We start from the raw sequence: 55,546 nt of genomic DNA on the forward strand, positions 1-55,546 counted from the left end.
TGCAAGCGCCGACGGGGCAGCGGTTCTGCGTGGTGCGGGTTCAGCGACCCGGATTCCCCAAGAACGCGACCGGCTGGGATTGAGCGGGCGAAAGACGGCGCCCGAAGAGGGCGGGCGGGGCCAAGATATTGACCGATAGAACCGCGTTGAATCGTCCGCCGCGCGACGGCGCCGCGCGCCGAGGATCCGAACCGGCGGCACGCTCGGTATTGCGATCCGTTCGCATTTGCTAAGATGCGCGGATCAGCCGCTGCACAGGCAGTCAGCCAGACCTCTTCCGTCGAGGCCGACTCCGTGTCCGCAGCCCGTTGTTTCCGCGCGCCCGCGCGTTCTTTGTTGTCTGTTTCCCTCAGCATGGCCGCCCTGGCACTGCCGTTCGCGGCTTCGGCGCAGACCGCGCCGGACGGCGCCGACGCGCAGACGCTCGATACCGTCCGCGTCAACGCCTATCGCGTCACCTCGCACGCGCAGGGCGCGACCAAGACCGATACCCCGATCGCCGAGACCGCACAGTCGATCGCGGTGATCGCGCGCGAGGAACTCGACGCGCGCGGCGTGCAGAACCTCAACGAGGCCATGCGCTACGTCGCCGGCGTGTCGCTGGAAAGCAGCGGCATCGATAACCGCGTCGACGATTTCCGCATCCGCGGCTACGACGCCGGCAGTTGGAGCAACAACGTCACCCTCGACGGCATGCGCGCGCCGCAGGGCAGCCAGTGGAACCGCACCATGTTCGACAGCTGGAACCTGGAGCGGGTGGAAGTGCTCAAGGGGCCGTCGGCGGTGATGTACGGCCAGATCGCTCCCGGCGGCATGGTCAATCAGGTCAGCAAGACGCCGCAGCCGGGCCAGCAGCAGATCCTGCAACTCGGCCTGGACGGACACGGCCAGTACAGCGCGGCCTTCGACGTCGGCACCGGCACCGACGACGACAGCCATCTGGTGCGCCTGGTCGGCCTGTACCGCGACGGCGACACCCAGATCGACCGTACCGAGCAGAAGCACTGGTTCCTCGCGCCCAGCTACACCTGGCAGATGGGCGAGCGCACCCGCCTGACCTTGCTCGGCCTGTATCAGAAAGACGACGGCGGTTCGACCTACCAGTTCCTGCCGATGGACGGCACTCTGCATCCGACTCGCTACGGCCGGATGAAGAACACCACCTTCATCGGCGAGCCGACCTGGAATACCTACGACCGCGACCTGTGGACCGCGGGCTGGTTGTTCGAACACGCCTTCAACGAGCACTGGACGTTGAGCCAGAGTGCGCGCCGGACTCACGTGGAATCGCTGTTCCGCAGCGTGATCACCAACGGCGGCCTCAATCCCGACGGCCGTACCCAGAACCGCCGCGCCACCTGGGGCGAAGGCGACTCCGACGGCGACACCGTCGATACCCGCATCCAGGGCAAGTTCGCCACCGGCGCGATCGCGCACACGCTGATCTTCGGCGTGGACTGGCAGAAGGCCGATTGGACCGGCGGCCGCGGCGCGATGACCAACCCCGCGCCGATCGACATCTTCCGTCCGGTCTATACCGGTTACGTGCCGGTGACCCGCAGCGTCGGCCTGTCGCGCGGCACCAACGAGCAGGCCGGCGCTTACCTGCAGGATCAGATGGCCTTCGGCAACTGGCGCCTGCTGCTCGGCGGACGCTACGACCGCACCGACGACGACACGTCCACCGCGACGCTGACGGTCGCCACCGGCCGGACTTCGCCGTGGGTGCGCACGCGCCTGAAGAACGAGGCCTTCACCGGCCGCGCCGGTTTGCTGTACGCCGCGCCGAACGGCTTCTCGCCGTACTTGAGCTACGCCGAGTCGTTCCAGCCGCCGACCACCGACATCAACCAGAGCTATACGCGCACGCCGTTCGACCCGATCACCGGAAAGCAGTGGGAAGGCGGGGTGAAGTACCAGCCCTCCGGCTTCGACGGTTTGATCACGCTGTCGGGCTACGACCTGCGCCAGCAGAACATCCTCATCGACGATCCGGACCCGAGCCACGTGACCTGCGGCGCCAGCGGCGCCATCCGCTGCCAGGTGCAGAGCGGGGAAGGGCGCGTGCGCGGCGTCGAACTGGAAGCGCGGGTGACGCCGCTGGAAGGCTTCAGCCTGATCGGCGCGGCCTCGCGCATGGATTCCGAACTGACCCGTGGCGCGCCGGAAGTGCGCGGCAAGCAGTTGGCGCAGGTGCCGGAGTGGACGGCGACGGCGTGGGTCGACTACACCTTCCACGACGGCCCGCTGCAGGGCCTGGGACTGGCCGCCGGCGTGCGCTACAACGGCGAGAGCTACGGAGACAGCGCCAATGTGTACCGCATCCCGTCGTACACGGCGTTCGACGCGGCGATCCGTTACCGCGTCGATGGCGGCGATGGCAACGGTCCGAGCACGCAGTTCGTGCTCAACATCGGCAACTTGACCGACAAGACCTACGTGTCGACCTGTGGCGGCGTGTCCTCGTGCTTCTACGGCAGCGGCCGCACGGTGGTGGCGAGCGTGCGGTTCGGTTGGTGAGCCGGTATGGCGTCGGCGGGTTGTGAGCATGCATCGCGGCGCGCCGCGTCTGCCGTGTTGACCGCGATGCACGGCTTTCGCAGCGGCTGCACGAACGCCGCATCGGGGTTCGCATGAACCCGTGGTGGCTCGTGCCCGCGGTGCTGTTCGGTATCGCCGGCGGCGTGCTGTTCTACCTCGCTTCGCCGCAACAGCAATGGCGCGCCGCCGGCCCGTGGCCGTCGCGGCGCGGCGCGTGGCCGGGATCGGTATGCGCGCTGGCATCGTTGGCGCTGCTGTGGCCGGCCCTGGGTCCGGTCGAAGCGGCGGCGCTGTGGCTCACGGTGCTGATGTTGGTCGCGACGCTGGCGCCGTTCCTCGGCGCGTGGCGTGCGCGCAGCCGTCGAGCCAAGCCATGAGCAAGCAAAAGCCGCGCCTGGAAAGCCGACACTGGTTCGGCAAGAGTTCGGCGGGTCTGGTGCTGGGCTTCGGCCTGGCGCTGGCCTTGTCGGGCTTGTTCGCGTGGTTGGGCCCCGACGGCATCGACGGTGGCAGCGGCAAAGCCCAGTTCACCATGTGGTTGATCTCGCCGATCTGGTGCGCGGTGCTGGCGTTCGTGTTCCTGTTCCGCACCAGCGCGCGCGCCTAGTTGTGGCTGGGCGCGGCGAACGCGCTGGCATTCGCCGCGTTGTGGCTCGTGCGCTCGACGATGGCGTGAAGGAAAACCGGTGAAGCTGCGCAACGACATCATCAAGGTCTACAAGGACGTGCATATCTGGGTCGGCATCGTCGCCGGCCTGATGTTGTTCGTCGCCTTCTACGGCGGCGCCATCACCATGTTCGAAAAGCCGCTGGAGCGCTGGGCCACGCCGCCGTCGAAACTGGCCGAGCCGGTGGCGCTGGAGCGCGCGCCGGAGCTGGTGAAGGCCGTGCTCGCCGCGCATCCGCAGGCGGCCAAGAACTACATCGTGCTGGTCGAAACCGCGCCGGACCTGCCCGCGCGCGTGGTCTGGCGCGTGCGCGGCGCCAGCCGGCGCGACGTCACCGAGTTCGGCGCCAGCTTCGGTCCCGACGGCCGTCTGCAAGTGGAGAAGATCCGCAAGACGCCGGTGGCGCAGTGGGTCGACGATCTGCACCAGAACGTCGGCCTGCCGTTTCCGCACGAGATCTCGCGTTTCTTCATGGGCGCGGTGGCGCTGTTGTACGCGGTGGCCCTGGTCTCGGGCCTGATCATCCTGCTGCCGACCCTGGTCAAGGACGTGTTCGCGCTGCGCATCGGCAAGAACATCAAGCGCATGTGGCTCGACACGCACAACGCGCTCGGCCTGGTCAGCCTGCCGTTCCATCTGATCATGGCGCTGACCAGCGTGATCTTCGCCTTCCACGATGAGATCTACGACGTCCAGGACAAAGTGGTGTACCCGCGCGGCATCCAGTGGGGCGAGGAAGAACGCGCGCCGCCGCTACCGCCGGGCGCGCAACCCTTGCCGGCGACCGAACTGTTGCGCCGGGTCAACCAACAACTGCCAGGCTTCCGCGTCTACGGTTTCAGCTTCGAACAGGGCGAAGACCGCCTGGAAGGCCATGTGACCGGCCTGGACACCCGCCACGGCACGCGTGCGCGCACTTACTCGTCCACCCATCTGGACGTCTACACCGGCGAAGTGGACACGCACGATCTGCCCGGCCACATGGACGGATGGAACGGTTCGGTCAACGCCTTCTTCATGCTTCACTTCGGCAGCTTCGGCGGCAACACGGTGCGCTGGATGTACCTGTTGCTGGGGCTGGCCGGGGCGATGTTGTTCTACACCGGCAATCTGCTGTGGATCGAATCGCGGCGCAAGAAAGACCGCGACAACGGCCCGGTGGTGCAGACCCGTTCGGCGCGCGCGCTGGGGCATCTCACCGTCGGCGTTTCGTTGGGCTGCGTGGCCGGCATCTCGGCCACCATCGCCGCGACCAAGTGGCTGCCCGCGCGCGTGGACGATCTGGCCGCGTGGCACCAAGGCATTTACTACGGGGTGTTCGTGGCCGCGGTGGCATGGGCGTTCGCGCGCGGCGCCGCGCGTGGCGCGGTCGAACTGCTGTGGTGGTGCGCGGCGTTGACCTTGTTGATTCCGCTGTCGAGTCTGGCCGGCGCCTGGGGCCTGGGCGGCGCCTGGAATCACCCCGGTTACGGCGTGGTAGTGGACTTGTCCGCGCTGGTGGCGGCACCCGTGTTCTTGCTGATTGCTGGTTACACCCGCCGACGCATGACGACCGGCCACACCGACAGTGTCTGGTCGGCTGCGGCGCCCGCCCGCGGCGCCGTGTAAGGACGTCGCGGGCGCGCGTCGAAGCGCGTTGCCGCAACGAATCGGCAGGCCTTGCTGCAACGCGTCGCCGGCTATGCGCGGCGAGGCCTGACGGTCAGGCACTGCGACACCGCGCCGATGGGGCCGCCGCGGCCGTGGATGATGCTGTGGGTGAGGCCGATGCCGTGCGCGCCGAAGGCGACCGTCGTATCCAGGCCAAGCCAGTCGTCGCCGGGCGGCTCGAACAAATGCGCGGTGAGGTCGAGATTCGGAAAGGCGACGTCTTCGGCCGCTGCGCGCGGCGTCATCCCGTTGGCGATGTCGAGCAACCCCAGGGCGCGCGCGGTCGCGCTGACCGGTTCGCCTTCGATCAGGTTCACACCGGTGCGGACCCAATACGAGGCCCGCCCGGGCTCGATCTGATGCCGGCGCACCTCGGCGCTGCGGATAAAGCCGCCCGGCCACACACTCACAGGCGACCAGGACGGCATGTCTTCCGGTGGAGCGATCCGGGGCAGCGAGTTACCCGCGAACGCCGTGGTGTCGTACTGCTGCATCAACCACGCGCGCAAAACGACAGCGACGCGGCCGCCGTGACTCAAGCGCGCTTCGACCAGTTCGATGGTGCGGCCGGGCCGCAGCACGGCGACGTCGATGTCGACGATATCGATGGGAAGCGTGCCGAGAATGTCGTAAGACAGCCGCGCGACCCGCAGCCCGTCGCTGCGGCGTGCATCGCGATCCGTCTCGACCGCATGCGCGAGCAAGCCCAGGGCGGGAGCGACATGCTGCTCGGCCGGATTCCAGCCGCCTCCGACGTGTTCGGTCGCCTGGAACCGGGTCGCACCGACGCGCTTGAAATACGCCGACGGCGGTGGGCTGTGTTGGGCATGCATCTGCGTTCGGCTCCTGGTTGTCTTCGTTCGCGGCGGACGCGGACGAGGCAGCGTAAAACTGCAACTCGCAATAACAAGACCGCAGCGGATCAAGGCGGCCGAACGGCCGGTTCCGCCGATCCGCGCACCGTCATTTCCCCGCGTCGTCCTTTTTGCGTGCGGCGTACACCTTGTTGGCGATCTTCCATTCGCCGTCCACGTTCAACAGAACGAAGTAATCGGTGAACACGGTCTGGCCATGATCGAGCGTCGCCTTGGCCATGGCCGCGTTGCCCGACACGTCGATGGAGTCGATCGTGCGCACGCGCGTACTTTCGTCCGCCGCCGCATTGCCCTTGAACCGGGCGCAATACTCTTCCACCGTCCACGAGGTGAACTTGCCCTCGCGGATTCCCTCGATGTGCGCGCTCGGGAGAAACGCCTTGCGCATGGCATCCGCGTTGCCGGTGGCGTGGCCTTGGAAATACTGGCCGATCGTCGCGCCGATGGCGGCGACCGCGGCCGAGTCTTGCGTCGAGGCCGTCGCCGCGACCGGACTGGCCGCATACGCGCCGCTCGCGGCGATCAGGCCGCAAACAAGCAAGATGGAGCGAAGATATGGTTTCACCGGTGTTCTCCTGCGGATGCGTAGAAAATCCAAGGCCTAACATAGCTCACCACCACCCCCTTGCAGGAGCGGCGCGAGCCGCGACATCGCCCTGGCACCTCCGGCGTATCCCTGCACTTACCCGCGGCGGCCCACACCCGCATACTGCCGACACCCAGGTCTTCCGAAGCCGGACCCATGGAACACTCCGAGAAAATCAGCTTCCCGTCGTCGTTCTCCTATTGGGATCGCGTGCGCGCCAACACGGCCCTGATGTTCGAGCGCGCGTCCGGTTACGTCTTCGTCCTGATGTGGCCGTTGATGGGACTCGGACTGGTGGCCATCGCGATGACCGAGGGCGGGCGTTTCACCACGCACGCCTTGCTCGTAAGTCTGGTGTGTTTTCTGTTCGTGCCGGGCATCGTGCTGACGGGGGCGGCGGCGACGCACTACCTGTACAAGCAGTCCAGAGAACCTTTCACCTATGTCTTCGACAACGACGGCATCCGCGCCGTGGGCGTCACCTACGAGTACGCGCACAAATGGCCGGCCATCTTCCAGGTGAAGCGGCGCGCGGGGTTTCTGATGTTTTTCTTCGCGCCCGCCTGCGCGCATTGCATTCCGTTGCGGACGATTCCGGATCTGGAGCTGCAGACTTCGCTGATCGCCATGGCCGCGGCGCACGGGGCCGATACGCGGGGCACGTAGCGGGAAGTAGCGGTCAGCGGACCGTTTTGTCGTCCAGTGGACAGGTTGAACGATCCGCTACAACGGCCTGTGGGAGCCGAATGAGGCAGTCGCATTCCCGCCAGGAATGCGAGGAGCCGAAAATGTCGTTTGAGCCGGCCTGCGTGCGAGGTCAATCTCCGACCGAGTCATTCATGCGGAAGCGGGCATCCGGCCCGATTCCGGCGATGGTTCGACCGACAGGAGATCGAATGAACGCTCACTCCGAGCCCTCTGTCCGCTCCGCGGACGTCGCCATTCACCCGGCCGATGAGCCGGCCCCGGTCGTCGCTGGACTGAGTTATCTCAAACCCGGCTCGCCGCGCCCCTGCAGTTACGCCTACGAACCGCCACCCGGAACACCGTGGGAAAGCGGCGAGTTCGAGCACCGGCTGGTATCCATCGCCGACGCGCGCGGCATCCGCGATTCGCTTTCCGTCGACGTCGAGGGCTTCCGACTGATGGATGCGCCGACGGCTATCAGGGACTTCCTCAACGGCGACGTCGTCAAGGATGTCTATTATCGCGAGGCCGCCGAACTCGCTATCGCCGCGACGGGCGCGACGCGCGCGCATGTGTTCGATCATCTGGTGAGGCGACGCGAACGCGACCGTGCCGCGTTGTCGTTCGGTCGCCGCGAGGGCAACGGCTTGGCGGCGGCCAATGGCCGAATCCATAACGATTACAGCGAAGCGTCCGGGAGGCGGCGCCTAGGCCTGGTGCTCGGAAAAGCCCAGGCGGATGCGCTGACCGCGCGCTACGCCATCGTCAACATCTGGCGATCGATCAAGGGGCCGGTGTTGGATACGCCGCTGGCGGTGTGCGATGCCCGAACCTTGACGGCGTCCGATCTGATCGCCAGCGAAGTGCGTTATCCCCGGCGCACAGGGGAGATCTATCACGTCGCCTACTCGCACCGTCATCGGTGGTCATATTTTTCGCGGATGGACCGGCATGAGGCGATGGTGTTCAAGCAATACGATTCTCAAGTCAGCGGGGTTGCGCGACTGGTTCCGCATGCGGCTTTCGATCTTCCCGACATTCCATCCGATGCGCCTGTGCGCGAGAGCATCGAGCTTCGCTGCCTGGTGGTCTACGAATGAAGGAGCGTATGGCCATGAGCGATCTTCCCGCATCGAGCCGGACGACAGCGGTCGATTTCTGGTTCGACTTCGGCAGCAATTACAGCTATCTCAGCGTGATGCGCATCGAGCACAAAGCCCGGCGGCTCGGCGTGACGATCCGTTGGCGGCCCTTTCTGCTTGGGCCGATCTTCCGTTCGTTCGGCTGGGAGACCTCGCCCTTCGTGTTGCAGCAAGCCAAGGGCCAGTACGTATGGGCCGATATGTCGCGCGAATGCAGGAAATACGGCTTGGCATGGTCTCGCCCGAGCACTTTTCCGCGCGCGGCGGTTCTTCCTTTGCGGGTGGCTCTGGTGGGCGCGGAAGCCGCGTGGATCGGCGAGTACTGCCGTCGAATCATGCGGTTGAACTTCGTGGAGGATCGCGATATCGACTCGGCGGATGCGGTGAGCGAGGTGCTGACTCAGCTCGGATTTCAAGCTCGCGACATCATCGAAGCCGCGCTATCGGATGCCAATAAACTGAAGCTGCGCGATCAGACCGAAGCTGCGCGGGCCATGGGGATATTCGGCGCGCCGACCTTCTTCGTCGGCGAGGAAATGTTCTGGGGCAACGATCGTCTGAACGATGCGCTTACCCGATGCCGGGAACTGTCTGCCCTCGGGGTGATGACGGAGTCTTAGGGCAGGGCGCGCGGCTATCGATCGATCTGCCGAAGCGATCAATTGCGCGCAACGCCGGCCTCGGCTTCTATCCAGGCCGCCACGTGTCGCACGTCCTCGCGTGGCCGCGCTTCGGCGCGGATCAGCCAATAGGCGTGCTGCGTCTTCGGGGCAGTTTCAGGAATCTGGAGCCGAATGAGGCGGCCGTCGTCGATCAAAGGCTGAATCAGTTCCAGCCGCCCCAATGCCACCCCATGTCCGGCGAGCGCGGCCTGGATCACTTGATCGTACTGATTGAAGTGCAGCACGCCGTTGGGCTTGATCTCCTGCCATTCCATCGTATCCAGCCAGTGCGACCACTGCAGCCATGGATGCAGGGGATCGTCGAATTCCAGCAGGGAAAGCTTCGACAGCGCCTGTTTGCTGCGCAACGATTGCACGCCCAGCGACGGATGCGCGACCGGCGCTACCGATTCGCCAAACAGTCGGGTGACTTCGCCGATGTCCGGCGCGTGGCCGGAGTAACGAATCGCCAGGTCGATGCCGTCGTGGCGCAGGTCGCAGATCCGATTGCTTGCTGAGACACGAAGGTCTATCCCAGGATGCAGCTGCTGAAGCCGGCTCAGGCGAGGCAAGAGCCATAAACCGGTGAAGCCGATGCTCGCGCTGAGCATGACCGGACGCCGGATACCGTCGGTGCGCATCTCGCCCAGGGCATCTTGTATCTGTTGAATCGTGCTGTCCGCGCTGCGGAACAATCGTTCGCCGTCCAGTGTGAACGCGATGGAACGATGGCCGCGCACGAACAACTTGACGCCCAGTTGTTCTTCCAGCGCATTGATCTGGCGGCTGACCGCCGACTGGGTGAGGCACAGGTCCTCGGCGGCGAGTGTGATGCTCATGCGGCGCCCCACCGCGACGAAACCCCGGATCAGGTCTAGCGAGGGCAAGCGGACCAGGGGGAGCGACATCGCTGTGCGCTTGGCGTTCTAAGGTGCTGGGATTGAAGCACAAGCCCGGATGTCGCGCAAAAGAACTCGATTTGCGCGCCGTTCGTCGTATACGTCGGCGCGCAGGCAGGTTGCGAGGCTTCGACCGTCGATTTCGTGGGGCGATTGAAGCAGTTGTGTTCTGATGTCAGTAAACGTCGCGCAGCAGTTGCGACATCGCCCAGGACAAGGCCGACTTCGCCAGGATAGTGAGTGCATTCGGCCAGAAGTGGCGACTCAGCGCCGGGCCGATTCCACTGCGGCGAAATCGGGTGCCGAGCGAGCCGCCTCAAGTGCGAACCGGGGATGAGGGTCAAGCCGCCCGGTGAGGTGGGCCGGCCAATTGCCAGGGCCGGGTGGGCGACGTATAACCGGCCATATCAGGCATATCAGGCCGTAGATCAGGAGCCGGACCTCATGGACAGTGTCACCCTCGCGCTTGCCCTGCTTTTATCGATCGCGTTCGCCGCCCACGCCGAGCCTCCGCCGGACGGTGCGGTGTGGAACGCCGATCGCAGCGCCGCGGCGGTATCGACCGATACCGGCAAGGGCGCGGCGGTGTTCGCCTTCCTGCGCCAGCGCGACGGCTCATACCTCAAGGTCGATCTGAGCGAGGTCGAAAGCCGCAATCTGGCCAAGTTGGGGCGCGGCCGGGATCACGACCGCGTCGCAACCAGACCCATGGCCTGGTTGCGACGCGAGGACGGCTTGTTGCAGCTGAAGATACAGACCCGGGCCTGGCGGAAGGGCAAGCGCTACAGCGCTGAAGAGCCGTTGATACTCCAGCGCGACGGCCAAATTCTGTGGCGATGAGGCTTGACGAATCGGCCGCGCCGCTTGTTCCGTTCTGTCGTATGAATTGATTCGCCGCCGCTCCGGCGCCCGGGCACCGTCCTGCTTCCTCCAATCAGGCCACCGCCATGTTTCACAATCCCGACCGAATCGAAACCCAAGTCACCCAGGACACCTGGCTCAAACCCACGGGCATCACCTTGGAACTGCGGGTGATCGGCAGCGCCACGGTCGGCTCCATGGCCGCGGTGCGCAAGAGCAAGGAATTGCTGGCGATCCAGGAACTGATGCAAGGCCTGGGCGTGCCCGAAGACAAGATTCGGATCGAGTCGGTGAGTTTCGCCGCGGGCGAGCGCTGGCTGTCGGGTTCGTCGGTCGAAATCGACCTGGAGATCCGCGACATCCCGGCCGCGGTCGCGCCCGAAGCGATCGGGGCCTTGTCGGCGATCAAGGGCGCCACGCTCAAGGACATCCGGCGCGAGTACGGCGATCTGACCGCCGAGCGCGACGAACTGCTGCGTCGCGCGGTGATCGAGTCGATGCGGCAAGCGCGGCTGATCGCCGATGCGGCCGGATTGAGCATCCGCTCGATCTACAGCATGTCGCAGAAGTGGGTCGAGCCCAATACCGATGCGCTCTCGCAAGCTTACGAAATGCCGCGCGGCATGACGTCCGCGCTGGCTGCGAGCGCGGCCGACGACGTCAAGGGCTACCAGTTGCTGGACAATCACGAAGGCCGGCTTGGGGTGTTCGTGCGGATGGATGTCCGGGTTGGAGAATTCGGCGACAAGGTGTGACTTCTCGGGTTTGAGCGACGAGCGGTGGATATCGCGGGAGTATGACAATGAAGTCCGATCATGAGCAGGCCCACACGCACAGCGCCAATCATCGGCCCGAGCTGGAAGCCAGCGTGCTATGCGGTTGTTTCTACTGCCTGTCCACCTTCGTGCCGGCCGCGATAGACGAATGGATCGACACGCCGGACGACGCGCCGGAAGGAAGTGAGAACGAAACGGGCACCACTGCTCTGTGCCCGCGCTGCGGGATCGATTCAGTGATCGGATCGGCGTCGGGTTTTCCGATAAGCGCCGAGTTCCTGGCCACGATGCGCGATCGTTGGTTCGGCCCCGAGTGATCGGCGGTGCGGAGTCCGTCAGGCTCGGCGGTGGATGGCGTGGTTGGTATGGCCGAGAATGGGCGAAGGTGATGCGGCTATTTGCGACGAGCCGTTAGTCGGCGGATTCGTCGAAGTATGCAGATCCGTCTTCGGCCCATCGGAACGTCAACGCGTGGTTGCGCTCTACATTTCGCAGGAACCTGTCTATGTTCAACGCCAGAGACAGGGACTGGATGGAATCGATTCCGTGAATCTTCAGGCAGTCAAACCTGGAATACGGAAGTCCGTGGAACTCGACGGTGCAAACGGAATCGGTAGCGGGTGTCGTATCTTCCGGGCGCATCCTGGCCGGGCGGGGCGAGAACACTCTGACTTGCATGGGAAGCGCGCTGTCGGGATCGGCGTTCAGCGAGTAAGTCAGGTCGCGAGTGGCGATGACTTTGGGGGCATCCGGCGGCGGCTGAATCCTGTTCTTGGGAATGCGAAGGCCAAGCGGCGCCAGATCGGGGTGCAGGAAATACAAGGGATTGAGAACTTCGATAAGAGTTTCGGCGAGAATTTTGGAAATTCCATCGCGAAAGGACTCGAACTCGTCCTCAGGGCAGTGTTCCTTGACGAGCATCGCGGCCGAATTGATCAGCTCGCTGGATTCGCGCAGTAACTGATGGACCTTGGCAGCGATATGCGGATCTGTGATCACCGAATTTCCCTTTCCGTAGCGACCTGATTCCCATCATAGAGCGAAGACGGTGGCATTCCTCCAGAATAGGGTGCGTCCATCGGCGGCGCGACGTTCCAAGACCATCGCCACGATCAAGGACGAGCACCCGGCCATGCGCAAGACAATGTTCATCTGCTTCATCTTGGCGCTGTCGCCCACGTCGCCCACGTCGCCCACGTCGCCCACGTCGCCCGCGTCGCCCGCGTCGCCCGCTACCGCGCAGGACGCCGGCGCGGTTCCGCAATCGGCTCGCCCGGCGACGCCGGCCAGGCGGCCGCCTCCGGCCGCCTATCCTTCGGCTTTGTTCGGACAGTGGGAACCGATCGCCGGGCCCTGCCGGCTTCCGCTGAACTACGACAGCGACGGCGGATTCAAGATCGGTCGCCGCTTGCTGCGCGGCTACGAACACACCGACACGCCGATCAAGGTGCAGCGGATATCGACTTTGCCGGCGGCATGGCGTATCGAGGCGGTGGAGGTCTATGGCGGGGAGAAGATGCGCGTGCTCGATCTCTACGTGCTCAAAGGCGATTCGCTGACCGTGACCGATGGGGAACGGTCTACGACATACACCCGATGTCGCTGACGCGCAGCTCGCGTCCGATGTGAGTCCGGGCGATCGGCCGGCTGACCAATCCACGCAACAAAACCGTCATTAGCGTGCCCTGAGCGCAGACCACGCTTGCAGACCTCTCATTCGGTCTGGAGGCGTCATGGTGCGCAAAACCTGGACGACGATTTCGGTGTTGGCGTTGTGCGGTGCGTTCGGTCCGGCCTCCGCGGCCACCTGCGCGAGCGCGCATAACCAGCAATATCTCGGCGGCAAGAAGCCGGTGCTCGACAATGGCGAACTGACCCAAGGCGCCATTTCGGTCTGCTATCAGGACTACAATCTGTATGCCTCGAAGGTCACCGGCGGCAATCTGTGGTCGGCGCAGCATCTGACCCGGACCAAGGTGGAAGGCGCCGAGTCGATCAGCCGCATCGATTCCAACTTCTTCAGCGAACCGGGTCTGGCGACCACCCATGCCAGCTACACCAACAGCGGCTACGACCGCGGCCACATGATGCCGGCCGGCGACGCCTCGACCACGCCGGCGCAGAAGGAAACCTTCTCGGTCGCCAACATCGTGCCGCAGACCGGCAAGTTGAATCGCGGCATCTGGGCGCGGATCGAGAACACCGTGCGCCTCGTCGCCAAGAGCTACGAGGAGGCCTACGTGGTGACCGGTCCGGACTTCGCGAACATGAGCACCACCATCGCCAGCGGCAAGGTGGTGGTGCCCACCCAGACCTGGAAAGCGGTCTACGTGCCCGACGCCGGCGTGGCCGGCGCCTACTGGTGCGAGAATAATTTGGCGCCGGTGTGCAAGGTGATCTCGATCAACGAGCTTGAACGCGCCGCCTTCGTCGACCCCTTCCCGGGGTTGGCGACGTCGCTGCGCAATCAGACGTCGGCCGATTGGAGCGAGGTGCTGGTGCTGCCGTAAGCGCCCTCGCGCCCCCCGGAAGATCGGGGCACTGAGCGCCGCCTTGCGTGGGGCCGGTACGCGCGGCGCTCACACGTGGACGGCCAAATCTGGTCACCGGTGCCGAGCGGGCGCGCGAGTCGGGCGGTTGATACCTCCGCCGAGGAAGTGCACTCTGGCTCCCGGCGAGCATTTCGAACCCGGCGGCGCTTCGGCGCCGGACCACCCGCAAGGCCGCGTGGCCGCGGGTCGATCCACGCCCCGCGGCCGCGTGCAGGGCAGTTCATCCCCCGGGTCTTATGCTCCAGCCGGTTGGTGAGGTTCCTTCGACGATCGGCGCCCGGTCGTCGAACGAGGTCAGCCGATCGACCCAACTCAAGCCTCAGGCTCATGGAGCGAACCGTGGATATGGATCTGTCGACGCCCGAGAAAGCCTTGCATGCACTGGCGGCGGCCTATCGCGACAACGATATGGATTTGGCCGCGACTTACCGAAACTTCGAGCTCGAAGCCAGACTGGTGCTGCAATATCTTGAACGGCGCCCCGATTCGGGACCGCAAGCCGTGGCCGAACTGGCCGGGGTCCTGGAGGCGAAATGGAGGCAGGCCGGGCCGCCTGATCGGACGAGCGTGAGCAGCACGGTCGCCTCCATCGAACATTTCGCGGAATGCTTTTACGTCGTCACCGAGCAGATGCGCGCCGCGGACGGGCGGGTTTCCTCGCACCGATTGTTCATGGCGCAAAACGGCGGGCCGTGGTCGGTCCTGTGTCCGGCGTTGATGTACGAAACGCCACGTCAGGAAAAAAAGCCCTGGTGGGCGTTGTGGTGATCCGCCGTGGCGTTGGGTTCGCGGTCGAGCCGCTGCGCCGCTGAGCCGATCGATACCCTCACCGCCGACAGCGCTTCGAACCCGGTTCCATCGCGTCGTACAAGGAAGGCCCGCATGCCGCTTCGTCCGCAGTCAGTGCGTTGGGTGGAACGATGGGCGCATCCGCTGATGCTCGCCGGAGCGCTGGGATCGTGGTGGTTATTGGGTCGCGGCGAGATCGCGTTCTGGGCGACGATGGCGGCGGTGCTGCTGTCGTTGCAGCTGCTGGAGCGCTGGATGCCCGCGATGCCCGAATGGCGCATCGGCGCGGCGGCCACGTGGAAGCTGGTGGGTGTGTATCTGATCGGCTTGTGGGTGTCGGGCCTGATCATCGGCGGGTATCGCACGCTGCTGCCGCCGGCATTGACCGGTGTGCGCGATTCGTTCGGCGTGGCGTTGTGGCCGCAATCGTGGCCGTGGCTGGCGCAGGCGCTGTTGCTGTATTTCGCGGCGGACTTGATCTACTACTGGATTCATCGCGCCATCCATCGCTCGGCGTTGCTGTGGCGGATCACCGGGCACGGGTTCCATCACGGCTTCCACAATCTGCAGTCGCTCAATGTCGGTTCCAATCACCCCTTCGAACTGGTGTTCGTGGCATTGCCGCTGACTTTGTTAGCCGGATTGACCGACGCGCCCGTCGAAGCGGTGCGCATGGCCGGTGTGCTGCTGCTGACCAACACCACCCTGGCTCACGCCAACGTACGCATGGATACGCCGGGGCTGCGATGGTTCTTCACCGACAGTCACGCCCACCGCCGCCATCATTCGGCGGTGTTCGAGGACAGCAACACCAACTACGCCTGCAACGCGATCGTATGGGACCGCCTGTTCGGTACCTACAGCCGCGGCCCGGTCGCCCAGACCGGCATCGGCCCGACCCAGCCGCCGATCTGGCGCATGTACCTGCTGCCTTTCCGCGAGCCCGAGGATGTCGATACGGTCGCAACGCGTTCGAAGGCCGGCGAGTGAACATTGAACAGGCGTGTTTGAACCCGGCCTGGCGCTGCCGTATCGTCGGCGGGAAAGCAGGCGTATCGGCAAACCGGGGCGGCGCCATGGCGGGCCGCGGCGCGTTCGGCAAGGCAAAGGAGAATGGCTTGTGAGCACCCCGATTCGCCGTCTGGTCCTGTGCGCACTCATGGCCTTCGCGGCCGCCTGCAGTTCGATGCCCAAGGCGGAGCCGCCGCGCCAGGACGTCCGCGTCGTGGTCAGCCTGGACGAGGCGAAACGCTTGATGCTGAGCGGGCAGGTCGAGGAATTGTTCCAGCCGCATCAGGGACCGACGACGTTGATGCTCAAGGACGGCGGTTCGCGTTGTTTCGTACAACCGCACCTGGACTGGGTTTTCACTTTTCTCAAAGAAAACGGATTGCAGGACAAGATCGCCGCCGGCCTGGAATGACGCAGCGCGGACGAGGCAAGTCCGCGCAGACGGCCGCCCCCCAAGTCAGTAAGTCAGGACGCACGGGCATGCATGATTTGAACCTGGAAACAGACCGCTTCCGCGACTGGGCCGCGGCCGATGCCAAGCCGCAGGAAGGGCAATGGGAGTGCGACTACGATGCGTGGCCGGCGTGGCATCGGGCCGTGTTGACCTGCATCGACGAGCATGCGGGCAAGGCCTGGTCCAATGAGGACGTCGAGCAGGTGCTGTACGCGATCGCCCGCGACAACGACACGCAATACCTGGCGCGCGAGATCCGCATTCGGCAGCCCGACACCTTGCGCTTTCTGGCCCGCGCCGCCCTGGCGCGGGGCGAAGCGCAGGCGCGCTGGCAACTGGCGGTCGAGTTGGAAAACGTGCCGGGCGAGGAGTCCGAGCATCTGCTGCTGGCCTTGGCCACCGACGAAGACGAGTACGTGCGCCGCCGCGCGATCCGCGCGCTGACCGCGATCGGCGCGCGCGCGGCCGAAGAACTGGCCTGGGCGGCATGGCACCGCGCCGACGATCAGCAGGAATGGTCGCGGATGTCGGCGCTGGAGTGCCTGCGCCAACTGAGATCGCCGCGTCTGGCGGCCTTGTTGGCCGAGGCCTTGCGCGATGCCCGGCCGTTTCTGCGGCAACTCGCCGAGCGTATGCGCGATGAGGAGCTTAAGCTGGCGAAGGCTTAGTGCCCGATACCGGCCGGTGCCTCGCTAAGCTTCTGCGATGGCGTGGTTTACATCTCAATGCAATCGAAGCGCACTTCCGGATCGACGTCGGCGGTGTAGTCCACGTCGCCGCGCTCGAAGCCGAACAGCTTGAGGAACTCGTGCTTGTAGCCGGCGTAGTCGCTGATCTGGAACAGATTCTCGGTGGTGACCTGCGGCCACAGCGCCTTGCAGACGGCCTGCACGTCCTCGCGCAGTTCCCAGTCGTCCAGGCGCAGGCGTTGTTCTTCGTCGGTCGGCGTCGGCTGCCCGTCTTCGCGGTACATGCGTTCGCGGTACATGCGGTTGAGCTGTTCGATCGGGCCTTCGTGCAGGCCTTTTTCCTTCATCACCTTGAACACCAGCGCGATGTACAGCGGCAGCACCGGGATCGCCGAGCTGGCCTGGGTCACTACCGACTTGAGCACCGCAACGTTGGCGGCGCCGTCGATCTTGGCCAAGCGCGCGTTGAGGCGGTGCGCGGTCTGATCCAGGTCGACCTTGGCCTTGCCGAGCGCGCCGTGCCAGTAGATCGGCCAGGTGATTTCGGTGCCGATGTAGCTGAAGGCGACCGTGCGTGCGCCCGGCGCCAGCGCGTCGGCGCGTTCCAGCGCGTCGATCCACAGCGCCCAGTCCTGGCCGCCCATCACCGTGACGGTGTCTTCGATCTCCTGCTCGGTGGCCGGTTCGACCGTGGCCTGGATCACCGCGTCCTTGTTGGTGTCGATCGCGGTGGAGGTGTAGGGCGCGCCGATGGTCTTGAGCGCGGAGCGCTTGATCTCGCCCGTGCCCGGCAGCTTGCGTACCGGCGAGGCCAGCGAATAGACCACCAGATCGACCTGGCCGCCCATCTCGTTCTTGATCAGCTCGATCGCCTGCGCGCGCACTTCGTCGGAGAATGCATCGCCGTTGATCGAGCGGCTGTACAGGCCTTCGGCCTTGGCGAACTTGTCGAACGCGGCCGAGTTGTACCAACCCGCGGTGCCCGGCTTCTTGTCGGTGCCGGGTTTTTCGAAGAACACGCCGAGGGTGTCGGCGCCGTAGCCGAACGCGGCGCCGATGCGCGCAGCCAGCCCGTAACCGCTGGAGGCGCCGATCACCAGCACCTTCTTGGGGCCGTCGTCGCGCCGGCCGAGGGCGCGGGTGGCCTGAATCTGGTCGCGCACGTTGAGTTCGCAACCCAGCGGGTGCGTGGTGGTGCAGATGAAGCCGCGGACCTTGGGCTGGATGACCAACGTGAATTCCTCTCGAGTGGCTATGGGGCGTATGCGGCATCTTAGTGGCTGGGGCGGGTTTGAGAAACGCCGGTTTTGCGGCGCGGTCGGGGATTTCGCGTCTGAACGGCACGCGTGCGGTCCGGTACGGTCGGGCGGCGGGCGGTTCAACTGCTTGGCGCCGCGGCCGGATGCGGCCGGGAGCGGACTCGACCGGCAGCTGCCCTTATTGACCCCCAGGAGCCCTCATCAACCCTCACGGTCAGGGCTGCAGTACAGTCCGTGGACGCTTTCGACCCATTGGGTCATTCGCTTCGCCTCGCGCGTAGACTCTGCGGAAAAACGTATGCGCTCCTTGACTGCAGTTTCCTTGATTTTTGTTTCGTCGCTTGCTCCTGCTGCCGACGGTGAAATATCCGTCAATCGGTGTTGATCGACATGCTGACCACGCCAGAAACTGGAAGGGGAGTCACATCATCGCTCGATTGAAATAGGTCGCCCGCTCGAACTCGGCGATGTTCACGGCAATGCGGGGAAGTAGCGGAAACATCTCAGCCAGCTCGCTGACGATGGCCTTCGACAAGGCAGCGCGTTGCTCGACACTGCGCCCCTGCATGATCCAGGCGAATGTGTGGATGAAATCTTCCCGTCCGCCGCCGACAGCATAGGTCAGGAACGGGTGTATACGGATCTTGATGTCCGATTCTTCGAACAGCGCTGTTGAACTCAGCACTCGATGCAGCCGAGTGATGATCGATTCTTCGTTGTGAATCTGAAGTATTTCCTGAGAACAGTCGACTACGAAGTGCGGCATGATGACTCCATCGGTTGAAGGGTGAATGGAGGACGCGACCGCCTCCGAACGGAAATGAGAAACGGTTCAATCGAGCCTGCGCCACACGGACACCGGGATACTTCCATCTGCCCGGGGAGGCACCTCGTAACGCAGCTCGGCGCCGTCGAACTTGTACCGGCGCTTTTGGGTCGTGCCTTCCCAGTTTGGAAAGGACGAGCCTTCGATCGAGAACGCCAGTACCCCTGCCCGTTGGTCGATCGTCACCGAGCCGTAGTGGGTACTGCTGCCTATGACCGCGGACCTGAATTCGTCGACGCTGCCATCGGCCTTGCTGTCGCTGGCGAAATGCAGGCGTTCGGACTTGAAGATCTGTAGCGAATACCGCCCCTTGCCATCGACAACGAGTCTGCCCTTCGGGTTCTCGCCGTAGTCCCGCCTCGTCTGGCCATCCGGCAAGACCTTGTCCGCGGCGACCAGGGTCCAGGTGCCTTGCAGTGGAAACACGCGTGCCGGCACTTGCGCGGCATGCACGGCCAGTCCTGCCAGCACTGCGACGAATGCGCCGGTCAGTGGTTTCATCGCGGTGAGTCCTTATGGTGTGGGATCGATCGGCTCATCCTAAGCCGCTTGATAGATATGAAAAATGCATTTACAAAGATATCTGTCATTTAGAAATCGAATCTATCCAGATGAAGGCTATGGATGTGGATGCGGTCAGGGCCTTCCTGCTGGCAGCCGACTTGCAGAGCTTCACCCGGGCAGCCGACGTGCTGGGCACTACCCAGTCCGCAATCAGCATCAAGCTGCGGCGCCTGGAAGGGCAACTCGGCCGCCGCCTGCTGGAACGCACGCCGCGGCATGTTCGCCTGTCGGTCGAAGGACTGGCGTTTCTCGGCGTGGCGCGCGAACTGGTGTCGTCGCACGACCGCGCGGCCGCCGCCTTCGAGACCGAACAACGCCGGTTGGCGATCGGCATCAACCAGCAATTGGTCGGCAGCGAGCTCCCGTTTCTGTTGCGGCAGATGCGGGACCACGATCCGAACCTGCTGGTCGAAATGCGCATCGCCGGCACCAACGAACTCATGCAAGGCCAGGAACGGGGGGAGCTCGACGCCGTGCTGGTGCTGCGCCCCGAGGATCGCGGCAAGCGGGGCAAGATTGTGTTCGCGGAATCCTTTTCATGGTTCGCGGCGGCCGGCTGGCAGCCGCGCGCCGGCCAGCCGTTGCCGCTGGCGACGCAAGGCGAGTCGTGCCGTATCCGCATCGAGGCGGTACGCGCGCTTGACCGGGCCGGCATCGAATGGCGCGAAGTCTTCGTCGGCAAGGGCGCCGCGATCCTGGGTGCAGCCGCTGTCGCCGGCCTCGCGGTGGCGGTGCTGGCGCGGCGCGCGGCGCCGCCGGGCACGGTCGACGTCAGCGGGCTCCTGTCGCTGCCGCCGATTCGCTCGCAGGACGTGATGCTCTATAGCAATCTCAGCGATCGGCGAACGCGCGATGCATTGCGCGTCTTTACCCTGGCCTTCCAGTAAAGGAACGGCGTCACGGGGCAAGAGTGGGTTGTGCCAGCGATATTGCCCGGCGCGATTCGAAGATCGGTGGCTGACCGCCTCTGGCCAAATACGGCCGGTTGCGGCCGGCTTGTGAGCTGCGGCGGCGCTGACTAAGCTGCGGGCCCGACGCTGCCGTCGCTCAAGAGATCCGGGCGAACCATGCACCCAGGTTTCATCACCGCTACCGGCACCCTGCGCTACAGCCCGCAACTGGGCAAGGGCGGACACACCCGTCGCGACGGCGGCAGCACCCAGTGGTGGCTGATCGTCGATTGCGATCCTGAACTGGGCCGCTATCTGCGCCATCTGTACTTGCTCGGCCATCGGCGCACGCGCGCGCTGCAAAGTCCGTTGTGGGGGCCGCACATCTCGGCGATCCGCGGCGAGCGGCCGGTGGCGATGGATGCATGGAAACGCGGCGACGGCGCGACGATCGAGTTCGCTTATCAGCCGCAGGCGCACGAGACCGACGATTACGTCTGGCATCGGGTGCGCTGCGAGGCGCTGCTGAACTTGCGCGAGACCCTGGGACTGCCGCGCGAGCCCGAGCCCGCGCTGCATCTGACCATCGGCAACGCAAAGCGCGCGGTTTGATCGCGATCGGCTGCCGGCGCGTTCCGTCACTGCTTTGCGCGGGCGCACGCTTCGCCCGACAGCGCACACTGAACGGATACGCGCATCGCGGCCCGACCTAGGGCCAGTCCTATATTTCCATGCGCGTCCTGCGGCGGCATCCTGCGCCGCGCAGGGAGCCCCCAGGAACGCACCCATTCAGGACGAGACATGACCATCGACGCCACCCGTGCCATCCAGATCGTCCGCGACAATTTCGCCGACTTCGACACCGCCAAGCCGAGTTGGCTGCCGATTGCCGATAACCGCGTCAGCCAGGACGACTTGCGCGCGGTCGCGGCCAATGCCGACGGCAAGTTCTCGTCCGAGGAAGCCCAAGCCGCGCAGTTCCTGCTCGACAGCAAGGCCGCGCGCAGCCTGCTCGATGTGGGCGCCGGTCGCGGCACGGTCGACGGCACCATTTCCCGCGACGACGTCGACGGCGCCTGGAACAGCGTGCAGTCGGGCGAACTCGACGCGCGCCTGCTCGACACCGCCCATGGCGCCGGGCGCGCCGACGGTTACGTCAGCGCCAACGACATCGCCGACGCGCGCAACGACGCCGCCATTCCGCAGAGCCTGAAGGATGCGCTGGGCCGCTTGCCCGACGACCTGCCGCTGCCGACCCAGGTGCAAACCGCGCTGGCGATGCATCGCAACGCCGGCGATGCGCAGGCGCTGGACTCGATCGGCAAGCTGGTCGATTCGCCCGCGTTCCGCGGCCTGGACGAAGACCAGCAGAAGCAGGCGCTGGTGTTGTTCGGCAGCGATACGCCGGTTTCGCAGCAGGTGCGCGGACAACTGGGCGGCATCGATCTGAACGATCCGGCCGCGTTGCGCAAATTCATGCTGACCGAAGCGCGCCCGACCGATCTGTGGCGCAACGCCGCGCCCGATTCGGGCGTGGCCGACAGCCGGCGCAAGCCCTATGAGATAAGCGGGCCGGAAACGATCGACTACGACTTCCCCTCGGGCACCCAGCCCAATGCGAGCGAGTCCAAGCCGGCGTTGAAGTACACCGTCGAGGTTGACGGACGCTCGATCGAGGTCATCCTGCCGGCCGCCGACGCGCGCGACGACGGCAAGTCGTACCCCACGCTCGAGCAGATCGCAAAGGGACTGGCCGCGCAACCGTCGGCGTCGCTGGCGGCGACCGACAAGGTGGTGGTCAATCCGTACACGCCCAAGGAAGAAGACAACGGCAAAGTAGTCGATTCCGGCGCGGACATGTACGCCACCGGCGGCGCGTTCTATATCAATCCGCACGACCTCGACAATCCGCGCGTGCAGAAGGATTTCGATTTCACCTTCATGCACGAAACCGCGCATCTGGTCGAACAGCCCGGCGGATTCTTCGGCGTGCCGATGGAGTGGAATCACGCGGTACAGAAGGATCAATTGTTCGCGACGCACTACGCCGACAACAACTACGTGCCCGAGGGATCTTCGACGATCAATCCCAGCCTGGGCACCGACCCGGCCGAAGATTTCGCCGAGGCCTATATGACCTACCACCTGGTCAAGGGCACGCCGGACGAGGCGCAGATGCGCGCGCTGATGCCGGAACGGTTCGCGATCCTGGATCGCATGTTCGGCTGATCGCGGCGCTAAACGCGGGCCAGGCGACGGCGCGGGTGCGAACCCGCGCCGTTTCGTTTCGCCGACCAGCCCGGACCGCGCGCGATGCGGTCAGTGGCGCGATTGCGCGACCTGCGCGGGCGTCATCCCCAGCACGCGGCGCATGCAGCGGGCCATGTGGCTGGCGTGGGGAAACCCCGCTTCCAGCGCGATTTCGCCCATGTTTCCACGGCCCCGCAACAGCAGCGCGCGCGCGCATTCGACCCGCCGTTCCAGGACGTACCGGTGCGCCGGCATGCCCACGGCCTGTTTGAACAAGGGCTTGAAGTGCGACAGGCTGAAACCGGCGACGGCGGCCGTTCGGCCAGCGACAGATCTTCGTCCAGGTGCGCTTCGATGTAATCGAGCACGTGGCGCAATCGCCACAGCGGCAGTGCCTGTCCGGGCTTGGCGGTCGCGCCGGAGGTAGGCGATTGCAGCGCGAGCAGGCGCGCGGCGAGCGCGCTGGCCAGCCCGTCGGCGAACAAGCGGCCGCCGGGATACGCGTCGCGGTCTTCGGTCTGCATCATCCAGCCGATGCGTTCGATCTGCGGATCGCGGATGTGGATCGACGGCGCCAGATCGCCGGCGTCGCGGCTCAATCCCATGGTCTGCGAGGTTTCGCGCAACAGCGACGGGCTCAGCCGCAGCAACAGCGAGAAGGTGGGTTTGGACACCGTCCAGCGCGTGCTCGATCCGGCCGGCACCACGCAGAACTGTCCGTGCAGGCGCACGCCCTGGCGTTCGTGCCGGCCGACGCGATACGACACCGGTACCGGCGCGCCTTCGTGCAGGCACAGCACATGGCGGCCGTCGACCGGCGAATCGAACAAGCCCAGCGGCACCGGCGAGGTGAGTACGTCGAGGAGCGGCGTGCGATCGGGGCCGACGCTGGTCAACAGCGCGGGCGAAGGTTCGGGATAACACGAGGGACGGTCGCTCATGGCGCGATCCTCGGATCGGGGTATCGCGGCCGACAGTGCCGTTTATCACTACTTTGTTTCGCTTCGTGATGGCGGCTCACGCAGCTCCTACACTCGCTCCAGGTAGGAGCGGCGAGAGCCGCGACCGTGCGGTGGCAACTACGCCGAAGCCCGTCGTGGCCGGGAATTCGCGGTCGCAGCTCGCGCAGCTCCTACACTCGCCCCAGGTAGGAGCGGCGCGAGCCGCGACTGCGCGGTGGCAACTACGCCGAAGCCCGCCGCAGCCGAGAATTCGCAGTCGCAGCTCGCGCAGCTCCTACACTCGCCCCAGGTAGGAGCGGCGCGAGCCGCGACTGCGCGGTGGCAACTACGCCGAAGCCCGTCGTGGCCGGGAATTCGCAGTCGCAGCTCGCGCAGCTCCTACACTCGCCCCAGGTAGGAGCGGCGCGAGCCGCGACTGCGCGGTGGCAACTACGTCGAAGCCCGTCGTGGCCGGGAATTCGCGGTCGCAGCTCGTGCAGCTCCTACACTCGCCCCAGGTAGGAGCGGCGCGAGCCGCGACCGCGCGGTGGCAACTACGCCGAAGCCCGTCGTGGCCGGGAACTCGCAGTCGCAGCTCGCGCAGCTCCTACACTCGCCCCAGGTAGGAGCGGCGCGAGCCGCGACCCCGCGATGGCAGATACGTCGAAAGTCCGTCGCAGCCGGGAATTCGCAGTCGCAGTTCCTACAGTCGCCCGGTGGGCAATCAGCTGCGCGTTGGGCGCGCGAACCGGACGCCGGGTCGCTCGGTCACGAATCGGTGACCTCTATTCAGTTTTCGAAGCCGCCGGGAGAGCCCGCCGGGCACCGCCGATGCGGCTCAGACTTCGACAACCCTACATGAATAAAATCGGTTAAGTCCCGCAAACCCAAGGTTTTTTGTCCCGCGGTCGCGTGCTACCCTCGCGACGATGACCCGACGCCACACCGCCCGTTGCGCCCTGTTCGGCGCGCTCTCGATCGTGCTGGCCGCCTGCGCTACGCAGGCGCCTACCGCGCCTATCACTCCCGCTCCGCCCGTCAAGCCGGTACCGGTGGCGGCGCCCGCCGCGGTCAAGCCGGCCACGCCGGTGGTCGGCACGCCAGCCTTGCCCGATCCGGTGGTGCAGATGCCGATCGAACAGGCCCGCGCGCAGTTCGTGCGCGACACCGCGGCCAAGTACGCGATCGACCCGGCCTATATCGAATCGGTGCTGGCCAAGGCGCAGATCCGCGACAGCATCGTCGCGGCGATGTCGCGGCCGGCCGAGGCCAAGCCGTGGCGCGATTACCGCCCGATCTTCATCACCCAGGCCCGCATCGACGGCGGCCGCGCGTTCTTGGCCGAACACCGCGCCCAGCTCGATCGCGTGCAGGCGCAGACCGGCGTGCCGGCCGAGATCATCGTGGCGATCGTCGGAGTGGAAACCAGCTTCGGCAAGAACACTGGGAAGTACAACGTGGTCGACGCGCTGTATACCTTGGCCTTCGCTTATCCGCGCAGCGGCGATCCGGCCAAGCTCGATCGCGAGAACCGCCGCGAGGCGTTCTTCCGCGGCGAGCTCGGCCAGCTGTTCGCGCTGGGCAAGGAAGAGGGCATCGACATCTCCACCCTCACCGGCAGCTACGCCGGCGCGATGGGCTGGGGCCAGTTCATGCCTTCGAGCTACCGCGAGTTCGCGATGGACGGCGACAACGACGGCAAGCGCAATCTGTTCACCGATCTGGACGACGTGTTCTTCTCGGTCGCCAATTACTTCGTCAAGAAGGGCGGCTGGGTGCGCGGCGGCCCGGTGGTCGTGCGCGCAAATCGCGATGCGAACGCGGCCGATTTCGTACCCGAGAGCATGGACCCTGTGTACTCGCTCAGCGACCTGGCCGCGCGTGGCTACCGTCCGCTGAGCCCGGTGGCGCCGACGGAAACCGCGACGCTGCTGAACCTCGATGGTGTGAACGGTCCCGAATACTGGCTCGGTTTCCGCAATTTCTACGCGATCACCCGCTACAACATCTCCAAGCATTACGGCATGGCGGTGTACCAGTTGGCGGAAGCGATCGCCGGACGGGAGAATCCCTTGGCCACTCCGACTGACTCGCCCACCTCCGTCCCGGCCGCGCCGCCGGCGGCCGTCAAACCCCAGGCGCCGCGGGCATGAGCGGCACCGGCCCGAAGCGGTCGCCGATCGCATCCGCGATCGGGCGGCTGGTCGTCGCCGCCCTGCCGCTCGCGCTCGCCGCCTGCGCCAGTTCCCCGAAGAGAACCGGCTCGCAGCCGCTCGCGCTGCCCGATCGCGACCGCGTCCACGCCAGTGGCCTGCCTGCGCATGGCGGACGCGGCAAGAAGTCGCCGTACGCGGCCGCGCAGGAAGACCTCAGCAAGCGCGGCAACTACAAGGCCGGCGGCCTGTACGCGCCGGGCGTCAAGGACACTACGCCGGATTACATTCCCGACGTCGACGCGATCCCCGAGCCCGAAGTCGTCGCCGAGGCGCGCTCGCAGTTCGGCAACCGCTCGCCGTATCAGGTGCTGGGCAAGACCTACAAAGTGCTCGATTCGCACGACGACTACATCGAGAGCGGCACCGCCTCGTACTACGGCCAGAAATTCCACGGCCGCCGCACCTCCAATCTGGAGGTGTACGACATGTACGCCTTCACCGCCGCGCACAAATCGCTGCCGCTGCCGAGCTTCGCCCGCGTCACCAACCTGGACAACGGCAAGGCCGTGACCGTGCGGGTCAACGACCGCGGCCCGTTCCACGACGGCCGGGTGATCGATCTGAGTTACGCCGCGGCGATCAAGCTGGGCATCACCCAGCGCGGGACCGGTCGGGTCGAGGTGCGCGCGCTGCATCCGGGCGAAGCGCCGCCGCCGGTGTACGCCCGCGCCGCCAACAATCCGCCTCAGCCGGCCGCCCAGGCCAAGCCGGCCGCGCCGAGCGCGATCGACCGCCTGGTCGCGGCCATGCCGATCGCCAGCGCCAACGCCGGCGAATTGCCGCCGGGCGTGCGCATCGCCACCGGCAAGCCCGCCCCTGTCGGCACCGCCGCCGAAGCCTCGGCGGTGAAGACCACCATCGCCACCGGCAAGCCCGCGACCGCACCGGTCAAGACCACTGTGGCCACCGGCAAGCCCACGTCCGTCGCGCCGGAAGCCAGCGTGGCGAGCGCCGCCAAGCCTGTCGGCGGCGCTCACGACTACCGTTTCGACATGATGCAGAACGGCAAGTCGATGACCGCCGACGAGTTCGACGCCTGGATGAAGTCGCGGCAAGTGCGCGTGGCCACCGGCAAGGGCATCGATGCGCCGCCGCCCAAGCCGCTGACCCGCACCGAGAAACGCGCCCTGGCCAAGCAGCAGAAGGAAAAGCAGCGTGCCCTGGCTGCGGCGGAAAAAGCCGCCAAGAAGGCCGGCAAGACGCCCGCGACGACCGCCGTGGCCGCCGCCAGCGCCGCCGCGTTACCGGCGCCGCCGCCGCCGAGTCCGTCCAAGGCCGCCGCCGTGGTCGCCGCCAATACGCCCAACGCCGGCGATGTGACCTTGCAGGTCGCCAGCTTCTCGGCCCGCAGCAATGCCGATCGCGCCCTGACCATGCTGCGCGGGGCCGGCATCGGCGCGGCCAAGCTGCTCGACGGCAACTCGTCCAGCGGCCAGAAGATCTGGCGTTTGCGGGTCGGCCCGCTGCAGGCCGACGCCGCGCCGGAACTCGCCGCCCGCATCGTCGGTCTGGGATTCGGCCAGCCCCAACGCGTGCGCGACTGAACCTACGCCGCCGCCCGCAAGGGCCGGCGGCTGCAAGCGCCGCGTATCTGAGGCAGGATGCACGGCTCGCGGACCGCAGCAGGAAGGCACGGTCCGGCCACATCGACGGCGGCCGCCAGGACGGCGGAACCGACACCCCAACCCCTCGGCCGGTCCGGTACCGGCCCCCGGAGTAGTTCAACGATGACTGTTCGCTTCACCCCGCGCGCGGCCGCCTTCGCCGCGCTGACCTCGGCCTTCCTGGCCACGGCCGTGGCCGGTTTCGCTTCGGCCCAGGCGCCCGCCGCCAAGCCCGCGGCCGCCGCTCTGCCGCCGGCCAGCGACGCGCTGCCGGTGCCGCCGCCGCCGCAGATCCAGGGCACCGCGTGGGTGCTGATCGATGCGGCCAGCGGCAACATCCTGGCCAGCTTCAATCCCGACTTGCGGGTCGAGCCGGCCAGCATCACCAAGGTCATGACCAGCTACGTGATCGCCGCCGAAATGGCCGGCGGCAAGGTCAAGGACACCGATCAGGTGATGATGACCGAGAACGCCTGGCGCAAGGGCGGCGCAGCCACCGACGGCAGCTACTCCGGTTTCGCAGTCAACCAGACCGCGCCGCTGGTGGAGATGGAAAAGGGCATGGTGGTGCAGTCCGGCAACGACGCCGCGATCGCCCTGGCCGAACACGTCGCCGGCAGCGAGGACGCCTTCGCCGCGCTGATGAACCAGTACGCCGCGCGCATCGGCCTGAAGAACTCGCACTTCATGAACCCGCACGGGTTGTCGCAGGAGAATCACTACTCCACCGCGCACGATCTGGCCCTGCTGGGCCGCGCGCTGATCCGCGATTTCCCGGTCGCGTATTCGTACAACAAGATCAAGGAACTCAAGGTCGGGCCGATCACCCAGCCCAATCGCAATCTGTTGCTGTGGCGCGATTCGTCGGTCGACGGCATCAAGACCGGTCACCACTCCAAGGCCGGTTACTGCCTGATGGCCTCGGCCCAGCGCGGCGAGCAGCGCCTGATCTCGGTGGTCATGGGTTCGACTTCCGAAGCCCAGCGCGCCACCGACAGCCAGGCGCTGTTGAACTGGGGCTTCCGCTTCTTCGAGACCCACAAGCTTTACGACGCCGGCAAGGCGGTGGCCAAGCAGAAGGTGTGGAAGGGCCAGACGCCGGAAGTGCAGCTCGGCGTCGCCGAACCGATGCTGGTGACCGTGCCGCGCGGCAAGTACGCGCAGCTCAAGCCCAGCATCGACGTGCCCAAGACCCTGGTCGCGCCGATCAAGAAAGGCCAGGCCATCGGCACGGTCAAGGTCATGCTCGAAGGCAAGGTCATCGCCCAGCGCCCGCTGGTGGCGATCGCCGCGGTCGAGGAGGGCGGTTTCTTCAAGCGCCTGTGGGACGAGTTCTGGATGTGGTGGGAGTCGGACTGAGGTCCGCGCTCGCTCACTACGAAAAAGGCCGGCGCTCGCCGGCCTTTTTTTGTCCGCGAGTTCGCCGCCGCGCTTTCGCGGAGCGGCTGCGGCCCGCGGCGACGGCCCTGGCCGCGCCGTTGCCCGACGCCGACGCCGATATATGTGTGGATGTTCCCGGTGGAGTAGGGGGGAGGTGGAGAACCTGCGTTGTAGATAGGGAGGTATGGCGCGACAAGTGTGAGATCGGACGTTTCCGCGAGTGGCTCATCGCGCTGTTCCCTGATCGGGACGGGCGATGGACTGCTCAGGATTGCGCCATGCCGGTGCCCCGCAATTCGACATTCAAGGAGTGAAATGAAGACCGCATCCATTGCCGTACTCGCTATCGCACTCGCTCTGCCCGCCGCCGCGCAAGCCGTCGACGGAACCATCCATATCGAAGGTTCGGTGATCGCGCCGACCTGCGTGCTCACCAACGGCCCGACCCCGGCCGACATCCGGGTCAAGTTGCCGGCGGTCGCGGTATCGGCGCTGAACCAGAGCGGTCAGACCGCCGGGCGCACGCCGTTCGTGATCCGCATCGCCGATTGCGATTCCACCACCGCTCAGATCCAGACCTATTTCGAGCCGGGTCCGACCGTCAACACCAGCACCAACAATCTGACCCTGGAAGGCGGCAACAATGCCGGCAACGTCGAGCTGCAACTGCTCAACGCCGACCACTCGCAGATCCTGCTCGGCAATCCCAGCGGCCTGCAGAACTCGCAAGCCGCGGCGGTGTCCGGCGGCGGCGCTGACCTGCGCTATTACGCGCAGTACGTGGCCACGGGTGCGGCGACTGCCGGCGCGGCCAACAGCAGCGTCACCTTCACGATGATCTATCAGTAAGTCCACCCCACCCAACGCGCATGCGGCCCGCGCCGGCCGGAGCGACGCTCCGCCGCGCCGGGTGCGGCCTGTCCGACGAAACCAAGGAGTTGGCGGTATGCGACAGCTTTTCGGCAAGAAAACGATTTTGAGCGTGGCGACCCTGGCCGCATTGTCGGCCGGCGCCGCGCAGGCGCAGAACGATCCGCTGTATCGCTATCAGTGGCACCTGATGAACTACGGGCAGGCCGTGCTCGGCGATACCCGGCCCACGTTCGGCGTCGACCTGGGCATCGACGATCTGCACGACTACAACATCCGAGGCAAGGGCGTGGTGGTCGGCGTGCTCGATCAGGGCGCCGAGATCGCGCATCCCGATCTGGCCGCGAACGTAGTCCCCAACGGTTCGTGGAACTTCAACAACAACAGCCACGATCCGACCCCGACCAACGGCGGCGCCGCGCACGGCACCGCGGTGTCGGGCATCATCGCCGCGGTCGGCTGGAACGGCATCGGCGTTCGCGGCGTGGCCCCGAGCGCGAGGCTGAAGAGCTTCAACTTTCTCGATGCCGGCGGCACCACCGCGCAGATTCAGTACGCCTGGTGGGACGGCGCCGAGTCCAAGGACGTCGCCGTCTCCAACAACAGCTGGGGCGATAGCACTCCGCTGTTCCTCACCACGATCTCCGAGAACGAACTGGCCGCCTGGGAGAACCCGATGTCGGCCACCCGCGGCGGGCTGGGTACGGTCTACGTCAAGGCCGCCGGCAACGGCTTCAACAGCGTAAGCACCTACTGCCCCGCGTCCAGCGGCCGCGTCGGCTGCAGCCAGTCGGTGTTCGTCCAGGAATCCAACTTCTTCAACGTCATCACCGTCGCCGCGGTCAACGCGGCCGGCAAGCGTTCGAGCTATTCCACGCCCGGCGCTTCGATCTGGGTGTCCGGCCTGGGCGGCGAGTACGGTTGGGAGCGCGCGACCTTGGCGACCCAGGCGACGCCGGCGCAATTGGCCACGCGCCCGGCCGTGTCCTTCGATCCGGCGATCATGACCACCGATCTGTCCGGCTGCGTCCGCGGCTACAACACCAACCGCGTGCAGCCGACGCAGTTCTGGTCGGATTTCAACGTCAATCGGATGGAATCGGACCAGTCCACCATCGACAACACCTGCAACTACGCCGGCACCATGAACGGCACCTCGGCGGCCTCGCCGACCGTGGCGGGCGTGGTCGCGCTGATACTGCAGGTCAATCCGAAACTGAGCTACCGCGACGTCAAGTACCTGCTGGCCACCACCGCGCGTCAGGTCGATCCGACCCAGGCGGCGGTGACCGACGCCAACGGCACGGTGCTGGCCGCGGGCTGGACCACCAACGCCGCCGGCCGCGCTTTCAGCAACTGGTACGGCTACGGTCTGGTCGACGCCACGCTGGCGGTGACCCGTGCGGGCGCGTTCAAATCGCTGGGTCCGTTGGTCGACAGCGGTTGGCAGAGCGTCCAGCTCGAAACTGCGCAACCGATCGGCAACGCTGCGGCGCCGGCGCGCGCCAGCGTCAACATCGCCGGCGGCGCCAACCGCATCGAGGCGGTGCAGATCGGCCTGGCGTCGGACTATCCGGTGGGCAATAACCTGCCGTTGAAGTCCACGCCGCTGGTGGTCACCCTGGTTTCGCCCGGCGGTACCCGCGCTATCGTCGTTCCCGCCGGATCGGTTCCGGTCGGCGACGTGATGACCTTCGATCTGGCGGCGGTCAACGCCTATCTCGACGAACCCGGCACTGGCAACTGGACTGTCGAGGTGGCCGATACCAGCCTCGCGGCCGGCGCGGCCAGCAAGGGCAATCTTTCCTCGTTCAAGATTCGCGTCCTGGGGCACTGAGCATGAAAATCCAATCTCTTTCGTTCTGCGCGGGCCTGTTGGCCGTGGCGATGGCGCCGGCGGCGATGGCCCAGGTCTCCAGTCAGGCCGAGTTGAAGCAGGCCGCGACCGGCGACAGTTTCAGCATCGGTGAAAGGCAGTTCCGCCTGGCGCCGTCGGCCGTGGTCAGGCCGTCCGATGCGGTCGCTGATGGCGATCGCGAGCTGGTGGTCGGCGATTACGTGGTCGAACTCCCGCAAGCGGCCGCCAGTTCGCGCAGCAAGCGTTCGCTGGATACGCCGGCCGCGGGCGCCAACCTCGGCGCTGCCGTATCCGACACGGGCAGCGCCGTGATCGTCGCGCCCGAGCTCAACGTCTACTTCAGCCACCCCAGTGTGGTCGACGGTTTGGTTGAGTCGACCGGCGGCAAGTTGCTGTACTCATCGGCGGTGGGCGGCAAGGCCACCATCGGTTACAGCTCGGTGGAAAAAGCGATGCAGGCGCGTCGCAGCATTCTCGGTCAGGCCGGGGTGAAGGAAGTCACTCCGCGTCTGGTCGAGCAGCGTCGCGTTCCGTGGTGAATTCGGTATGGCGCCGGAGATGACCTGCGCCGTCACCGAATGTGATGGCCCGGAGGAGTCTGTCATCCGGGCCTGATGCAGGAGTACCGCACAGACGAAAAGGCCGGCATTCGCCGGCCTTTTCTTTGTTCCAAGCCACAGCGCGTTGCTGTTGCGGGAGAGGTTTTCAGGTTCGGGACTTTCGCTTGGTTCGCCGCGATCCGACCGAAAAGCGTCGGGCCTGAACGCCCTCCCACGATAAGGTTTCCCGCCGAGGCTTCGAGGCCGCGCGTCAGCGTTTGGCGGCGGGCAGCTTTCCGATCATGACCCCGCGGAATTTGCTGGCCATCGCGTGGAAACCGGCTTCGGAGGGATGCATCTCGTCGAACCACTGGCTCTCGTCGGTCAGCATGCCGCGCAAGTCGACGTAATCGAAACGCTCGCCGAAGCGCGGATCGTTCTTGAGCTCGCGCAGCACATGCCGCTCGAAACCGTCGATCAGCAGGCGCACGAAGCGCAGCCGTTCGTCGGGGGTCTTGCTCGGGTCGGCGTGCACCACCGCATTGATATGCGGCCCGATCCACGGGCCGACGCTCTTTTTGAGCAGCGCCGCCACGCCGATGTTGCCCGGGGTCAGCGCGCCGGGGCGGCCGATCAGCTGCGGATGGTCGTAGGTGTGGGCCAGGATCGGCGTGTTCGGCTTGACCGCGAGCGCGGCCTGGATGAACAGCGCATACGCCTTGCGCACGGTTTCGTATTTGCCGCTGTCGAGCACCAACTGGAACGCGGCGTCGGCCGACAGCGCGGTCTGCCCGCGCAGGGTGCGCTTGAGAAAACTGTCGACGAAATCGTTGCCGCCGGCGCTGAGCAGGATCAGGTCGAAATCGAACTGCTCGTACCAGCCGATGATGTCGTCGATGTTGTCGCGCACGAACATCGAGCGCTTGGGCTCGTCGGGATTGCGCGAGGCGTGATCGCCGCTGCGTTCGGCGCGGAAGAACAGCCCGCCGTTGCCGAGCAGCGGGATGCCGCGCTCCTCGTCCTGCGGTGCCGGCGAGACGATCCAATCGAGCAGATTCATCGCCAGCGGCGTGGAGAACCACGAATCGCCTTCGCAGAAGATCACCGGCGTGCGATCGAGCAGGCGCGCGCGCTTGAGCTGGTTGTAGAGGCTGCGGAACTGTCCGCGCAGGGGCAGGGCGACGGATTGACTGGGGGGCATGGGGATCTCCTGAATGCGCATCCACTGCGCGATCTCGGCAGTTTCTAACCGCTGCGTGCTACAGCGTGTTGAATATCAGAAACGCCGCTCAGTGGTTGAGAACGTCTACTCGGTCCGATTCAGGCCAAGTGGTGCCGGTTATCCGATGGTTTGGGGCCGAAGTTTTTGTGGAGGGGCTTGCGTCCCGATGCTTTTCGATAAGGCTGGGATGATCTGTCGCGCTCTGATCGAAAAGCGTCGGGGCTGAAGCCCCTCCCACAAAAGACCTCGCGCTTGCGCGCTCCGGGCGGGAGCGTCCGTGCATGGGTGCGAGCGCATGAGCGACATCGCTTGGACTCTTCGAGGTCTTTTGTGGGAGGGCCTTTCAGGCCCGACACCCGAAGCCGGTGATCTTCCAGCGCTCGATTCGAGGCCCAAGTCCCGCCGATGAGGCTTTGAGTTCGGGCGAAAACGCGTCGATTACGACGGCGACCCGTCTTCGCCAACCGTCTGCAACTTACGTTCGCGCCAGCGACGTTTTTCGATCGCGCGCATGTTCGGCTCGCCGGACAGCCGGTCCAGATACGGAATCAGATGCAGCAGTTCGTCGTCGTGCTCGTCTTCGCCCAGGTACTCGCGCACGCACACCAGGTTGCCGTAGTTGTAGGCATGCTTGTACGGCGTGTCGTCGATCGCCAGCATGCGTTCGAGCCGGTAACCGTGACGTTTCAGTTTCTGCAGGCGCTTGCGGTTGAGGTACTCGCCGGTAGTCCAATCGCGGCTGATCGAACAACGCTCGCTGGACCAGGCGAAGCGCAGCGACTGCGGCGGAAACAGCGCGGCCACCACCGCCTCGGCATAGGTCCGGCCCGACGAGGTCCATACGCCGACCTGGAAATGCGCCAGTACATGATCGATGAAGGTCTGAAGGTGCGGCCGCCGGTATACGTGGTAACCGACCGCGCGGAAATCCGCCGGACGGTCCAGCTCGACTTCGCTGGCGTGGATCAGGGTTTCGTCCAGGTCCAGCACCAACAGCAGCGGCGAGGCGTCCGCCGCGGGCATCATCGCGGCGCCGGGGGCGGCGCGATGATGCTGGCGCGCACCGACTGCCACAACCGCTGCAACTGCGGCTGCGCCGCGCGATCGCAGCCGCGGTCGCGGGCGAAGTAGCGGCCATCGACGCAGGCTTCGAAAAACGCTTCGTGCGCGCCGTAGTCCTGCGCGCAGAACACCGCGCTGCGTTGTGGCGCGGTCCATAGCTCCGGCGTGTTCCAGGCCTCGCGCAAGGCTTTCAGCTGGCTCAGGTCGAAGGTGTGGTCGGTACGGGACGCCGCTGGATCCTCCAGGCGCGTGGCGGGGTGGAGCGAGAACCGGTAGCCGTTGCCGTCTCGCACGCGCAACCGGGCGCGATCGCCGTATACGTCGATCTGCACCTGCTGCATCAGGGCGGATCCGTCGAAGGGGCCGAGCAGCATGAGGTAGCGGTCGCCGCCAGGCGGCAGCGGATCGGGATCGATATCGCTCTGCGACGCGCCGATCGGAATCGGCGCGAATGCGCCGGCGCCCAACGGCGGTGTCGCCGGCTCGGCGTCTTCGCGGCCGCAATGCGACGCCAGTCCACGCGGGCCTTGCGCGCTCCCGGACGGATTGGCGATCCGCGCGGATTTGTCGAGCAACTGGCGGATGTCGTAATCGGTCGCATCCATCGGCTGCGGCGGCAGCGCGATCCAGCCTTCGCGCTCGGGCTTGCGCAGGGCCGGCACGGCTACCGCCAGCACGGCGGCGCCCAGGGCCAGCGCGAGCAGGCCGAGGGCGGCGGGGCGGGTGGAGTGCTGGCGGTCTTGCGGGCCCATCGTCACGTGAATGCGGGAGCGGAAGCGCCCACGTTAACGCGTGCCGCGCCGTTACGGCAGACGGCCATGCACGGCGGCCGCGGCATGCCGAATCTGGCGGCTGCCGGCTGGCGTGGCGGGATGCGGCCCGCCGCACCTGCGTTCCACGAGCGCAATGCCGCCGTCCCAGTACCGAGCTTGGGTTGCCCCGGGCGCGGACCCATAATGGCGGCCATGGACATTCATTCCGACAACCCCGATCACGGCTTCCAGTTTCCCGGCACTTTCGAGCTCAGCGCGATGGGTTCGGCCGAGATGGGGCTGGAGCGCGTGCTACCGCAGTTGCTGATGCAGGCCGGGATCGAGGTGGTGACCGAAACCATTCAGTGGAAGCAGTCCTCCAGCGGCAAGTACGTGTCGGTACGGATCAGCTTCCGCGCCAACGATCGCGCGCAGTACGACCTGGCCCACCAAGTGCTGCGCGACCATCCGGAAGTGAAGTGGACACTGTGATCGACCCCGTCGCCGCCGTGTTCGGCGGTGTCGCCGTGCCGCCGTCGGCGCAATTGCGCGACCTGGGCCGCCAGCCCTACGAACCGGTCTGGCGTGCGATGCAGGCCTTCACCGACGCGCGCGACGCCGGCACGCCCGACGAGTTGTGGCTGGTCGAGCACGATCCGGTGTTCACCCTGGGTCAGGCCGGCAAGCCAGAACACGTGCTGATGCCGGGCGATATCCCGGTGATCCACGTCGATCGCGGCGGCCAGGTGACCTATCACGGCCCCGGCCAGATCGTGCTGTATCCGCTGCTGGACCTGCGCCGGCTCAAGGTCGGGGTGCGCGAGTACGTGGACCGGATCGAACAGGCGGTGATCGACACCCTGGCCGAGTGGAACATCGAAGGCGCCCGCAAGGACGGCGCGCCGGGTGTGTACGTGGCCGGAGCCAAGGTCATGGCCTTGGGCATCCGGGTCCGCCGCGGCTGCACCTTCCACGGGCTGGCCTTCAACATCGCCATGGACCTGTCGCCGTATCAACGGATCAATCCCTGCGGTTTTCAAGGGCTGCAGGTGACCTCGGTGCTAGACTTGGGCGGCCCCTCGGGCATGGAGCAGGTCAAGCCGGCGCTGGTGGCCAACCTCGCTCGGCAGTTTGGACTGACGGTCGAGAAGGCGGAACCGTTGAGCTTGTGAAAATCGTCTCCCGCTTTGTGGGAGAAGCACTGATTCTCCTTCTCCCGCTGTGCGGGAGAAGGTGCCCGAAGGGCGGATGAGGGCGCGCGGCAGCGCAGCCGCCACAGGCCCTCACCCCAACCCTTTCCCGCGCAGCGGGAGAGGGAGCCAACAGCCAAGAGTCCAGCAACGCCATGACCAACCCCGCCTCCAAGTCCATCCCGCTCACGGTCGTCAGCGGCGGCGCGCCCGAAGTTCTGGTGCCGGCGGTACTGGAGTCGACCACGATGACGCCGGGCGCCAAGCAGCTCGGCGGCGACAAGATCAGCCGCTCGCCGGTCCAGTTCGCCGACGTGCCGGTGCTGCGCAAGCCCTCGTGGATCCGGGTGCGCATCCCTTCGGGTAACTCGGTCGCTGTGCTCAAGGCCAAGCTGCGCGAGAACCGCCTGGTCACGGTGTGCGAAGAGGCCAGCTGCCCGAACATCCACGAGTGCTTCAGCCACGGCACCGCGACCTTCATGATCCTCGGCGAGGTCTGCACCCGCCGCTGCTCGTTCTGCGACGTCGCCCACGGCCGGCCCAAGCCGCCGGATGCGAGCGAACCGGCCAACCTGGCCCGCACCGTCGCCGACATGGGCCTGAAGTACGTGGTCATCACCAGCGTCGACCGCGACGACCTGCGCGACGGCGGCGCCCAACATTTCGTCGACTGCATCAGCGCGGTCCGCAATGAAAGCCCACGTACCAAGATCGAGATCCTGACCCCCGACTTCCGCGGCAAGGGCCGCATGGAACGCGCGCTGGAGATCTTGAACACCAGTCCGCCGGACGTGTTCAACCACAACGTCGAAACCGTGCCGGACCTGTACACCAACGTGCGTCCGGGCGCCGACTACCAGTGGTCGCTGACCCTGTTGCAGAAGTTCAAGGCCCAGCATCCGCAGGTGGCGACCAAGTCCGGGATCATGCTCGGCCTGGGCGAGACCATGGAGCAGGTGCAGGCGACTTTGCGCGACCTGCGCGCGCACGACGTCGACATGATCACCATCGGCCAGTACCTGCAGCCGACCCCGCACCACCACCCGGTGCTGCGTTACTGGACGCCGGAAGAGTTCAAGGAACTGGAAACCTACGGCATGGCGCTGGGCTTCACCCACGTCGCCTCCGGCCCGCTGGTGCGTTCGTCCTACCACGCCGACCGGCAGGCGATCGACGCCGGTTTCGCGGTTGCCTGAGCACCGCGGCGGTCGCGGCCGGCGCGGTACCCGGCGGTCGCCGGTGTGGCCGCCGATCCACGTCTTCCCGGATCGCGCCAGTCGGCGCGGGACCGGCGTTTCGTGCCGGATCCGGCTGCAATAACGGCCCGATAACGTCCGTCCCGCCCAAACTGAACCGCGTTCACGCGCGCAACGGGCAATTTCAGCAGGCAAGTCGACAGCGCCGGCAACTTTCGGCACTGTGGCCTTGTCGAAAGCCGCATCATCCTCCTGCTGCATCCTCTTAAAGTCCGGCTCTCCCCGGCCGGGAAGACTTCGCGATGACCCTCAAGAACACGCGTGCACTGACCCTGGTCGCAGGCTTCCTGCTGACCGCCCCGCTGGCGTTGCTGGCGCGTCCCGATGCCGGAACCGCTCCGGCGGCCTCCACCGGCGTGTCGACGCTGCCCAGCGCGCCCACCGCCGACCAGACCACCGCGGCCAAGCTGGTCTACGGCCTGCTCTCCGACAGCCGCTACGCCTACCGGCCGCGCGCGCTCGACGATGCGCTGTCGGCCGACATGTACAAGCGCTATCTCGAATCGCTCGACGCCGGCAAGCAGTTCTTCACTGCGGTCGACATCGGCCGTTTCGATGCTTACAAGAACAAGCTCGACGATGCGATCAAGAGCGGCGATCTGTCGCCGGCCTACACCATCTTCTCGACCTATAAGCACCGCGTGGACGAACGCGTGGCCTACGCGCGCGGCCTGCTCAAGCAGCCGGCCAATTTCGAGTTCGACGGCGCCGACCGTTACGACTACGACCGCAAGGACGCGCCCTGGGTCGCCGACACGGCGGCGCTGGACGCGCTGTGGAAGCAGTCGGTGCGCAACGACTGGCTGCGCCTGAAGCTGGCCGGCAAGAAGAACGACGACATCGCCAAGACCCTGGACAAGCGTTACACGAACATGGCCAAGGGCATTTCCGAGCTCAAGGGCGAGGACGTGTTCCAGACCTTCGTCAACAGCTACGCCAACGCGATCGATCCGCACACCGACTACCTCACCCCGAAGTCGGCCGACAACTTCAACATGACCATGTCCTTGTCGCTCGACGGCATCGGCGCGCAGTTGCAGAAGCAGGACGACGTGGTGGCGATCCGCGAGATCATTCCCGGCGGTCCGGCCGCGCGCAGCAACCTGCTCAAGGCCGGCGACCGCATCGTCGGCGTGGGCCAGGGCGACAGCGGGGTGATGGAGGACGTGATCGGCTGGCGCATCGACGACGTCGTCGCCAAGATCCGCGGCGCCAAGGGCACCAAGGTGCGCCTGGACGTGATCCCGGCCGAGTCCGGCCTGGACAGCAAGCCCAACCGCATCGTGCTGATGCGCGACAAGGTGCGTCTGGAAGAACAGGCGGCCAAATCGGAAATCATCGACATTCCCGCCGCCGAAGGCGCGCCGGCCAAGCGCGTGGGCGTGATCAAGCTGCCGGGCTTCTATCAGGACTTCGAAGGCCGTCGCAAGAACGCCAACGACTACGCCTCGGCTACCCGCGACGTCGGCAAGCTGCTGGTCAAGCTGCGCGCCGACAAGGTCGACGGTGTGGTGCTGGACTTGCGCAACAACGGCGGTGGCTCGCTCAACGAAGCCATCGAACTCACCGGTCTGTTCATCGATCGCGGTCCGGTGGTGCAGGTGCGCGAATCCGGCGGCCGCGTCAGCGTGGAAGGCGACAGCGACACCGGCATCGCCTGGGAAGGTCCGTTGGCGGTGTTGATCAATCGCGGTTCGGCCTCGGCTTCGGAAATCTTCGCCGGCGCGATCCAGGATTACGGCCGCGGCCTCGTCATCGGCGAAACTACCTTCGGCAAGGGCACCGTGCAGAACCTGGTCGATCTGGACCGCTGGCCGGCCAACGAGACCGCGCGCTTCGGCCAGGTCAAGCTGACCATCGCGCAGTTCTTCCGCGTCAGCGGCGGCTCCACCCAGAACAAGGGCGTGGTGCCCGATATCGCCTTCCCGGTGTCGGTGGACGCGACCGAGTACGGCGAGAGCACCTACGACAACGCGTTGCCGTGGACCAAGATCGCTTCGGTGCCGCACACCAGTTACGGCAACTTCGCGCCGCTGCTGCCCAAGCTGGAAACGCTGCACAGCAGCCGCATCGGCAGCGACAAGGAATTCCAGTGGTGGTCGCAGGACGTGGCGCAGTTCCGCGAAGAACGCGCCAAGAAGTGGATCTCGCTCAACGAAGGCGAGCGCCGCGCCGAACGCGATCGCGAGGACGCCAAGCGCAAGCAGCGTCAGGCCGAACGCAAGCAACTGGGTCTGGCGCTCGATCCGCTGGCCGACGATTCCAACGACGACGGACTGGCTTCGTCGGAGCGCGACATCGTCAAGGACGCCGCGCGCGAGAAGCTCGCCGACAAGCGCCCCGATCCGCTGCTGCGCGAGTCGGCGGCGATCCTGGCCGATGCGGTGCGTCTGCTCAACAACGACCGTCAGCTGTCGGCGCAAGTGCTGCCGACCGCGACCCGGCCGGGGCATTGGGCCGACTGAGTCCGGATGTTTCCGGATCGAAGGAGAAAACGCGCCCGAGGGCGCGTTTTCTTTTTCCGGAGGGATGGCTCCAGGATCGCTTCGTGCGAAGTCTGTTGGGCGAAGTGTGTCGCGTGAAGTTTTTTGTGGGAGGGGCTTCAGCCCCGACGCTTTTCGATCAGATGCCATGCATCCATCAGACGGGACCGAACAGCGTCGGGGCTGAAGCCCCTCCCACAAAAGATCTGCCACGACTGCATTTCATGAGCGATCCGTCGCAGCTGAAATTCCGAGCTGAACCGGGTACGAAATCCGGCGCAACCCCACGCAAGATGCGGATAGCGAGCCCGGCCGATGAGGCCTAGTCTTGCCCCATGAACACTAAAACCTCACTGCGCAAGCCCGATGCCGGCCCCGCCGTTGACCGGTCCGCCCACGCCACGCCTGCCGTCGACAAGCTCGAACAGGCGCGCCTGCTGCTGGAGGCCGGCGAGCCGTCGCTGACCGAGTTGGGCGAGGCGGTCGGTCTGAGTCCCTCGCATCTGCAGCGCCGCTTCAGCGCGCGCTTCGGCTTGAGCCCGGCCGAGTACCTGGCCCAGCGCAAGCTCGGCAGCCTGCGTTCGGCGTTACGCGAAGGCAGCGACGTCAGCGCGGCCTTGTACGACGCCGGTTACGGTTCGCCCTCGCGGGTGTACGAAAGCGGCGCCGCGCGTCTGGGCATGACCCCGGCGCGTTATCGCGCCGGCGGCGCCGGCGAGCAGATCCGCTGGAGCCTGACCCGCACCGCGATCGGCACCGCCTTGATCGCGACCACCGCGCGCGGCATTTGCATGATCGAACTCGGCGAGGATCCGGGCGTCCTGGAGGGCAAGCTGCGCAGTGAGTTTCCGCGCGCGCAACTGGAGCGCGTGGACGCCGGGCGCGACGAATTCCTCGCTCCGCGCGTGCAGGCGGTGGCCGAAACCTTGGGTGGGCACAAACAGTCGGTGCCGGTCGATCTGATCGGCACCGCGTTCCAGAAAAAAGTATGGGACGCGCTGATGAAGATTCCGCTCGGCCAGACCCGCAGCTACGAGCAGATCGCGCGCGAGATCGGCTCGCCGCGCGGCGCGCGCGCCGTCGCCCAGGCCTGCGCCAACAATCGCGTCGCGGTCGTGGTGCCATGCCATCGCGTAGTGCGCGGCGATGGATCATTGGGCGGTTATCGCTGGGGCCTGCCGCTCAAAGAGAAGCTGCTGCAACGCGAGCGCGCCGCTTGAGCCCGCCCTCAGATGCGCCACGATCCTGGCCATGGCCCCTGTAGGAGCGGCGCAAGCCGCGACCGCGAACTCCCGCTTACGCTGCAAGCACGAAGCCCCGCAGTCGCGGCTCGCGCCGCTCCTACAAAGGCGGCCCCGGACGCTGCTGCAGCGCGAGCGGGCGGCTTGAGCCTCCCGGCAGATTCGCCACGACCCTGGCCGTGCCCCTTGTAGGAGCGGCGCAAGCCGCGACCGCGAACTCCTGCTTACGCCGCAAGCACGAAGCTCCGCAGTCGCGGCTCGCGCCGCTCCTACAACGGCGGCCCCGGACGCTGCTGCAGCGCGAGCGGGCGGCTTGAGCGTCCCGGCAATTCGCCACGATCCTGGCCATGGCCCTTGTAGGAGCGGCGCAAGCCGCGACCGCGAACTCCTGCTTACGCCGCGAGCACGAAGCTCCGCAGTCGCGGCTCGCGCCGCTCCTACAGCGGCGGATCGCGGAAGCGTTGCGATCGGATCGGGCAGGGCTCCCCGCAACGACGGGGCCTGTTTGGTTGCAACGGCCGCCATCTGGTCGCGGTAGCCTCGATCACCCCCCGCGACGCTTGCGCGTGGTGCGCGGCGCATCGCGGGTCGGCAGCTCCAATCCGTGTTTGATCACGTCGAACACCAGGTGGGTGTCGTAGCGCTTGACGTTGCCTTCGTCGAGAAACAGCCGGTCAACCACCTGCCGGCAGTGAGCGACGCCGGTGGTGGCCAGGATCACCAGGTAGTCCCATTCCCCGGCCAGCGTGTAGCACTGCTGGACCTCGGGGGCGGCGCGCACGCGGGCGTGGAAGGCGGCGTTGCCTTCGGCCGATTCGCGCTCCATGGTCACCCACACGGCGGCCAGGGTGCTGCCCAGGGACAGCGGGTCGAGCACCGCGACCTGGCGCATCAGCCCGTCCTGGCGATAGCGGGTCATGCGCCGCTGGACCGCGCTCGGCGACAGGCCGACCGCGTCGCCGAGCTCGCTCAGGGTCGCCGAAGCGTCTTGTTGCAACAGTTCGAGCAACTTGTGGTCGAACTCGTCCAAAATCAGGGGGGCACCATTCATGCAAGATTTTTGCGTTCACACGGACAAATATTCAACCGTAATTTGACTGACATCGATACGCTATTCGTGCACCCGCCAGATTAGGAATTTATATGCGGGCGTATTTCCCCGACCCCTCCGATACGGACGCCCCCGGGATGTCCCGGTACGTGACGCACGCCGCAGTACCCGAGCAGATCGGCGAGATTCTCGCGCTGATCCGCGAACACGGTCCCAATCCCTGGAATTACCTGCCCGAGGTCGAGCTCGCCGCGCATCTTTCGGCGATACGGCGCGGCCGCACGCAGGCGGTCGTGGCGTTGTGCGAGGATCAAATTGTGGCGGTCGTCACATTTGAGCCGAGCGATGAGTTTCATCGCTACCAACCCGAGGGCCGCCGGATCGAATGGCAGGGCCATATCGGCGAGGCGGTGGTGCATCGCGAGCATCGCGGACACGGCTTGGGCAGCCATTTGCTCAAGGCGGCGGTGTCGCGGCTGTTGCAGATGGGATTGACCGAGATCTACGTCGAGCGCCACGAGGAGAACGAGGGCTCGGCGGGGATGATGCGCAAGGCCGGTTTCGTGGTCATCGATACCTTCGACGATCCGTGCCGTCGCCAGTTGGGCAGTCGCCGCACCACGGTGTCGTGCTACCGGCCGCATCCTTAGTGGTTTGCGTGGCGCCGCGCCGATGCGCGCGCCGCGGGTTGCAACGTTGTTGCGTTCTCGTTCGCTGGTGCGTCGTGCGCGATTCGCGCATGTCGCGATCGATCCTCATCTCAGCCTCCGGCCGACGCACGTCGTCCGGCCGGACCGCCGTCTCCGCGCTCGGCCGCCGTCGAACACCGCGCGATCGGGCAGACCCCATGTCTGGCTATATGCAGTCTCAAGTTTTTCTCGCTCCTGCTTTGTCCGCGTACGCCTCAAGCTATCCCATTCACTGTCCGAGTACCGCGTCATGAGCGCCGCACCAACGACCATCGAACGACACGCTCCCAGCGCCCTCGCGGTCGCCTCCGCTCTGGCTTCGGTCTACGTGCTGTGGGGCTCGACGTATCTCGGCATCCGCTTCGCCCTGGAAAGCTATCCGCCGTTCCTGCTCGGCGCGGCGCGCATGTTCCTGGCCGGCGCGATCATGTACGCGGTGCTGCGTTGGCGCGGCGTCGCATCGCCGACGCGCAAGCAATGGCGCACGCTGTGGGTGCTGTCGATCTGGATGGTGCTGCTGTCCAACGGTCTGGTGAATCTGGCCGAGACCCAGGTCGACTCGGGACTGGCCGCGATCGCGGTGGCGTCGATGCCGTTGTTCGCCGGCGTGTTCGCGATGCTGCGTGGCCGGCATCCGTCGAAGATCGAATGGGTCGGTCTGGCGATCGGTTTCCTCGGCGTGATCTGGCTCAATGCCGGCGGCAAGCTGTCGGCGTCCACCTTGGGTCTGGTGTGCCTGATCGTGGCGCCGATCGCCTGGGCCTGGGGTTCGATCTGGAGCCGCGATCTCGACCTGCCGTCGCCGTTCATGACCGCCAGCGCGCAGATGCTGACCGGCAGCGTGTGGATGCTCGGCGCGGCCGGAGTGATGGGCGAGCGCATCACCACGATGCCGACTTTCAGCGCCACCGCGGCGCTGCTGTACCTGGTCGTGGCCGGTTCGATCTTCGGCTTCACCGCCTACATCTGGCTGCTGCATCACGTGCGCCCGGCGCTGGCGACCAGCTACGCCTACGTCAATCCGCCCATCGCGGTACTGTTCGGCGCGCTGTTGGCGGGCGAACGTTTCAGCTCGCACGATCTGGGCGCCATGGCGGTGATCCTGGTCGGCGTGGTCATCATCACCCTGGCCAAGGCGCGCGCCGCCAAGGCCGCGCCCGCGGCCGCACCCGTCGCCGCGCCGGTCGCTGCGGCCGGCGGATCGGAACTGGAGAAACAGGCATGAATGCCGTCGCCACCGACCGCCGCGGATTGTGGATCGCGGTCGCGTCGTTCGTCCTGTGGGGACTGATGCCGCTGTACTGGCATCTGCTCAACTCGGTGCCGTCGCTGCAGATCGTCGCCCACCGCATCATCTGGAGCACCCTGCTGGTCACCGCGTGGCTGTGCTGGAAGTTCGGCCGCCACTGGCTGCGCGACATCCTGCGCGAGCCGCGCAAGGCCGCGATGCTGGCGCTCAGCGGCGTGTTGATCGCGTTCAACTGGGGCTTGTACATCTGGGCGGTCAATGCCGGGCACGTGATCGAAACCAGCCTGGGTTACTTCATCGGCCCGCTGGTCAGCGTGATGCTCGGCGTGCTGTTCCTGGGCGAGCGTTTGCGCGCGGTGCAGTGGGTCGCGATCGCGCTGGCCTTCGCCGGTGTGTTGTGGTTGACCGTGCAATACGGCCGGCCGCCGCTGATCGCGCTGGGCCTTGCGGTGTCCTTCGCCGTGTACGGGCTGGTGCGCAAGCTGGTCGCGGTCGAGGCGGTGACCGGGTTGGGCGTGGAGAACGTCTATCTGTTCGCACCTGCGCTGGGACTGATGCTGTGGGGCGAAAACCACGGCATGGGCGGTTTCCTCGGCGGCTGGGGCCTGGGCATCGACGTGCTGCTGATCATCGCCGGCGCGTTGACCGCGCTGCCGTTGATCGGTTTCGCCTATGCGGTGCGGCGGGTGTCGCTGACCGCGATCGGCCTGCTGCAGTACGTCGCGCCGACGTTGCAGTTCCTGATCGGCGTGCTGATCCTGCGTGAGCCCTTCGACGGCGAGCGCGCGATCGGCTTCGTCATCATCTGGATCGGCCTGATCGTGTTCGCCAGCGAAGGCGCGCTGCGGTCGCGGCGGATGGCGGCGGCGGTGGCTTGATATCGGGGGTGGCGACAGCCGCTGTATCGGCAAGTTGCCGGTGACGAATCGCCGTCACCGCCTTGGGTGCGCTGGGTCACGGCGAGCCGCGCGTGGCCGATCTGGGGTGACGGCGGCGGGTGGCGATTGCTGGTTGAACGTGGTGGCTGGAGCAAAAAGCGAATCCCCCCTGGCCCCCCTTTTTCAAAGGGGGGACTCGTCTTGTGGGAATCGCAGTGGGAATCGAGGCTTCGCTACAGCTAGAGCCACAGCTAATAGCTACAGCTAGAGCCCACAGCCACAGCCATTCGCTGAGCTGGCGCCTGAAGCTTCGCAGCGTTCACCGTACGCCACGCTCCCCGAAGCCTCCCCCTTTGAAAAGGGGGCAGGGGGATTTGCTTTCCCCACACAAACCGATCGCCCACAAGAACAAACCCCCGCTCACGCAGGGGTTTGTTCGTACCGCATCGCGCCGTCGCGGCTTACAAAGCCCGCAACGCCGAAGTCACCGGCAAAGTCGCCGCGCGCAGCGCCGGGAACAGGCCGCCGACGAAGCCGATCGCCAGCGCCCACTTCAAGCCGTTCCACAGCAGTTCGCCGGAGACGCGGAAGTCGAAGGTCAACTGGCCGACGCCGCCGGCGATGGTCGAGGCGGTATGGCCGTTGAATATCAAGAAGGCCAGCAATCCGCCGATCAAGCCGCCGAGCAGCGCCAGCAGCATGGTTTCCAGCATCACCGCAACCACCACCGGCAAGCCGCGGAAGCCGATCGCGCGCAGGGTCGCGATCTCGCGCGCGCGGGTGGCGACGGTGGCGAACATGGTGTTGAGCGCGCCGAACACCGCGCCGATGGCCATGATCGAACCGACCACGATGCCGATGATCCGGATCACCTTGGTCATGCCCTCGGACTGCTTGGCGAAGTACTCGGCCGTGGTGGTGGTGTCGACCTGCAGGCGCGGGTCGCCGGCCAGCGCCGCCTTGAACGCCTTGAACTGCTTGGCGTCGGTGAGCTTGGCGATGACCGAATTGCGCGAAGCGCCGCGGCGGTAAGTCGAGGCGACCATTTCCGCATCGGCCCACAGCTCCGAGTCCATCGCGTCGCCGGACTTGAAGATGCCGACCACGGTCCAGTGCTCATTGCCCAGGCGAATCTGCTTGCCGACGTCCATGCCGTTGAACTGACGCCGCGCGCCGCTGCCGACCACCACTTCGCGCTTGCCGGTTTCGAACTTGCGGCCTTCCACGATCTTGACCTGCGGACGCACCTGCCAGGCGCGATCGCCGATGCCGCGCAATTGCACGCTGCCGTCTTCGTCGGGCTTGCCGCCCTTGATCGGCAGATTGGCCGCGACCACGGTTTCAGGCGAAGCCAGCGGACGTCCGTCCGGGCCACGCGCGATGCCCGGCGCCTGTTCGATCACGTTGATGCTGGCCAGATCGAGCGTCGACATCACCTCGGCCGCCGATGCGCCGCGCAACACCATGACGCTGTCTTCGCTGCCGGTGCGGCGCAAGGTTTCCTGATAGCCCTCGGCCATCGACAGCATCGCCACCAATACCGCGACCACGCCGGCGATGCCGATCACCACCACCGAGGACGAGCCCAGGCGCTGCTTGAGCGTGCTGATGCCCACGCCGGCCACCGAAGCGGCCTGGTGGCCGCTGCGGGTCAGCAGCATCCACAGCGCGAGCAGCACGGCCAGTCCCAACAGGACCGGCCACGGCGCGATGGCCCACACCACCAATCCGGCGATCAGGGCCAGGAAGGTTCCGAGGCCGCGCAGGAACGAAATGAACTTTTTCATGTGCGATCTCCGTTAACGTCCGGCCAATGCGTCGACGATGTTCAGGCGCATCGCCCGGATCGCCGGCAGCAAGCCGACCAACACGCCGATGGCGACCATCAATCCCAGCGCCAACAGCCAACTGTTCAAGCCGATCGGCGGAACGTTGATCGCGCCGCCGCTGATGGCGCCGACGACCGGACCGAGCCCGCCGGCGAACAGCACGCCGATCACCCCGCCGATCAACATCAACAGCATCGCTTCGGCCAACACCAGCAACAGCACGCTGCGGTCGGGGAAGCCGATGGTCTTGAGCACCGCCAGTTCGGAGGTACGTTCGCGCACCGCCTGGGCCATGGTGTTGCCGGTCAGCAGCACCAGGGTGAAGAACACCGCGCCCATGATCGAGCTGACGATCAGGCCGATATCGGCCATCTGCTTCATCCAACTGGCGGTCGCCGCCGCTTCGGTCTGGGTCTTGGTCTCGTGATCGGAATTGGCCGAGATCGCGTCGATGGCCTTGGCCACGCGATCGGCCTGGCTCACGTCCTTGATCTCGGTGACGTACCAGCCGACCTGTCCGCGGTTGTAGGGCGTGGAATCGTCGAAGTACTTCCAATGCAGCAGGATCATCTGGTCGAACCAACCGCCGGATTTCTTGTCGGCGGCGGCGATCGTGCCGACGATGTCGAAGCTCCAGTTCTTGGTGCCGTCGCTGCTGGTAAAGATCGTCGACTGTAGCGGCAGTTTCTGTCCGACCTTCCAACCGAAGCGCTTCATCAGGTTTTCGCCGACCAGCACGCCGGTGCGGGTAGCGGCGAAGGCCTTGCGTTGCGCGGCGGACACCGCCATTTCCGGATACAGATCCAGATAGTTCTCGGCCACCCCGAAGCTGAAAATCTGGTTGTGCGGATCCTGATAGGCGCCGCCGAACCAGTTGGCGTAAGTCACCCGGCTGACGCCGGGCACTTGGCCGATACGGTCGTTGAGCGACATCGGCAGTTGTTGGATGAACGACAGGCGCGAGCCGGTCTGCAGACGCTTGGCGCCGTTGGCGCTGTTGCCGGCCTGCTCGAAGCTCTCGCGTACGCCGTCGAGCAGGCCGAACAGCAAGAACGCGGCGACGATCGACAGCAGGGTCAGCAGCGTGCGCGTCTTGCGACGCATCAGCTCGGCCCAGATCAGATGGAAATATTTCATGATGGCCGCTCCGGCTCAGGCCGCGTGCGACTGCTGCTCGACCAGGGTGCCCTTGTCGAGGTGCAGCGTGTGGGTGGCGTACTCGGCGGCCTTGGGATCGTGGGTCACCATGACGATGGTCTTGCCGTGCTCGCGATTGAGCAGCCGCAGCAGATTGAGGATCTCCTCGGCCGACTGGCGATCCAGGTCGCCGGTGGGTTCGTCGCAGATCAGCAAGGTCGGGTCGGAGACGATCGCGCGCGCGATCGCCACGCGCTGCTGCTGGCCGCCGGACAGTTCGTTGGGGCGGTGCTTGCCGCGTTCGGACAGGCCGACCAGGGTCAGCGCGATCTCGGCGTTGCGCTTGCGCTGCGCGCCGTTCAAAGGCGACAGCAGCAGCGGCAGTTCGACGTTCTTCTGCGCGGTCAACGCCGGCATCAGGTTGTAGAACTGGAACACGAAGCCGACGTGGCGGCTGCGCCACTGCGACAACTGCCCGGCGCTCATGCGGTCGATGCGCTCGCCTTCGATCGCGATCTCGCCGCCGCTGGGATTGTCCAGTCCGCCGATCAAGTTCAACAAAGTAGTCTTGCCCGAACCCGACGGGCCCATCAGGGCGACGAAATCGCCCTTGGCGATCTCCAGGTTGATGCCGTGCAGCACTTCGACCTTTTCCGGGCCGCGCTGATAGGTCTTGGTGAGGTTATGGATCGAAACCAGAGTTTCCATCTTCGACGTCCTCGAGCGTGTTGATTGCGGTGAATGGGCGAGGGGCGCGCCGCGCGCCGGTCGCAGATCGGTAGTGCCGCCGCGCGTGGGTGCGCGGCGGTGTTGGGTCGTGCCGTCGCCGCCGGGTGTCCGACGGCGCGTGGATCAGCCGCGCGTGTTTTCGATTACGCGCGCCTTCGATCGCGCCTGCTTCTGGTCACGCTTGCTTCTAATCGCTCTTACCCGACGAATCAGCGTCGGCGTTTTCGACACGCACCTTGGCGCCGTCGCGCAGGGACTCGGGCGGGTCGAGCACCACGGTCTCGCCGCCGACCAGTCCAGCGGTGACTTCGCGATCCTCGCCGAGCTTGCGGCCCAGGGTCACCGCGGTCTGCGCGACCTTCTCGTCGGCGACCACGAATACCACGTCCTTGCCCTCGCGCTGGGTCAGCGCGGCGTTCGGCGCCATCGCGCTGGGCTTGGCCTGGGCGGCATTGGCCGGTTTCGCGGCTTCCAGGAAGCTCACCCGCACGCCCATTTCCGGGACGATGCGCGGATCGCGGCTCTTGAGCGCGATGCGTACCTTGACCGTGGCCTTGCCGCGGTCGGCGGTAGGAATGATCGCGATCACCTCGGCCGGAATCTTCCAGTCCGGGTAAGCGTTGAGCACCGCCTCGACCGGCATCTTGGGCTGCACGCGGCCGATGAAGGCCTCGCCGACATCGACTTCGATCTCCAGCGAATCCATATCGACGATGGTGCCGATGCCGGTGCGGGTGAAACCGCCGCCGGCCGACAAAGGCGAAACGATTTCGCCCGGTTGCGCGGCCTTGGCTGTGACCACGCCGGAAAACGGTGCGCGCACGATGGTGTTGTCCACGCCCAGGTCGGAGATGTGCAGGCTGTCTTGCGAAACCTTCACGTTGCGCTGGGCCGTCAGCAGCTGCGCGCGCAGCGAATCGCGCGAGGCCACCGCCTGGTCGTACTGCGATTTGGACACCAGTTGCTGCTTGACCAGCGACGACAGACGCGTGGCGTTGGCTTCGGCCTCCTTGAGCTGGGCCTGCACGCGCGCAGTGTCGCTTTGCGCGGCCGAGAGCTGGGCGGCGCTGAGCGAGCGCTGCGCGTCGGCATCGATGGGATCCAGCGTGGCCATGATCTGGCCCGCTTCGACCCGCTGGCCTTCCTCGATCATGACCTCGCGCACCTTGCCGGTGATCTTGGCCGAAACCGTGGCGATGCGCCGGGCGACGATGTAGCCGGTGGCGTCGAGCACCGACGAGCCGGCGCCGTTGCCGCCGCCGATCGCGGTGACGCCGGCGGTCTTCACCTGCGGCGCGCTGTTGCGGCCGAACACGAACCAGCCGGCGACGGCGAGCACGACGACCAGGGCGATGGCGATGCCGATGATGGCGCCCCGACCCGGGCCGGCGGACTGTGCCGGCCGGTTGCGGTCGATGCGAAGTTCCTTCAGCAGATCGGCAGATGCACTCATGGTTCCAACCAAGACGCGAGGTAAGGCCTAGTGTGACTGCGGCGCAGGCACGCGCCAACCTGCGGAAAGTCAGGTTTTGTCAGCTGGACCGTCGCCGGTTTGATGTGACAACTGTCATGAATGGCGAGTGTCGCCGCTGGCGGCAGTTTCGCAGTCGCACGTATGCACGGGTTGCGGATTGGCGTGCGCGGGCGTTTTCGCCCGGGGCGCGGTCGCCCATCGGCCCGCATGGGCGCCGGAGCCAGGGCGCCGGTTCAGACGACACGGACTCAGAGAACACGGCTCAGACCACACGAGCCCAGACCACACGTGAGAGCGGAGATACGCGTGGATGCGTCGGCGCGGACGCCGACACGCGAACTTGCCGCGCGGGCCCTCGCCCGCGTCCCGCGAATCGTCTGGGCGATTCGCGGGGAGCGGCGCAGGCGTGGCGCGCGATGGCTGTTGTCAGTAATCCGCAGGATTGCTGCTGAAGGCTACGGGCACGCTGATGGTGAGGCACTGCCCGGCCGGCAGGGCGGTGGCGCTGAGCGAGATCAGGTTGCCGCCCACGGCGCCGCCGGAGCCGGCCGAACAGGCTGCGCCGCCGCTGGCGGTGCAGGTCCACGGTGCGGACAAGGTCGCACCCGGCGGCAGGGTGTCGGTGATGGTCGCGCCATTGGCCGGATCGGCGCCGGCCGCGTTGCAGGCCGAAATCGTGTATGTCGTTGACCCGCCGGGTGTATAGCTCGTCCTCGTCGCCGGGTTGTCGGCCTTGGTGATCGACAGCGCCGAAGCCGCGACCCGGTTGGTGAAGGTGCAAGTGATCGCCTGAGCGCGGCCGTTGGCGGCCGCGCCGGTCTCCGAGAACGGCAGAGTCAGGTTGACGCTGGTGCCGGTGCCGGTGCCGGTTTGGACGGAGGCACCGGAGCCGTCCACGCAGGCATAAGTGCTGACGTACAGCGCGGTGGTCGCCGGTGTCGGCACTTCAGAGGCCGTGGTGTTGATCGCGGTGGTAGTGATGTCCTGGGCGACGGTGAGGTCGGGGGCCCCGGACGCGCTGTTGTGGTACAGCGTGCGGAAGCCGGTGGTGCCGGTATGGCCCTGGGCCAAAGCGAAGGCGGTGCCGCCGATCCGCAGATCGAAGCGGCCGGTGGCGCTGGTCGGGTTGAGGTTCTTGATCACCCGCACCGTCGGCTTGATTTCGATCATGTAGTCCTCGACCTCGCCGCTGTCGAAGCGGCCGGTCGGGGTGGACTCGCTCAGCTGGGTACCTTGGGTCGCGCGCAATCGCACATAGCTGCGTCCGGCGGTGGTGGCGATGGGCACGGTCCAGGTCAGGTTGGTGCTGGTCGCGCCGGCGAGGACATTGCTGCATATGCCTTCGGCGGTGTCGAACACGCCGTTGCGGTTGAAGTCGATCCAGCCGCATACCCTGCCGGCGGCGGTGCCGCCGCTCAAGGTCGGGGTGAGCGTATAGGCCGTTCCGATCAGGCCGGTGTGCAGTGTCGCCAAGGGCGTGGTCAGGCCGTTTTCGTCGGCGCCGTCGCCGGCCGCGCCGTTGTTGTCGGCGCCGGCGGCGACCGCGTTGGGGCTCGGCGTGATCGCCGCTGCCTGCGGGTTGAACACGTTGGTGTTGTCGGCGTCGACCGTCGCGCCCAGGCGCAGGCCGTCGAGGATGTGGCTGGCCGCGGCGCTTGCGTCGTAGCTGGCCGGCGCATCGCCGAAATCTTCATCGACGGTGGTGGTGATCATGTAGCCGTCGTTGCCGAGCGCGTTGCCGTTTTGCGTGATGAACGCGTTGCGCGTGCCCGCCATGCCGACGGTGAGGGTGACCGAGGTGATCGTGCCGTTGATGCGCAGGCTGCCGCAACCGGCCAATTGTGTCGACGGGGCGATCACGGTCTGGCAACTGGTGCCGTTGTAGACCGTATTGACCAGATCTTCGCCGCTGCCTCCGCCTACGGTCTGCAGGTTCACCGCGCCCGCGAGCAAGGTCATGGTGGCACCGGCCGGAAGCGAACTGGCGATGGTGTGGGTGACGCGGGCGGCGGTGATGGTGGGCGGGGTGGTGGCGACGGTGCTCACGCTGCCCAATCCCATGAAATGAACGATGGGATTGGTCACCGGACGGCTGAAGCTGATGGTCAGCGTGCCGATGTTGGCGCAGGTGACCACGGTCGCCGCATTGGTGGGGAAGTTGCACGATGCGCCGACGGTTTGCAGCTGGATGCCGGTGTCGGTGGTGCCGGTGCTGGCGGGGATGTTCGGCGTGAACATCGTCGGCGCCGGTTGGCCGATCGTGCTCAACGCCGCGTTGTTGTTGATGATCTGCAGATTGGAGCCGGTGACCGCATAGGTCGCGGTCAGCCCGCTCGAATAGGTCCTGGTCGAGGAGCTGTTGAAGCCACTAGTACCGGTCGCGCCCGGGTTGTTCAGCTGGGCCGCGTGAACCGAGGGACTCCACGCCGCGCCGGCCGCGGCCAAGGCCAAGCCGGCGACGCCGCAAGCCAGCCGCGAAAAAGGTGTCGAGATTGCCATCGCTGTTCCCCGAATGACGCATTGCAAGCCCCGCCTCCGGCGGGGAGCCCCTGATGCGATGCTGTACAGGCGCACTCTACGGCTGGCACATCCAATACGGATTCAAGCCTTAAGACTCAACACGTAATTTGTGCCTTAGTGCGGCCATCTAGCGTGATACAGAGCCGTTATGGATTCAGTTTCGGAGAAATAACCGGCTGTTCGGGGCGCGCAACGGCGCTGCTGTGAGCGGTTTGCGCGAAATTTCCGCTGTCGATTCGCTGGTTGGTCGCTGTCGATCAGCTGTGAATTCGCAACCCGTTCGCATCCCGGCAGCGGGGCTCGGGGCGACCGGCCGGGGCGGCTGTACCGATGGCCGTCGGCGGCGCTGGAATCGGTCGGGGTGCGGACCGGTGCAGGGCCTTGCGTGGTAAGCGCAGGGGCTGTCGTGGCCGTAACGACGGCGGCGTCGACGCCGGGCGGGGCGCCCGGTGGGATTGCAATCGGCGCCATGCCCTGTCCCGGGTGGCCGGTGCATTGTTTTGTGGCCAGCGCCCGCCGCGGACGCAAAGACGTCCGCGGCGGGTCTCAGTACTCAGGGCGTGTATGCCGCCGGGTCGGAGTTGAAGCGCACCGGCACTTGCACGTTGATGCAGGTGCCGACCGGCAACACCACGCCGGTGATCTGCACGCTGTTGCCGCCGGCCACGCCGCCGCTGGCCGGGCAGGTCGCGGTGCCGCTGCCGGTGGTGGTGCCGGCGCATGTCCATGGGCCGGTCAGGGTCACGCCGTTGGGCAGCGGGTCGCTGACGGTGGCGCCGTTGGCCACCGCCGGGCCGGTGTTGTTGCAGGCCTGCAAGGTGTAGGTGCTGGTGCTGCCCGGGGTGTACGAGGTGGGATCGCCGACCTCACGCTTGGCCAGGCTCAGGGCGATGTTGACCGCGACCGGCACGGTGACTTGCGCGCATTGCGGATTGCCCGAGGCCGGACAGGTCGGCAGCGGATCGGGATCGCCGCCGCCGGCGACGGCGACGTGGTTGGTCGGCGAGCCGCTAGTGGCCGCGGCGATCGCCACGTTCAAGCGCACGCTGGCGCTGGCGCCGACCGCGATCGGCGAGGCCGGCGTGAAGGTGCAGGTGACGTTGCCGGTCGCCGGCAGCGTGCCGCAGTTGACCGTGCCCTGCGCGCTGGACGCAGAGACCAGGCTGAAACCGGCCGGCAGCGTGTCGCGGATCGTGATCGCGCCGGCGGTCGGACCGCTGCCGGTGTTCTGCAGGCCGATCGAGAAATAGCCGTCCGACGCCGCGCCGGTCTGACCGGCGGCGAGCGCGCCGTTGACGGTCTTGCTGGCGGTGAGTTGCGGCTGCACCACGGTCAGCACTTCATCGCCGACCAGGTTCACCAGATTGCTGGTGCCGCTGATGCTGGCGTTGGTGTTGTGGTAGACGCCGACCGTGTTGGAGGTGACGTCCACGGCGATCTGGCAGGCGAGCTGGCCGCCGGTCGTGGCGGCGCCGTTGACGCGCGCGCCGCTGACCTGGAGGGTGCCGCCGCCCGCCGTCGCGTTCACCGTCATGCCTGCCGGCAGGGACGTGCCCAGGGCGCCGCCGGCCGGGCAACTGGTGCGCACGTTCGGCGTCGGCGCCACCACCACGCCGCTGGGCAGCGCGTCGGTGAAGTTGATCGAGGCGACTGAGTTGACGCTCTTGTTGCTGAGGTCGAAGGTCAACGTGGAGACCCCGCCGGTGTTGATCGTGGTCGGGTTGAACTGCTTGGTCAGATCGACCGCGGCGATGGCGAAGGTGACCCGGTACTCGACCGTGTAGGTGCTCGATCCGGAAGGGATATCCCACTGCGCGGCCAGACCGTTGTCGGTACCGGCGTTGCTGTCGACGACGTTGTTGAGGTTGCCGCTGTTGGTGGTGCAGGTGCCGGGCGAACCGGTGGCGGTACCGGTGCAGGCCAGCCCGTAGGGAAAGTTGAAGGTACCGGAGAAATAGCGGTCCCAGTTCGGGGTGCCCGAAGAGGGCTCCCACCACAGCGCTTCGAACTGCGGGCTCTTGATCACGCCGACGATGTCGGGGCGCCCGCTGGTGTTGCCGGGACTGGTGCGCGAGAAGCCGGGGCCGGCGTCGCCGCCGTTCAACAAGGTGTCGATGAACTGATAGAACTTGATCGAAGCGCCGGTGGCCGGCATTCCGGTCAGGGTGATGCGGCGGGTGAACCACGCCTGCGGCTTGATGTACTGGTCGCGGATTTCGATCTGGATGCCGTTGTCGACGGCCAATGAGGGCCGCAGCGTGCTGGTGACGACCCACGGATCGGCCGCGGTGCCCGTGCCGCTGGTGCTCGATTGCGTGCCCTGGGTGAAGGTGCCGAAGACCCCGCCCGAGTTGCTGTTCGAGCTGTGATAAACGCGGGCGGCGCTCGTGCCGCGGTCTACGCGCAATACCACGCTGTTGAACAGCGAACCCGACTGCGGCGTGGCGCCGGTGTTGTAGACCTGATCGGAGTTGGCCAGACGGGCCTGGAACTGGCTGTTGCTGCCCCAGGTCACGAGCAGGCCGTCGGAGCCGTCGGCCGAGGTGCCGGTGCCCACCGCGCGCTGGCTGTTGGCGCCGCTGGCGACGACCGCGCCAGCCCACAACAGTCCGGCAAAACCCAGCGCCAAGCCGGCCCGTCGGCCGATTCCGATCAAACGATCCATGAAAATCCCCTTGTACGAGCCTTGCTGCGAAGGTTCGGGCGCGCTGACGCTGCCTGGCTGCCCCGGCTTCCTGGCCGATG

General features: G+C 66.3%; 54 protein-coding genes and 1 pseudogene (1 of these 55 running past the window's edge). 37 read left to right on the forward strand and 18 right to left on the reverse strand.

Annotated features, from left to right (window positions below):
• The 5 genes from ACTOWJ_RS12665 to ACTOWJ_RS12685 form a co-directional block, all read left to right on the forward strand.
• Window positions 1–83, forward strand: the 3' portion of a protein-coding gene (locus ACTOWJ_RS12665) for a VOC family protein (RefSeq protein ID WP_441334979.1). It extends 298 nt beyond the left edge of the window; only the last 83 of its 381 coding nucleotides appear in the window; its start codon lies off the left edge, out of view; it ends in the stop codon at window positions 81–83.
• Window positions 84–354: 271 nt separating this feature from the next.
• A complete protein-coding gene (locus ACTOWJ_RS12670; protein ID WP_441334980.1) occupies window positions 355–2,520 on the forward strand; it encodes a TonB-dependent siderophore receptor in 2,166 nt (721 codons plus the stop codon).
• 113 nt (window positions 2,521–2,633) lie between these two features.
• On the forward strand, window positions 2,634–2,918 hold the full coding sequence (locus ACTOWJ_RS12675) for a hypothetical protein (protein WP_441334981.1): 285 nt from the start codon (window positions 2,634–2,636) through the stop codon (window positions 2,916–2,918).
• Window positions 2,915–3,148, forward strand: a complete 234-nt coding sequence (locus tag ACTOWJ_RS12680) for a hypothetical protein (protein WP_441334982.1) — start codon at window positions 2,915–2,917, stop codon at window positions 3,146–3,148. Before ACTOWJ_RS12675 ends, ACTOWJ_RS12680 begins: the two co-directional genes overlap by 4 nt.
• A gap of 79 nt (window positions 3,149–3,227) precedes the next feature.
• Window positions 3,228–4,817, forward strand: coding sequence for a PepSY-associated TM helix domain-containing protein (locus ACTOWJ_RS12685; RefSeq protein WP_441334983.1), 1,590 nt, complete (start codon window positions 3,228–3,230; stop codon window positions 4,815–4,817).
• Between the two features lie 71 nt (window positions 4,818–4,888).
• Here ACTOWJ_RS12685 and ACTOWJ_RS12690 read toward each other — a convergent pair whose 3' ends face one another.
• Entirely contained in the window at window positions 4,889–5,692 is an 804-nt protein-coding gene (locus tag ACTOWJ_RS12690; protein ID WP_441335107.1) for a thioesterase family protein, read from the reverse strand.
• Between the two features lie 130 nt (window positions 5,693–5,822).
• Window positions 5,823–6,332: a nuclear transport factor 2 family protein gene (locus tag ACTOWJ_RS12695; protein ID WP_441334984.1), complete on the reverse strand. Its 510-nt coding sequence runs from the start codon at window positions 6,330–6,332 to the stop codon at window positions 5,823–5,825.
• A gap of 198 nt (window positions 6,333–6,530) precedes the next feature.
• Here ACTOWJ_RS12695 and ACTOWJ_RS12700 point away from each other — a divergent pair, with 198 nt between their 5' ends.
• From ACTOWJ_RS12700 to ACTOWJ_RS12710, 3 genes are all read left to right on the forward strand, one after another.
• Window positions 6,531–6,986 (forward strand): YcxB family protein, encoded by a 456-nt coding sequence (locus ACTOWJ_RS12700; RefSeq protein ID WP_441334985.1) that lies wholly within the window; start codon window positions 6,531–6,533, stop codon window positions 6,984–6,986.
• A gap of 80 nt (window positions 6,987–7,066) precedes the next feature.
• A complete protein-coding gene (locus ACTOWJ_RS12705; protein WP_441334986.1) occupies window positions 7,067–8,107 on the forward strand; it encodes a CmcJ/NvfI family oxidoreductase in 1,041 nt (346 codons plus the stop codon).
• 14 nt (window positions 8,108–8,121) lie between these two features.
• Window positions 8,122–8,769: a 2-hydroxychromene-2-carboxylate isomerase gene (locus ACTOWJ_RS12710; protein ID WP_441334987.1), complete on the forward strand. Its 648-nt coding sequence runs from the start codon at window positions 8,122–8,124 to the stop codon at window positions 8,767–8,769.
• Window positions 8,770–8,807: 38 nt separating this feature from the next.
• On the opposite strand, the gene ACTOWJ_RS12715 is transcribed toward ACTOWJ_RS12710, so the two are convergent.
• A complete protein-coding gene (locus tag ACTOWJ_RS12715; RefSeq protein ID WP_441334988.1) occupies window positions 8,808–9,719 on the reverse strand; it encodes a LysR substrate-binding domain-containing protein in 912 nt (303 codons plus the stop codon).
• Between the two features lie 435 nt (window positions 9,720–10,154).
• Between ACTOWJ_RS12715 and ACTOWJ_RS12720 the strand changes: the two genes are divergently transcribed.
• The 3 genes from ACTOWJ_RS12720 to ACTOWJ_RS12730 all read left to right on the forward strand — a co-directional run bounded on the left by ACTOWJ_RS12720 (window position 10,155) and on the right by ACTOWJ_RS12730 (window position 11,664).
• The gene (locus ACTOWJ_RS12720) at window positions 10,155–10,550 is read left to right on the forward strand and encodes a hypothetical protein (protein ID WP_441334989.1); all 396 of its coding nucleotides are present in this window, start codon (window positions 10,155–10,157) and stop codon (window positions 10,548–10,550) included.
• Between the two features lie 107 nt (window positions 10,551–10,657).
• On the forward strand, window positions 10,658–11,326 hold the full coding sequence (locus tag ACTOWJ_RS12725) for an SIMPL domain-containing protein (RefSeq protein WP_441334990.1): 669 nt from the start codon (window positions 10,658–10,660) through the stop codon (window positions 11,324–11,326).
• Between the two features lie 47 nt (window positions 11,327–11,373).
• A complete protein-coding gene (locus ACTOWJ_RS12730; protein WP_441334991.1) occupies window positions 11,374–11,664 on the forward strand; it encodes a hypothetical protein in 291 nt (96 codons plus the stop codon).
• 94 nt (window positions 11,665–11,758) lie between these two features.
• Here the strand turns inward: ACTOWJ_RS12730 and ACTOWJ_RS12735 are convergent, their stop codons facing one another.
• Window positions 11,759–12,346, reverse strand: a complete 588-nt coding sequence (locus ACTOWJ_RS12735) for a hypothetical protein (RefSeq protein WP_441334992.1) — start codon at window positions 12,344–12,346, stop codon at window positions 11,759–11,761.
• Between the two features lie 133 nt (window positions 12,347–12,479).
• On the opposite strand from ACTOWJ_RS12735, the gene ACTOWJ_RS12740 reads away from it, so the two are divergent.
• The 7 genes from ACTOWJ_RS12740 (at window position 12,480) to ACTOWJ_RS12770 (ending at window position 16,821) form a co-directional block, all read left to right on the forward strand.
• Window positions 12,480–12,953: a hypothetical protein gene (locus ACTOWJ_RS12740; RefSeq protein ID WP_441334993.1), complete on the forward strand. Its 474-nt coding sequence runs from the start codon at window positions 12,480–12,482 to the stop codon at window positions 12,951–12,953.
• Window positions 12,954–13,080: 127 nt separating this feature from the next.
• Window positions 13,081–13,857: a DNA/RNA non-specific endonuclease gene (locus ACTOWJ_RS12745; RefSeq protein WP_441334994.1), complete on the forward strand. Its 777-nt coding sequence runs from the start codon at window positions 13,081–13,083 to the stop codon at window positions 13,855–13,857.
• Between the two features lie 381 nt (window positions 13,858–14,238).
• The gene (locus tag ACTOWJ_RS12750; RefSeq protein ID WP_441334995.1) at window positions 14,239–14,667 is read left to right on the forward strand and encodes a hypothetical protein; all 429 of its coding nucleotides are present in this window, start codon (window positions 14,239–14,241) and stop codon (window positions 14,665–14,667) included.
• 114 nt (window positions 14,668–14,781) lie between these two features.
• Complete coding sequence (locus ACTOWJ_RS12755) at window positions 14,782–15,678, forward strand: sterol desaturase family protein (protein WP_441334996.1); 897 nt, start codon at window positions 14,782–14,784, stop codon at window positions 15,676–15,678.
• Window positions 15,675–15,812 carry a hypothetical protein gene (locus tag ACTOWJ_RS12760; protein WP_441334997.1) on the forward strand — a complete coding sequence of 46 codons (138 nt, stop codon included), beginning with the start codon at window positions 15,675–15,677 and terminating at the stop codon, window positions 15,810–15,812. The genes ACTOWJ_RS12755 and ACTOWJ_RS12760 overlap by 4 nt, the downstream gene beginning before the upstream one ends.
• Window positions 15,809–16,111: a hypothetical protein gene (locus tag ACTOWJ_RS12765; RefSeq protein WP_441334998.1), complete on the forward strand. Its 303-nt coding sequence runs from the start codon at window positions 15,809–15,811 to the stop codon at window positions 16,109–16,111. Before ACTOWJ_RS12760 ends, ACTOWJ_RS12765 begins: the two co-directional genes overlap by 4 nt.
• 68 nt (window positions 16,112–16,179) lie before the next feature.
• Complete coding sequence (locus ACTOWJ_RS12770; RefSeq protein WP_441334999.1) at window positions 16,180–16,821, forward strand: HEAT repeat domain-containing protein; 642 nt, start codon at window positions 16,180–16,182, stop codon at window positions 16,819–16,821.
• A gap of 47 nt (window positions 16,822–16,868) precedes the next feature.
• On the opposite strand, the gene fabV is transcribed toward ACTOWJ_RS12770, so the two are convergent.
• From fabV to ACTOWJ_RS12785, 3 genes are all read right to left on the reverse strand, one after another.
• Window positions 16,869–18,074: an enoyl-ACP reductase FabV gene (gene fabV, locus ACTOWJ_RS12775; RefSeq protein ID WP_441335000.1), complete on the reverse strand. Its 1,206-nt coding sequence runs from the start codon at window positions 18,072–18,074 to the stop codon at window positions 16,869–16,871.
• Between the two features lie 448 nt (window positions 18,075–18,522).
• Window positions 18,523–18,867 carry a 5-carboxymethyl-2-hydroxymuconate Delta-isomerase gene (locus tag ACTOWJ_RS12780; protein WP_441335001.1) on the reverse strand — a complete coding sequence of 115 codons (345 nt, stop codon included), beginning with the start codon at window positions 18,865–18,867 and terminating at the stop codon, window positions 18,523–18,525.
• Window positions 18,868–18,933: 66 nt separating this feature from the next.
• On the reverse strand, window positions 18,934–19,428 hold the full coding sequence (locus tag ACTOWJ_RS12785; RefSeq protein ID WP_441335002.1) for a lipocalin-like domain-containing protein: 495 nt from the start codon (window positions 19,426–19,428) through the stop codon (window positions 18,934–18,936).
• 110 nt (window positions 19,429–19,538) lie between these two features.
• Between ACTOWJ_RS12785 and ACTOWJ_RS12790 the strand changes: the two genes are divergently transcribed.
• The 3 genes from ACTOWJ_RS12790 (at window position 19,539) to ACTOWJ_RS12800 (ending at window position 22,610) form a co-directional block, all read left to right on the forward strand.
• Window positions 19,539–20,378 (forward strand): LysR family transcriptional regulator, encoded by an 840-nt coding sequence (locus tag ACTOWJ_RS12790; RefSeq protein WP_441335003.1) that lies wholly within the window; start codon window positions 19,539–19,541, stop codon window positions 20,376–20,378.
• Between the two features lie 180 nt (window positions 20,379–20,558).
• Window positions 20,559–20,993, forward strand: a complete 435-nt coding sequence (locus ACTOWJ_RS12795) for a hypothetical protein (protein WP_441335004.1) — start codon at window positions 20,559–20,561, stop codon at window positions 20,991–20,993.
• Window positions 20,994–21,182: 189 nt separating this feature from the next.
• Entirely contained in the window at window positions 21,183–22,610 is a 1,428-nt protein-coding gene (locus ACTOWJ_RS12800) for a hypothetical protein (RefSeq protein WP_441335005.1), read from the forward strand.
• Between the two features lie 90 nt (window positions 22,611–22,700).
• On the opposite strand, the gene ACTOWJ_RS12805 is transcribed toward ACTOWJ_RS12800, so the two are convergent.
• Complete coding sequence (locus ACTOWJ_RS12805) at window positions 22,701–22,886, reverse strand: helix-turn-helix domain-containing protein (RefSeq protein WP_441335108.1); 186 nt, start codon at window positions 22,884–22,886, stop codon at window positions 22,701–22,703.
• A gap of 303 nt (window positions 22,887–23,189) precedes the next feature.
• Here ACTOWJ_RS12805 and ACTOWJ_RS12810 point away from each other — a divergent pair, with 303 nt between their 5' ends.
• The 7 genes and pseudogenes from ACTOWJ_RS12810 to ACTOWJ_RS12840 all read left to right on the forward strand — a co-directional run bounded on the left by ACTOWJ_RS12810 (window position 23,190) and on the right by ACTOWJ_RS12840 (window position 32,039).
• Window positions 23,190–23,552: a hypothetical protein gene (locus ACTOWJ_RS12810; protein WP_441335006.1), complete on the forward strand. Its 363-nt coding sequence runs from the start codon at window positions 23,190–23,192 to the stop codon at window positions 23,550–23,552.
• Between the two features lie 949 nt (window positions 23,553–24,501).
• Window positions 24,502–25,650: pseudogene (mltB, locus tag ACTOWJ_RS12815) on the forward strand (lytic murein transglycosylase B); the annotation flags it as partial.
• A 71-nt stretch (window positions 25,651–25,721) separates the two neighbouring features.
• Window positions 25,722–27,332 carry a septal ring lytic transglycosylase RlpA family protein gene (locus ACTOWJ_RS12820; RefSeq protein ID WP_441335007.1) on the forward strand — a complete coding sequence of 537 codons (1,611 nt, stop codon included), beginning with the start codon at window positions 25,722–25,724 and terminating at the stop codon, window positions 27,330–27,332.
• A 183-nt stretch (window positions 27,333–27,515) separates the two neighbouring features.
• The gene (locus ACTOWJ_RS12825) at window positions 27,516–28,751 is read left to right on the forward strand and encodes a D-alanyl-D-alanine carboxypeptidase family protein (RefSeq protein ID WP_441335008.1); all 1,236 of its coding nucleotides are present in this window, start codon (window positions 27,516–27,518) and stop codon (window positions 28,749–28,751) included.
• Window positions 28,752–29,087: 336 nt separating this feature from the next.
• Entirely contained in the window at window positions 29,088–29,621 is a 534-nt protein-coding gene (locus ACTOWJ_RS12830) for a fimbrial protein (protein WP_441335009.1), read from the forward strand.
• Window positions 29,622–29,718: 97 nt separating this feature from the next.
• Window positions 29,719–31,479, forward strand: coding sequence for a S8 family serine peptidase (locus ACTOWJ_RS12835; protein WP_441335010.1), 1,761 nt, complete (start codon window positions 29,719–29,721; stop codon window positions 31,477–31,479).
• Window positions 31,480–31,481: 2 nt separating this feature from the next.
• Entirely contained in the window at window positions 31,482–32,039 is a 558-nt protein-coding gene (locus tag ACTOWJ_RS12840) for a hypothetical protein (RefSeq protein ID WP_441335011.1), read from the forward strand.
• Window positions 32,040–32,310: 271 nt separating this feature from the next.
• Here ACTOWJ_RS12840 and ACTOWJ_RS12845 read toward each other — a convergent pair whose 3' ends face one another.
• The 3 genes from ACTOWJ_RS12845 to ACTOWJ_RS12855 form a co-directional block, all read right to left on the reverse strand.
• Window positions 32,311–33,240 (reverse strand): hypothetical protein, encoded by a 930-nt coding sequence (locus tag ACTOWJ_RS12845; protein ID WP_441335012.1) that lies wholly within the window; start codon window positions 33,238–33,240, stop codon window positions 32,311–32,313.
• 459 nt (window positions 33,241–33,699) lie between these two features.
• Entirely contained in the window at window positions 33,700–34,287 is a 588-nt protein-coding gene (locus ACTOWJ_RS12850) for an NIF family HAD-type phosphatase (protein WP_441335013.1), read from the reverse strand.
• Window positions 34,284–35,075, reverse strand: a complete 792-nt coding sequence (locus ACTOWJ_RS12855; RefSeq protein ID WP_441335014.1) for a hypothetical protein — start codon at window positions 35,073–35,075, stop codon at window positions 34,284–34,286. The genes ACTOWJ_RS12850 and ACTOWJ_RS12855 overlap by 4 nt, the downstream gene beginning before the upstream one ends.
• 213 nt (window positions 35,076–35,288) lie before the next feature.
• On the opposite strand from ACTOWJ_RS12855, the gene ACTOWJ_RS12860 reads away from it, so the two are divergent.
• The 6 genes from ACTOWJ_RS12860 (at window position 35,289) to ACTOWJ_RS12885 (ending at window position 41,224) form a co-directional block, all read left to right on the forward strand.
• Window positions 35,289–35,567 (forward strand): DUF493 family protein, encoded by a 279-nt coding sequence (locus ACTOWJ_RS12860; protein ID WP_441335015.1) that lies wholly within the window; start codon window positions 35,289–35,291, stop codon window positions 35,565–35,567.
• Window positions 35,567–36,247: a lipoyl(octanoyl) transferase LipB gene (lipB, locus tag ACTOWJ_RS12865; protein ID WP_441335109.1), complete on the forward strand. Its 681-nt coding sequence runs from the start codon at window positions 35,567–35,569 to the stop codon at window positions 36,245–36,247. Before ACTOWJ_RS12860 ends, lipB begins: the two co-directional genes overlap by 1 nt.
• 173 nt (window positions 36,248–36,420) lie before the next feature.
• Entirely contained in the window at window positions 36,421–37,461 is a 1,041-nt protein-coding gene (lipA, locus tag ACTOWJ_RS12870) for a lipoyl synthase (RefSeq protein ID WP_441335016.1), read from the forward strand.
• 302 nt (window positions 37,462–37,763) lie between these two features.
• Window positions 37,764–39,986, forward strand: a complete 2,223-nt coding sequence (locus ACTOWJ_RS12875; protein WP_441335017.1) for a carboxy terminal-processing peptidase — start codon at window positions 37,764–37,766, stop codon at window positions 39,984–39,986.
• A 125-nt stretch (window positions 39,987–40,111) separates the two neighbouring features.
• Window positions 40,112–40,330, forward strand: a complete 219-nt coding sequence (locus tag ACTOWJ_RS12880) for a DUF6053 domain-containing protein (RefSeq protein WP_441335110.1) — start codon at window positions 40,112–40,114, stop codon at window positions 40,328–40,330.
• A 9-nt stretch (window positions 40,331–40,339) separates the two neighbouring features.
• Entirely contained in the window at window positions 40,340–41,224 is an 885-nt protein-coding gene (locus ACTOWJ_RS12885) for a bifunctional transcriptional activator/DNA repair enzyme AdaA (RefSeq protein WP_441335018.1), read from the forward strand.
• A gap of 565 nt (window positions 41,225–41,789) precedes the next feature.
• Here the strand turns inward: ACTOWJ_RS12885 and ACTOWJ_RS12890 are convergent.
• Window positions 41,790–42,296, reverse strand: coding sequence for an Lrp/AsnC family transcriptional regulator (locus ACTOWJ_RS12890; protein ID WP_441335019.1), 507 nt, complete (start codon window positions 42,294–42,296; stop codon window positions 41,790–41,792).
• 137 nt (window positions 42,297–42,433) lie between these two features.
• On the opposite strand from ACTOWJ_RS12890, the gene ACTOWJ_RS12895 reads away from it, so the two are divergent.
• The 3 genes from ACTOWJ_RS12895 to rarD all read left to right on the forward strand — a co-directional run bounded on the left by ACTOWJ_RS12895 (window position 42,434) and on the right by rarD (window position 45,112).
• Window positions 42,434–42,946 (forward strand): GNAT family N-acetyltransferase, encoded by a 513-nt coding sequence (locus tag ACTOWJ_RS12895; protein ID WP_441335020.1) that lies wholly within the window; start codon window positions 42,434–42,436, stop codon window positions 42,944–42,946.
• Between the two features lie 289 nt (window positions 42,947–43,235).
• Window positions 43,236–44,210 carry a drug/metabolite exporter YedA gene (gene yedA / locus ACTOWJ_RS12900; RefSeq protein WP_441335021.1) on the forward strand — a complete coding sequence of 325 codons (975 nt, stop codon included), beginning with the start codon at window positions 43,236–43,238 and terminating at the stop codon, window positions 44,208–44,210.
• Entirely contained in the window at window positions 44,207–45,112 is a 906-nt protein-coding gene (rarD, locus tag ACTOWJ_RS12905) for an EamA family transporter RarD (RefSeq protein ID WP_441335022.1), read from the forward strand. Before yedA ends, rarD begins: the two co-directional genes overlap by 4 nt.
• A 461-nt stretch (window positions 45,113–45,573) precedes the next feature.
• Here rarD and ACTOWJ_RS12910 read toward each other — a convergent pair whose 3' ends face one another.
• From ACTOWJ_RS12910 to ACTOWJ_RS12935, 6 genes are all read right to left on the reverse strand, one after another.
• On the reverse strand, window positions 45,574–46,899 hold the full coding sequence (locus tag ACTOWJ_RS12910) for an ABC transporter permease (protein WP_441335023.1): 1,326 nt from the start codon (window positions 46,897–46,899) through the stop codon (window positions 45,574–45,576).
• A gap of 12 nt (window positions 46,900–46,911) precedes the next feature.
• Window positions 46,912–48,078 carry an ABC transporter permease gene (locus tag ACTOWJ_RS12915; protein ID WP_441335024.1) on the reverse strand — a complete coding sequence of 389 codons (1,167 nt, stop codon included), beginning with the start codon at window positions 48,076–48,078 and terminating at the stop codon, window positions 46,912–46,914.
• Between the two features lie 15 nt (window positions 48,079–48,093).
• The gene (locus ACTOWJ_RS12920) at window positions 48,094–48,786 is read right to left on the reverse strand and encodes an ABC transporter ATP-binding protein (protein ID WP_441335025.1); all 693 of its coding nucleotides are present in this window, start codon (window positions 48,784–48,786) and stop codon (window positions 48,094–48,096) included.
• A gap of 208 nt (window positions 48,787–48,994) precedes the next feature.
• Window positions 48,995–50,260, reverse strand: coding sequence for an efflux RND transporter periplasmic adaptor subunit (locus tag ACTOWJ_RS12925; protein WP_441335026.1), 1,266 nt, complete (start codon window positions 50,258–50,260; stop codon window positions 48,995–48,997).
• 447 nt (window positions 50,261–50,707) lie between these two features.
• Complete coding sequence (locus tag ACTOWJ_RS12930; protein WP_441335027.1) at window positions 50,708–52,780, reverse strand: GEVED domain-containing protein; 2,073 nt, start codon at window positions 52,778–52,780, stop codon at window positions 50,708–50,710.
• Window positions 52,781–53,354: 574 nt separating this feature from the next.
• Entirely contained in the window at window positions 53,355–55,466 is a 2,112-nt protein-coding gene (locus tag ACTOWJ_RS12935) for a DUF7933 domain-containing protein (RefSeq protein ID WP_441335028.1), read from the reverse strand.
• Between the last annotated feature and the right edge of the window lie 80 nt (window positions 55,467–55,546).

It is taken from the genome of Lysobacter sp. CA199 (genome assembly GCF_052078715.1).
Classification (GTDB): Bacteria; Pseudomonadota; Gammaproteobacteria; order Xanthomonadales; family Xanthomonadaceae; genus Lysobacter.

Bases quoted from the DNA above. Each gene is read 5' to 3' on its own strand.
- ACTOWJ_RS12810 (WP_441335006.1), top strand. From the start codon at position 23,190: ATGTGGATCGACGGCGCCAGATCGCCGGCGTCGCGGCTCAATCCCATG.
- ACTOWJ_RS12885 (WP_441335018.1), top strand. From the start codon at position 40,340: ATGAACACTAAAACCTCACTGCGCAAGCCCGATGCCGGCCCCGCCGTT.
- ACTOWJ_RS12675 (WP_441334981.1), top strand. From the start codon at position 2,634: ATGAACCCGTGGTGGCTCGTGCCCGCGGTGCTGTTCGGTATCGCCGGC.
- yedA (WP_441335021.1), top strand. From the start codon at position 43,236: ATGAGCGCCGCACCAACGACCATCGAACGACACGCTCCCAGCGCCCTC.
- ACTOWJ_RS12850 (WP_441335013.1), bottom strand. From the start codon at position 34,287: ATGATGCCCGCGGCGGACGCCTCGCCGCTGCTGTTGGTGCTGGACCTG.
- ACTOWJ_RS12780 (WP_441335001.1), bottom strand. From the start codon at position 18,867: ATGCCGCACTTCGTAGTCGACTGTTCTCAGGAAATACTTCAGATTCAC.
- ACTOWJ_RS12875 (WP_441335017.1), top strand. From the start codon at position 37,764: ATGACCCTCAAGAACACGCGTGCACTGACCCTGGTCGCAGGCTTCCTG.
- ACTOWJ_RS12770 (WP_441334999.1), top strand. From the start codon at position 16,180: ATGCATGATTTGAACCTGGAAACAGACCGCTTCCGCGACTGGGCCGCG.
- ACTOWJ_RS12785 (WP_441335002.1), bottom strand. From the start codon at position 19,428: ATGAAACCACTGACCGGCGCATTCGTCGCAGTGCTGGCAGGACTGGCC.
- ACTOWJ_RS12925 (WP_441335026.1), bottom strand. From the start codon at position 50,260: ATGAGTGCATCTGCCGATCTGCTGAAGGAACTTCGCATCGACCGCAAC.
- ACTOWJ_RS12910 (WP_441335023.1), bottom strand. From the start codon at position 46,899: ATGAAAAAGTTCATTTCGTTCCTGCGCGGCCTCGGAACCTTCCTGGCC.
- ACTOWJ_RS12670 (WP_441334980.1), top strand. From the start codon at position 355: ATGGCCGCCCTGGCACTGCCGTTCGCGGCTTCGGCGCAGACCGCGCCG.
- ACTOWJ_RS12740 (WP_441334993.1), top strand. From the start codon at position 12,480: ATGCGCAAGACAATGTTCATCTGCTTCATCTTGGCGCTGTCGCCCACG.
- ACTOWJ_RS12800 (WP_441335005.1), top strand. From the start codon at position 21,183: ATGACCATCGACGCCACCCGTGCCATCCAGATCGTCCGCGACAATTTC.
- ACTOWJ_RS12745 (WP_441334994.1), top strand. From the start codon at position 13,081: ATGGTGCGCAAAACCTGGACGACGATTTCGGTGTTGGCGTTGTGCGGT.
- ACTOWJ_RS12680 (WP_441334982.1), top strand. From the start codon at position 2,915: ATGAGCAAGCAAAAGCCGCGCCTGGAAAGCCGACACTGGTTCGGCAAG.
- ACTOWJ_RS12830 (WP_441335009.1), top strand. From the start codon at position 29,088: ATGAAGACCGCATCCATTGCCGTACTCGCTATCGCACTCGCTCTGCCC.
- ACTOWJ_RS12895 (WP_441335020.1), top strand. From the start codon at position 42,434: ATGTCCCGGTACGTGACGCACGCCGCAGTACCCGAGCAGATCGGCGAG.
- ACTOWJ_RS12725 (WP_441334990.1), top strand. From the start codon at position 10,658: ATGTTTCACAATCCCGACCGAATCGAAACCCAAGTCACCCAGGACACC.
- ACTOWJ_RS12845 (WP_441335012.1), bottom strand. From the start codon at position 33,240: ATGCCCCCCAGTCAATCCGTCGCCCTGCCCCTGCGCGGACAGTTCCGC.
- ACTOWJ_RS12890 (WP_441335019.1), bottom strand. From the start codon at position 42,296: ATGAATGGTGCCCCCCTGATTTTGGACGAGTTCGACCACAAGTTGCTC.
- ACTOWJ_RS12790 (WP_441335003.1), top strand. From the start codon at position 19,539: ATGAAGGCTATGGATGTGGATGCGGTCAGGGCCTTCCTGCTGGCAGCC.
- ACTOWJ_RS12860 (WP_441335015.1), top strand. From the start codon at position 35,289: ATGGACATTCATTCCGACAACCCCGATCACGGCTTCCAGTTTCCCGGC.
- ACTOWJ_RS12855 (WP_441335014.1), bottom strand. From the start codon at position 35,075: ATGGGCCCGCAAGACCGCCAGCACTCCACCCGCCCCGCCGCCCTCGGC.
- ACTOWJ_RS12795 (WP_441335004.1), top strand. From the start codon at position 20,559: ATGCACCCAGGTTTCATCACCGCTACCGGCACCCTGCGCTACAGCCCG.
- ACTOWJ_RS12715 (WP_441334988.1), bottom strand. From the start codon at position 9,719: ATGTCGCTCCCCCTGGTCCGCTTGCCCTCGCTAGACCTGATCCGGGGT.
- ACTOWJ_RS12835 (WP_441335010.1), top strand. From the start codon at position 29,719: ATGCGACAGCTTTTCGGCAAGAAAACGATTTTGAGCGTGGCGACCCTG.
- ACTOWJ_RS12920 (WP_441335025.1), bottom strand. From the start codon at position 48,786: ATGGAAACTCTGGTTTCGATCCATAACCTCACCAAGACCTATCAGCGC.
- ACTOWJ_RS12730 (WP_441334991.1), top strand. From the start codon at position 11,374: ATGAAGTCCGATCATGAGCAGGCCCACACGCACAGCGCCAATCATCGG.
- ACTOWJ_RS12720 (WP_441334989.1), top strand. From the start codon at position 10,155: ATGGACAGTGTCACCCTCGCGCTTGCCCTGCTTTTATCGATCGCGTTC.
- rarD (WP_441335022.1), top strand. From the start codon at position 44,207: ATGAATGCCGTCGCCACCGACCGCCGCGGATTGTGGATCGCGGTCGCG.
- ACTOWJ_RS12930 (WP_441335027.1), bottom strand. From the start codon at position 52,780: ATGGCAATCTCGACACCTTTTTCGCGGCTGGCTTGCGGCGTCGCCGGC.
- lipA (WP_441335016.1), top strand. From the start codon at position 36,421: ATGACCAACCCCGCCTCCAAGTCCATCCCGCTCACGGTCGTCAGCGGC.
- ACTOWJ_RS12805 (WP_441335108.1), bottom strand. From the start codon at position 22,886: ATGCCGGCGCACCGGTACGTCCTGGAACGGCGGGTCGAATGCGCGCGC.
- ACTOWJ_RS12820 (WP_441335007.1), top strand. From the start codon at position 25,722: ATGAGCGGCACCGGCCCGAAGCGGTCGCCGATCGCATCCGCGATCGGG.
- ACTOWJ_RS12935 (WP_441335028.1), bottom strand. From the start codon at position 55,466: ATGGATCGTTTGATCGGAATCGGCCGACGGGCCGGCTTGGCGCTGGGT.
- ACTOWJ_RS12840 (WP_441335011.1), top strand. From the start codon at position 31,482: ATGAAAATCCAATCTCTTTCGTTCTGCGCGGGCCTGTTGGCCGTGGCG.
- ACTOWJ_RS12690 (WP_441335107.1), bottom strand. From the start codon at position 5,692: ATGCATGCCCAACACAGCCCACCGCCGTCGGCGTATTTCAAGCGCGTC.
- ACTOWJ_RS12710 (WP_441334987.1), top strand. From the start codon at position 8,122: ATGAGCGATCTTCCCGCATCGAGCCGGACGACAGCGGTCGATTTCTGG.
- ACTOWJ_RS12915 (WP_441335024.1), bottom strand. From the start codon at position 48,078: ATGAAATATTTCCATCTGATCTGGGCCGAGCTGATGCGTCGCAAGACG.
- ACTOWJ_RS12825 (WP_441335008.1), top strand. From the start codon at position 27,516: ATGACTGTTCGCTTCACCCCGCGCGCGGCCGCCTTCGCCGCGCTGACC.
- ACTOWJ_RS12705 (WP_441334986.1), top strand. From the start codon at position 7,067: ATGAGGCAGTCGCATTCCCGCCAGGAATGCGAGGAGCCGAAAATGTCG.
- ACTOWJ_RS12755 (WP_441334996.1), top strand. From the start codon at position 14,782: ATGCCGCTTCGTCCGCAGTCAGTGCGTTGGGTGGAACGATGGGCGCAT.